Below are 43,586 nucleotides of genomic sequence, written 5' to 3' on the forward strand. Positions count from 1 at the left end.
TACGTCGCGACGGGCCTGGCCGAGGCGGGTGCGGAAATACTCATAACCGGCCGGGTCGATCCACGGATAGTGCTGCGGCCAGCTGTCGAGGCGCGACTGGTGGATCTGCGGCGCAAACAGTTCGGTCAGCGAGCTGCTGGCAGCTTCCTGCCAGCTGGCGCGGCGGGCAAAGTTGACGTAGGCATCCACCGCAAACCGTACGCCGGGCAGTACCAGCTCCTGGGAGCGCAACTGGTCGGGGTCGAGGCCGACGGCCTGGCCCAGGCGCAGCCAGGCTTCAATACCGCCGTCTTCACCGGGCGCGCCGTCGTGGTCGAGCAGACGCTGGATCCACTCACGGCGGATCTCGCGGTCCGGGCAGTTGGCCAGGATCGCGGCGTCTTTGAGCGGGATGTTCACCTGATAGTAGAAACGGTTGGCGACCCAGCCCTGAATCTGCTCGCGGGTGGCGCGGCCTTCATACATCGCCACGTGATACGGGTGATGGATATGGTAGAACGCGCCCTTGGCCCGCAGGGCTGCTTCGAATTCGGCGGTGGTCAACGGTGTGTCAGTCACTTCGTCTGCTCCTACAATTCAATGCTCATGCCGTCGTAAGCCACTTCGACATTGCGCCGCACCAGCTCGGCGCGCTCGGGGGAGTCTTCGTCGAGGATCGGGTTGGTGTTGTTGATGTGGATAAGCACCTTGCGCTGCTTGGGTAGCTGCTCCAGTACTTCGAGCATGCCGCCAGGGCCGTTCTGCGCCAGGTGGCCCATCTCGCGGCCGGTGCGGGTGCCGACGCCGCGGCGCTGCATTTCATCGTCGTCCCACATCGTGCCGTCCACCAGCAGGCAGTCGCTGCCCGCCATGATTTCCAGCAGCGGCGCGTCGACTTTGCCCAGGCCCGGCGCATAGAACAGCTTGCCGCCGGTGCGCAGGTCTTCGACGATCAGGCCGATGTTGTCGCCTGGGTGCGGGTCGAAGCGGTGCGGCGAGTAGGGCGGTGCAGCGCTGCGTAGTGGCAGCGGGGTGAAGCGCAAATTCGGGCAGGCCGGGATCGTGAAGCTGGCGTCCAGCTCGATACGGTTCCAAGCCAGGCCGCCGTTCCAGTGGGTCAACATGGTGAACAGCGGGAAACCGGTGCTGAGGTCTTCATGGACCATGTCGGTGCACCACACCTGATGCGGGCAACCTTCGCGCAAGCTCAACAGGCCGGTGGTGTGATCGATCTGGCTGTCCATCAGGATGATCGCGCTGATGCCGGTGTCGCGCAGCGCGCGGCCGGGTTGCATTGGCGCAAAGCCTTGCAGTTGCGCACGGATATCCGGCGAAGCATTGCACAGCACCCAGTTCACGCCATCGTCGGAGATCGCGATGGACGACTGGGTACGCGCCTGGGCGCGCAGGCTGCCGTCGCGAAAGCCTGCGCAGTTCACGCAGTTGCAGTTCCACTGCGGGAAGCCACCGCCGGCGGCGGAACCTAGAATCTGGACAAACATGATTGCTCCATCATGCAAAGCTCAAAACAAAAACGCCCCGGGCGAACCGAGGCGTTGTATTACTCAGCCAATCAACGGCTGGCGAAGTACATGGTGACTTCGAAACCGATACGCAGATCAGTGTAAGCGGGTTTGGACCAGGTCATATTCATACTCCTACCAAGGGATGGGACGTTCACTACCAAGTAATACATATAGTCCACCTCCTATTGGAGATGTTCAGATATTGCGTATGAATATTACGCAATTCTTTTCAAGTTAGCGCTGTCTTGACGGAAAAAGCCTGTTGCAGGGTTGGCAATGATCAGCCTGCCGGTTGCCAGGCGTCGTTGATGCGCGGGCCGTTGGCCACACAGCGCCAGCCGCCTGAGGCATCGTTGAGTTGCTGGGCGGCGCGCTGCAGATCCTCGCGTGTGCGGTTTTGTATCAACTGTTGTAGCAGGTCCAGGTAACCCGACGGATGGCCCGCCAAGTAAGCCTGCCACAGCAGTTCGGCGGCTTGGTTGAGCGGCAGTTGCTGGGCACTGAATTGCTGCGCCAGGGTCTGGTTGCCCAGGTATGGGCTGCTGTCGATTAACGACGGTAATTGCTTCAGAAAGGTCTGCAGGTGATCAATGATCCCGCTCAGTGAAACGCTGGGGGACTGCACACCAAACAGCAGCCCGGTTTGCCCGTTGACCTGTCGGATGCCGCTGAAGACCGCGTAGCCGATTTGCAGATCAGCCCGCAGGCGCTGGTAAAACGGCCCGTGCAGCAGATGCCCAAGCAGTCGCCAGGCGGCTTCGTCGGTCAAGGCTGGCGTCGGTGCTGGGCAAAACAGCAGTAAAGCGGCTTCATTGGAGTCTGTTTTTATCGTGTGCCAGAGCTTCCGGCCGTCGAGGGTTGGCGGTGTGTGTTCAATGCTTGCCGCCTGCCCAGGCAGCCGCGCTGCGGCGATTTTGATCGCGGCTTCACAAGCGGCCGGTAATCCAAAGCCGAGCCCATGCCATCGAGCCGTCGCCCATGAAGCTGGCCCGGAGTGAGTGTCGGTGCAGCAAACGGGCAGCGCCTTGAGCAACTCTCGGATGGCGATCATTGGTGTCGCGGCGGGTGCGGCGTCTTGTGGCAGGCTTAAGCTTTGTGCCAATACGTCCAGAACAGCCGGCATGGGCTGATGAAGACCGACCATTTTCACCAGGAAATCATTGCCGATCGTTTCGAAAGACAACTCAACTCCGGCCTGCCGGGCATTCTCGCGCAATGGCTGTAATGTATTTTCCAACCCCACGGGCGCGGCGTTATCAAACTGCCATTGCAGATACAGCGCGCCTTCATCGGTGTCATCCGCCAATGCCTGGCTGAATGTCAGCGCCGACACCTCACGACGGCCCCGGGAGCGGTCTTGCGCGAAGGTGCGCAAACCACGATGGGCGCTGGTCTGGCCACGGATCAGCCCGGCGCGTTGTTCTTTGGCCGGCGGAAGCAGGAATGGGTTGTTCGGCGGCAACTGCCAAGCCTGTCTGGCCGGTTTGAGGTGCAGTGAATCCAGCAGTTTTTTGAGTGCGACGACGCCCTGTTCCGACAGGTCTTCACTTTCGTTTCGCACCCATGCCAAGGCACTTTGGGTCTGTTGCTGGCGAGCGTTCAGCAAGGCGAACTCTTCGCGTAAAGGTGTCCAATCGCTGTGTGCGAAAAAGCTCAGCCAGTCGTGCAGCAACGCTTCGATTTGCGTAGCCGAATCGTCTTGAGTATCGAGGGTAAAGTCGATATCCAATACGGCTTGCCCGGCAAACGCATAAAGCACGGTCGCCTGTATGGCATTGGCCAGTTTTCGCGCTTTCAGCTCAGCCAGTAAACCACCCGGCGCCGTAGCATTGAGCCAGGTGCAGAGAAACGCCAGGGCTTGGCGAGGCGCGTCACAGGTGATGACATGGTGCAGGTGGTTATCGTCGATGTATTGAAAGCCCTGGGCGTGGCCGAGCATCAGCGCAGGCGGCGCAGCCTGTGGGTGCTGAGGGCCAGTGGCCAATTCGTCGCTGAAACGCTGGGCCAACGCTTGCAGTTCTTCCAATGGTTGCGGGCCGGCAAGGTGTAACGTCATCTGCCCGCTCTGATAGAACCTGGTATGGAATTCCTTCAATGCCTGCTGAAACGCCTCACGCTCAACCGGCAGGCTATCCCGATTACCGGCATGAAAACCGCGCAGCGGATGGTCCGCCGCCAAGCCTTCCAGCAGCGCAACCTGCTGCTGCGCCTTGGCATCCTGGGACCAGGCCACAAACTCCGCTTGCAGCACTTCGCGCTCACGCAGTTGGTCTTCAATCGTCAGGCGCGGATGGGTGAGCATATCCGCCAGCCGCTCCAGCCCATCGGCAAAGGTTGGCACCGGCAATTCAAAGAAAAAGTCCGTGGTGCGCTCGCGGGTGCTGGCGTTGACCTGCCCACCCTGGCGCTGCACGTAGGCCATCAAGCCTTCGCTTGTGGGAAAACGCGCAGTGCCGAGAAACAGCAAATGCTCAAGAAAATGCGCCAAGCCCGGCCACGCGAGTGGCACGTCATGGCTGCCGGCGGCCACGCGCAACATCGCGGCGCAACGCTTCAAGCGTGGCGCATGGCGCAAGGAAACCCGCAGGCCGTTGGCCAGGGTCAAGTCAAGGTGATGAGGGTGGGCCGGCGCAGGCATGGGCACTTCCGAAACGTAGAATGTGCCTATGCTAACAAACCGTCTGGCTCAGGGCTTGTGCAGCGCGCCGTACAGTTCCGGGCGACGGTCTTGCAGGTAATGATTGGCCGCGCGGGCATCCAGGATCGACTGGCGATCCAGCGTACCGACGATCAACGATTCATCCAGCCCCGCCTGGGCGATTCGCTGGCCATTGGGCGCAGCAATACTGCTTTGCCCGCAGTACTGAATCTCGCCTTCGTGCCCGCAGTAGTTGGCGTAGGCCACATAGCACTGGTTTTCAAAGGCCCGCGCCCGCACGGTCACGTCGGCAACAAAGTCGAACGGCACCATATTGGCCGTCGGCACCAGGATCACCTCGGCGCCGGCCAGGGCCAGGCGGCGGGTGTTTTCCGGGAACTCCAGGTCGTAGCAAATCAAAAACCCGAGCTTCCAGCCGTTAAGCTCCACCAGCGGGAAATCATCTTCCCCGGCGCTGAACATCGAGTGGTCCAGGTCGCCAAACAGATGAGTCTTGCGGTAGTTGCACAGGCGCTGGCCGTGGGCATCGATCAACTGCACGGCGTTGTAGATCTGCCCGTCCTCAGCCCGCTCCGGGTAACCGTAGAGAATGGCCAGTCCGGCGCTTTTGGCCAGCTCGGCAATCGCCTGAGCCGACGGCCCATCCTGGGCTTCGGCCAGCGCGCCCACCGCTTCGGCACCGATGTTGTAGCCGCTGAGGAACATCTCCGGCAGCACCAGCACGTCGGCACCGGTCGCCTCATGCGCCAATTGATGCAGGCGCTTGAGGTTGCCGGCCACATCCAGCGGCAGCGGTGGGCATTGGTACAGGGCGACACGCATGCTTAACTCCTTAATCGGCCAGGGCGATCGGGCCGATTTCGTCAAAGACATCACCTGGGCCCGGGTTTTCGGGGTGAGTGCTGCCGCCGAAGTGGGTCATGATGCCCCACACCGCATTCAGCGAGGTTTGCACCGCGCCCTCGACCCACGCAGGCGTCCAGGATACGTCGTCACCGGCGATAAAGATCCCACGCTGTTCGGCGGGCATGTCCTTCTGCATAAAGTGCGCATACATGCGCTGGTTGTAGCGATAGTGGCCGGGCAACGCGCCTTTGAAGGCGCCGAGGAAATGCGGGTCGGCTTCCCAGGACACGGTGATCGGGTCGCCGATGATGCGCGCCTTGATATCGACTTTCGGGTAGATCTTTTTCAGCGCGTCGAGGGCCAGTTTCACCCGCTTGTCGATGGGCTGCGGGAGCATTTTCAGCGCGTCGCTCATCCACGAATACGACAGGCAAATCACGCCTGGCTTGTCGTCACCGTTGTCGAACAGATAGGTGCCACGGGTAAGGCGATCGGTGAGGGTCATGCTCATCAGGTCGCGGCCGGTCTCCGGGTCCTTGTCTTTCCAGAACGGGCGGTCGACCATCACGAAGGTTTTCGACGACTGCATGTAGCGCGTGCGGTCCAGCGCCATCCACATTTTTTGCGAAAACAGGGTTTCGTCGCATTCGATCTGGGTGGTCAGCAGCCAGCTTTGACAGGTGGTCAACACGGCGGCGTATTCGCGGGTGTCACCGTAGTTGTCGGTGACCGCAAAGCGGCCATCGGCAGCGTGGGCAATGCGTTTTACCCCCGCCCGTGGCGCGCCGCGATGCAGCGAGCTGAGGCTGGTGCCGGCGGGCCAATGGGCGCAACGCTCCGGCACATGGCGCCATATGCCCATGGGCACTTGCGCTACGCCGCCAACCACCAGGTGTTGGTGATCGTCGCAGTTGGTCATCACCACGCGGAAGATTTCCAGCATCGAGTTGGGGAAATCCGAGTCCCAGCCGCCAGTGCCGAAACCCACCTGGCCAAACACTTCACGGTGCGCGAACGACAGTTTGGCGAACGCCTTGGACGTGGCGACGAAGTCATAGAAGGTGCGGTCGTCCCACAGCGGTACCAGCTTGTTCCACAGCGCCTTGAGGCGCGGTACGTCACGGTCGCGAATGGCTTGCTGGATATCACCGAACTGCGAGCCGGCCTCCAGCGCATCCGCCCAGGCATCGGCAACTTCCTGGAACAGCACCGGCAGGTCCGAGAGTTTTTGTGCGTAGTGGGTCTGGCCTTCGAGGTCGACCACGGTGCTGCCGGAAGCCGGTGTCAGCGGGTTAGGAAAAGGTTTGGTCTCCAGGCCCAGCTTGTCCACATAGTGGTAGAACGCGGTGGACGACACCGGAAAACGCATGCCGCCCAGCTCGGCGATGATGCCTTCGGCGCCTTCAAAGGCCTGGGAGCGCAAACGCCCGCCCATCTTCGAGGCCTCGTATACCACCGGCTTGAGGCCCAGCTTCATCAGCTCGTAAGCCGCCACCAGCCCTGCGATCCCGGCTCCCACAATCGCCACTTCCGCGCCATGGTTGGCCGCGGGAATACTGCCCAGGCCAGCCGGGTGTTCGATCCAGTCATCAAAGGCAAACGGAAAATCCGGGCCAAAGATGGTGATAGGTTTTTTACCGTCGGCGGGATGGCGATTGGTCTTGCTGATGGTGCTGGACGGAATGCTCATGGCTGACCTTACTGACGACTCGGCGGGATTCGGCCCGTTGAGTATAGGAAAAGATGGCAGCCAGTTTAGGGAGCGTAGCGTTCGTTATTAAGACGCAATGTGTCGTCGGATTGAATTGTTTTTAGTCAGAATGACGAAGTGGCTGGTCAAACTGGCTGACCACGGTCCAATTTGTTACTGAGGATGATCGACGTGGTGGTTTTTTCCACGCCCTCGACGCTGCCGATCTGGTCCAGCAACTGGTCCAGCTGTTCCGGCGAATCAGTGCGCAGCCAGGCCACGTAATCAAACTCGCCACTCACCGCACACAATTGCTGCACCTGCGCCATGGCGCTCAACCGGCGCAGCACTTCCTTGCCCGAGCGCGCTTGAACGGTGATGCCGACATACGCCTGCAAACCCCCGTCGACCACACGCTGCCCGAGGCGCACGCCATAACCGGTGATCACCTGGGTTTTCTCCAGGCGCGCCAGGCGCGAGGTCACCGTGGTGCGCGCAATGCCCAACTGCCGGGCAAGCATGGCCACGCTTTCGCGGGCGTTAATCTGCAAGGCGGCGATCAGTTGGCGATCGATTTCGTCGAGGGCGGGCAAGGGTGGGGCTCCGGTGTGTAGGGGCAGTGCGCGGATATATTACAGGCTTGTGTTGGCAAGGAGGTGAACGGTGCTGCGATGAGTGTGATTGGGAGTGGGCACAAAAACTGACAGAAGTTCGCTGGTTAAAAGGGCTAATACGTCGCCATCATCTCATCACACAGGTCTGCTTGAAGGCTGAGAAGACTTTTTCATAGGTGTGTCTTGTGTGTACAAAAAAACGCGCCGCTGCTCGGTGGTGTGTAATATACACACTGAAGGGTGGGCGATGAGAAGCAGAGAGGTGATCGAGCTTTTGGTTGAGGATGGATGGTTTGAGGTGGCGGTAAAGGGCAGCCATCACCAGTTCAAACACCCTGAGAAGCGAGGACGTGTAACCGTGCCTCATCCCAAGTCAGAGATTGCCAAGGGCACCTTGCACAGTATTTTTAAATCAGCAGGCCTCAACTGTAGAGCTTGACTGAGGAATTGGATGGGCTCGGTGGAGTTCGTTCAGAGGATGACCAATGAAATTCCCAGTGGTAGTACACAAAGACGCCGACTCGGACTACAGCGTGACCGTTCCGGACGTACCAGGCTGCTTCTCGGCAGGCGCTTCGTTTTCCGAGGCGTTGGATAATGTTCGGGAAGCGCTGGCGCTGCATCTCGAAGGGTTGGTCGCCGACGAAGAAAAGCTTCCTCAGGCCCAAGAGGTGGATGTTCATCTGGACAATCCGGATTACGCCGGTGGCGTATGGGCGATTGTCGACTTTGACCTGACTCCGTACTTGGGTAAGTCGGTGCGGTTCAACGCTTCTTTGCCGGAGCAGTTGTTGCACCGCATTGATGAGCGAGTGCAGAAGGATCATCGCTATGCATCGCGGTCAGGGTTTTTGGCGACGGCAGCGCTGCGTGAACTGGCCGTTTGAGTCGAATGCCAGACACGAAAAAGCCGCGCAATGCGCGGCTTTCTTGTTTGGTGGGCCCAGTAGGACTCGAACCTACGACCAAAGGATTATGAGTCCACATTATGGGCGTGTTTTTGCTGGGTACGGTCAATGTTCACAGTGGATAAGGCCTGATTAGAGGGGCGATGTTCACCAATATATCTACTTGGAATGGACACTTTTTGGACACTTTCAGCCGAGTGCTTCCAGAGTGGGGCGGTTTGGTCTCTCGACTGATATGGCCACCGGTGTTTGATGGCGCGGAGCTACTCTCCATTGGAGTAGCCTCCGTGCGTCGTCCTAAGACGGTTAAAAAATCGCGTCTTGTCATCGGAGGCCGTGTGATACGCGGTATTCCCCTTGTTGCTCTGGTGTCGTGCCTTCTGAGCTTTCAGCGTTCTAATTCTCCTAAACTTTCCCGACATTTCACATTCTGAAATTGGCCAACTGCGCCGACGGGCCACGGCAAATGTGCCCTGGAGCGCGCAAATCACAGCGTGAGAGTTTGCATAAAAAAATCATACGGAGTGCGTCGGCGGGAGGGGGAAAAGTGCTTTCTTCGCCTCATTTTTCTTTTGTGCTGATTTTTCATCGCTATGTTCGTTGAGCATTTCATCGGGTTGTACGGCCTGGGACCTAGGTCCTGATGTACTGTTTTTATGTACAGTATTTAGGCTCGGGTTTGGTTGCTCATGAATGATATTGAAGAAAGCGCATCGGCTAGTTCGTCCAGGGATGCTTGGCAGGCGCTACTGGCGGATCAGCAGGAACTGCTTAAGCATCCTGCTACTCATCACAAGGCTTTGATAACTGGTGCGCACGCGCTACACAGAGCTCGAATAATTGATAGTGATGATCTCAGTGATCTTCTTGAACAAGCTGATGGTGCCCTGGCTTACGCCGTTGAAGCGCTGCTGGATGAATGGCAAGGAGGTTGAAGCTGATGCATATGTTGATAACCCCGATGCGCCGCAAGGGCATTGCTTTGAGTCCGATCGAAAGGCGGAATTACAAGGCCATTCGAGGAGATGTGCGAGTAGCATCTGAGGTATCTACTGAGCTTGGGCGTAGTGCAAATGTTGCAACCGTGAGTTCAGGCTGGCCATTGGAGCCGTCACCGTTACCTCAACTACTAGACGCAACGCTGGCAGGAATGGCGCCAAACGGTTTTGTGTTGAGCGGTATTGAGTATGTGGAAGGCTGTGCTTACGCCCAGTCTTGGTGGTGTCGGGTGGAATAAATTCAGAGCTGGGGAGATGTGGCTCCCCAGGTCGATATCGTATGAGTTCTATCCAGCTGAAGAAGTTCGATGCAGCTTATGCCAGGCAATCCTGCGGATTAGCAGATTAGCGCCGTAACGAATTAACGTTTTAACGTTTTAACGTTTTAACGTTTTAACGTTTTAACGCTTTAACGCTTTAACGCTTTAACGCTTTAACGCTTTAACGCTTTAACGCTTTAACGTTTTAACTACGTAACTACGTAACTACGTAACTACGTAACTACGTAACTACGTAACTACGTAACTACGTAGTTACGGTGCCCTGGTGTCCTGTCAAAAAAGTTTAAAAAATAGTGGTGTTTTTATCAGAAGTCGGTTGTAATTCTCTGGCAAGCAGGTGCTTGCACTGGCGCCCGTCGGATGTCGACGGGCATTTAAAACGCAAATGGGATTAGCTCATGAGCAAGTTGTTTGATTTTTATAGGAGTGCGCGGTTTGGTAGACGAGGAAAAGAAACAAAGTCAAGATGTTGAGCAGAAAATTCAATCGGCGCTTCTGAAACATCCGGAAGTAATTGTCGATTTTAAGAAGGGAACACCGTTTTTTCGCGTTCAACCAACCCGGCATAAGGATCCTGTCTTCTACAACAAAAACTCTGATAGTAGATATGGGGATTTGAATAAGGAGATCGGGGTTTGTTATGTGGCTGCCAACAGTGCAGTTGCTATTGCTGAGACGCTTCAGCATGGCGGTGAGGGGCCAGGCTCGCCTGTCTTGATGTCAGAGATTCAGGGGCTGTCGGTGCACGAGCTAGCTGCGGATAGGGATCTCCGCTTGGTAGACGTTGCGAGGATGAGCGCATATGTAGGGGGCCACAAGCTCAGGCATCTTGTCGAGGCGAAGGGTCAGGGTAGTGAAGGGTATTTACTTACCCAGACTGTAAGTGCCGCATGCATGAGGTATAGCAAGGAAATCGATGGTTTCCTCTATACCTCCACGGTATTCCCTGCAGCCTCAAATGACGGTTGCAACGTCGTGTTGTTTGAGGGGAGAAAAAAACAGTTAGTACCAGTAAGCTCCAAACCTTTGACAGAGGTCGAGCTTGCGAACGGTCAGACAGCGATTGAATTCTTAGCGGATTTAGACGTGATCGTAGAGTGAAGAGTTGAGCTTCCTTACGGGAAGCTCAGCTTTACTTGCCCATTTCCAAACGGTTCTTGAAGTCTCGCACAATTATCTGGAATGCAGGGTCGATGTCCAGAAGCTTGTAGCGAGGCTGCACGTTTTCGGGCTCGCCAGGATTGGAATAATCCATAGTGTTGGCCAGAAAAACAATCAGAAGATTTACCTTTGGCTCATCTTCTGGGTCAATCTCCAGCGCCTTAAGCAGCTTGGTTATTGAAGTGGTAGCTTTATTGTTCTCGAACTGAAAGTCAGGGTAATACTTGCGTCGATTATTGGTGTAAGCAATGAGTTGTCCTGATTTAGTTTTCTTGCTCAACGCCTGCTTTGATATTCCAAGTATCTGGCATGCATCGCCCGCATCTAGAAGATCGTACGACGATTTAACCGCCTCAAATGCTTTCGACTTCATCTGAGCGAAGGCAATTTCATTACGAGCTTTGATGCTTAACGGCTTCTCACTGCTTTTGCTTGTCTTTTTAATAATGACAGCTAAAGCCTTGTCGTCATCGAGATTCGCAGCATTGATAACCTCGGATTCGGATACTTTGTTCATCCGGGCTATGAATTTTTGCACGAGCGAGGCTTTAGCTTCGTCAAGTGACTTGACGGCGCTTTGGGATCTCTCAATCGTTGCGGTGTTCATAGGTTCTCCTTTCGTTGCTCGTATTTGAGCAAGTGACCAAAGCGTACGCCTCGGTTGACGCGCGTGTCAACCTGTCAACCTGTCCACTCGTCAACAAAATGTTGCTTCCGTTCTCCCGTGTAGGCATAAGTGGGCAATGCAGCTCGTTACCGTCGTTCTCACAGATTTTTGGAGTTTTCGTATGGCCATGCCTTCAACCCCTACCTATATAGCTCGCCTTGGCGAGCTTCGGCACAAATCTCCGCGTGTCGCAAAACTAACTGCCAGGATTGCTGCGGCCATGAAGCCTGAGCGGCAGTTACTTGAGTCCGAGGACCTGGAGCGAGTGCTATTTGATCACGCAAATGCCATCGCTCATCAGATCCCGTCTTGCACCATCCGCTTGAGCGTTTGGCTCAACCGTTTGGCCAGGGATGAAGTCAAGGTTCTGGAGCACCGGGACGTTGCAATCTTTGTCAACGAAGCGGCTACCTTAGGTGGGGCATCCGGCATGCTGACGGGGTGAATCCTGCGAAACTTAGGTCGTTAGGCTGATTGTCTACATGGAAGGATGATGGCGCTTGGCATGATGCCCGTAAGCGACAGCGATAAACTCTAACCTGGCGGTAGATAACTTCTTCGAAATTCGCCTAAGGTTCACGATTTGTTAGGATTTAGCATCTAATTGTGAGTCGGCGTGACGCTTCGTGATTTGCTAAATTTCCACCTTGGTACTTTTGCCAGTTTCGCGTCCGCGAAACTGGTGAGCGTAGGGCTCAACGTTTGCTATCGTGCCAGCGCCTTACAAAACTGCTTTAAAGCAAGGCTGCTGAAAGATTCTGCATGCGAAATCTTTGCCGCCCATCAATAAGGTGTTTGGCTACCCCAATTGGGGTTCGAGAGCTGATCGAAAAAACTGTGCAAATTTAGCGGCTAAAATTCGGCAAAAAAAAACCGCCTTAGGAGGGCGGTTTTTTCGTCGCGAATTCGGTAGGTCCGATTTCGCCTTCTCGCTGGGAGTCTTCAACGGGGCTGAGTCTATAAGAGAGTAAATAACGGCGCCACTACGATATTCGTTAAATCGAATGCAAACGACGAACGAAAGCGGCTTGGGCAAACCGCATATGAATGCCACCGAACGTATTCGGCATTCCAAAACGATAAATCCATTCTGTTTACGAGTGTTGTCGTTTGCCGGAAAGTGCCGTGAAATCAGCGTATTTACGCCGAAAAAGCCGTAAATATTACCGTTTTCGGTAAACTTTGAATATTATTTGTTCGCGCTTGTCAATGGCTATTTCGCCAATGCAAAAATAAACTTCAAAAAATGCTCTTAGTCCTTTTTAGACCGTGCTTCGGCGGTTAACATCCGGGCCATCATAAGGATTTATCCTATGAGGGCCCCTCGCACACGGTGTAGGAACCGTGCCGGAAGCGCATCAAGCTAGGGCCTGAAAATACCTTGCCTCGTTGGGAGTCTTCAACAATTCCCTAAAATGCACGTGTTCCGGTAAGCGCATTGAGGCAAGTACAAACTTGGAGGCTTCATGCCCCGATTTTGGCAGCTTCTATGGGCTCTCGTATTGAACGTGTTTCGCGCTCACAGCGTGTACCGTTTTATTCGAGATTGTTTAGACGACGTTTCCTAAATAGTGCTGCAAACAACGCCTCAGCCTTTGCTGGGGCGTTTTTTTTCGTCGAATTTAACCTGTACCCCCCATCAACCCCCGCCCAACCCACTCCGCCACCTGCGTAACAACGGCATTTCCGGCACCTAAAGCCTCCGCAAGGTTGGCCGCATCCAGTCCGAGGCAAAGCCCATCATTTTCAGCCTCTCGCTGCCGCTCAACCATCTGATCCCATCCGTGCGGATGAGCGACGAGAGTGGTACAGCCCATAGCGATCTGAGACCCGGCTTTGTTTGCCAATAAAGTATTGGCAGCCCAGGCATCCGCGGGCCGTGGCCAGTGCTGCGATTGAGACGCTGGAGATATTGCGTCCACTGGCGCGGCGTCAGCCAGGAGCTGGATGGGGGGCATGCGTCGATAACCGGCGACCAGGAATACGCGACGACGTTGCTGGGGGACTCCGAAATATTGAGCATTAAGCACTCGCCAAAATCCCACATACCCGCAGTCCGCAAGGGCCCGGATGACAGTCTCAAAGTCGCGGCTATCGTTGACAGCGAGCAGGTTAACGACGTTCTCAAGGACCACCCAGCGAGGTTGTGTTTCTTTGAGGATTCGTATGACTTCCCAAAACAATCCGCTGCGCTCGCCTTGCAGGCCTCGGGTGGCGCGATTGGTTTCTCGGCATCCGGCGATGCTGATGTCCTGGCAGGGGAACCCGGCGGTGATGACATCGACGGCAGACAAGTTGTGAGCGCCGCATTCGCGCACGTCTTCAAATTGGCGTGCATGGGGAAATCGATCGGCAAGCACAGCCCGGTTGATGGGGTTGAGCTCGACTTGCCAGGCGGTGCGGTATCCAGCGTTTTCAAATCCGACATCAAAGCCTCCGATGCCTGCGAACAGGCTGCCAATGGTGGGTTGCTGCATTCATTTACTCGGTGATGGTTTTCAATTGGGTGGCCAACGCCATGGCTGACGCGGCGTGGGTGGTGAATTCAACGGCGTTATCGGGCGGGGGCGTGGGGCCGTGTTTGTGGGCGGCGATGCCGGTGTTCATCTGTTCCAGCAGCTCAATCACGTCACACAGCACATGCAGCACGTTGACGCCTTCAGACCCTAGCCACGTTTTGCCGGCGACCAAGCGTTGCCCAATCGCGGCCACGCTTTCGCGCATGCCCTGGATCTGCTCCCGCATGTCGCCACCTACGGTCGCGTTGTGTGTTTGCCCCACCACCAGGTTCAAGTCTCGGCCTGTGGCCAGATGCAGATCATCGACGGCCGCCAAGCTGGCCGATCCGCCTGACAGCAGTTTCAACGCCCCCAACGCCTCGACGGTCTTTATCCCGCCCACCGACTCCGTGCTGTGGTCGTCGACTTCTACGGTGCTGACCTGATACCGCTCGGCGTTATCCAGCGCCTGCACCTGTCGCTCGCTCGCCTGATCCACAATTCGGGCATCGGTCACCCTCAACCAATTGCCCTCGGCATCCGCCCGTTGTTGCACGGCTTCACTGTGCTGCCACAACAGATCACCCTTCGGCACCCGTGGCAGGCTCAATCCGTGGGGCAGGATCTGCACAATAAATGGCTTGTTCGGCAGCCCATACGCAAAGCTGACCACCACTACGGCGCCTTCCTCGGGGAACGCATAAAACCCCATCTCGCTACCGCCGCCGGGAACAGGCAGCGCTACGCCCAGCAAGTGAGGCAACGAGGAATCAGGCTCACCGTCAGCACCCAGCACCTCCAGATCGACGGCATAGCGTGGACGGAAGTCGTCGCACAGCCCGGCGCTCAAAGGCGGATCGGCCACCGCCAGCACACGCGCAAAGCGCGGCAGATGGTAGGCGCCGGCCAGCTCCGGAAAGCGCCGTTCGACGATTCGGGTTACGGCTTCTTCCACTTGAGCACCATTTGCGTACCGGTAAGCGTCACAGCGGTGATGCGCTGCCCTTGGTTGATCATCGCGCCAGGTCGTAAGCCAGGCAGGGCGGCTATTTGGGCACTGTGGTTGCCTTGGTAGTTGTCGAACAGCTCGACCGGCAGCTGCAGCGCGGGCCGGGCGCCCCAGTAGCTGTCTGCCCAACTGCCGGCGTACACCTCGCCGTCACCTTGTTGGTGCCAGATAAAGTCTGGAATGTTGAACACGCGGGCCAAGCTATCCATAGCCTGGATACCATTGCCCAGGGAGTAGAAGCAGGGCACCCGGACTTTGGCGTAAGGCCCGTTTGGCACGCGAAAGCGCAGGCCGGTGAGGCGGCTGATCTCAATCAGCACAGCGGTTAAATCGACATGACGCAATGCCATGGGCAACGGATAGTCGAGAACGGCAGCCACCTCTCGGCAGAACAACACCTGTTCCTGGCTGTTAGCCGTGGTGCAACGCTCGACATAGCCGACAAAGTGCCTATGCAGAGGTTTGTCGTTGTAGCCCAGATCCAGTGTCACCAGCCCGCGTTGGGGCGTAGGGGATTTAATGGTTAAGCTCGCGCGGCCAGGCGTTCGCAGCTCCAGTCGCACATCGTGCTGTACCAGGTCAAAAGGCTGGCCGTTGATGTCTACCACTATATGGGCCTTCAAACCGCTGGCCCCACGTAGTCATCCACGCGCTTCAAGATGCGCTCAAAGCCATTGAGCTCGGGTGCATCGGGTTCAGTGGACGGCGCCGACACACTCTCCCCGGTTCCACCTTGTTGTTGCACGTCACTTGCCGGGCGGCGTGTCTCTACCCGCTCTGGGTTCGACAGCTTTTCAGTCAACGTAAATTGCACCCGCCAAGCCGACAGGCTGTCGTCTTCTCGTGCGGTGAGGGTGTCGCTGAATATCACCTGACGCACGCCGAAGGCCTCGGCCGTGTTGTTGACCACGCGATAGGTCTTGAGCTGCCCGCCGGCCACCGTGGCTTCCGCCAGGCGCATGATGTCCACCAGGTGGAGCTGATCGCGATAGGGGATCAACAATGAAACCGTCAATGCCTTGGGTTTGAAGCCCTTGTGCGCGCTGTCGGTATTGCTGGTCTGGCCCGACAGATCGTCACTTTCAATACGCAGATTGGCCGTAACCTTCAGTGTTTTGCCCCGCACCCTCTGACCATCGAGCAGCAATGTCATAGGCCTACCAGTTCCTGTACAAAGCTCAAACTCTCTTTCGACCCGACCAGCAACAACCCGGCACACAGCACCCATTCATGTCCCGGCGCAGACCCCGACAGCAACAACCGGCGCAGTTCGCCACCGTCCCCGGGGCCGACCAGGCGCGTGACCATGGCCGCATCCGGGCTCGGGTTGGCCAACTTGTCCTGCACCGCTTTCAATTGCTGGTTGCGGGCGTCAGCCTGAGCAAGTTTGCGCCCGGCCAACGCTGACAAGTCCGCCAATGGCGAGCTATCGGCCATATAGCTCTCGAGCGCGGACAGTTGGCCTGACAGCGACCGCTTGGCTGCTCTAGTTACGGTGCATCGCTCCAGCGGCAACGTGCCCCAGCCGGGAAGCGGCGCAGCGCTCGGCAACTCCCACTTTTCATTCTCCAGTCGTGAAAGCTGTCGGGCACGGTTCTCCGAGCGCAGCAGCGCGGGGATCGGCATTAGCGCATTGAAGCGCGACAGCGCGTTTGCCAACTGGTCGTAGCGCGTGGACAAGAACATCACCGCCAACGCAAACCCACTGGCGCCGTCCAGCAGCTTGTCGGCCATCAGTTGCACCAGGTTAGGGGCAGACAAGTACCGCTGATACCCACGGCCCTGGCCGCTCTCAAACGGTGTCACCACAAGGCACGCGGGCGCCTGGCCCATCTGCCCAGCCATGGCCGCGCGTCCGGCTGCGACGGCGGCTTTTGCAATCGGGCCCACAGGGCCGGGGCTGGTCGTCGCCAGCCCATCCAAACCGGCCAGGCGCTTGGCTGTCGCCAACGCTTCAGAACCGGCCAGGTTTTTTGCAGGCTCCAAATCATCCAGCCACTGTGTTGCCTGCGCAGGCCATCGCATGGCCACGGGTGTCCAGGTCATACCAAGCCTCAATACTTGATGCAAAACAGCAGGGCCATGTTGATAGGCCTGGCTTCGGTACCGCCCGAGGTTGCGACGGTGATGCCGTGGGTGTGGGCGGCTTGTGCGCCAATCGATGCCGCATGGGTGTGGTTGCCGGCCGCTCCAACAGCGATGGTGTGAACATGCGAGCCCGCCGACTCGGTGTACGCCAGGGAGTTGCCCGCATTGGCGGGGCTCACATAGGGGCCCGCAGTGTTATTGCCCGCAACCGCCTTCAGAAGGCCATGCTGGTGAGCCCCGGCCGCTTCGCTTGAAGCCGTGTGCAGGTGCTCACCATTTTCGCCAATCGCGACTGGGTGGCTGTGTTCGCCCGACTTGTCGGCAGTGGCCCTGTGAGCGTGCGCGGCGTTCTGGCCTTGTTGCACGCTGCCCAATGCCCGTTGTGGATCAGTCTCGGCGTCGTCACTCCAGGCGCGAGGGAACAGGCCGCGCATGTCCGGCAGGGTAAAGGTAGTTGCACCGTCACCTGCGCCGTAATCGGTGCCGATTACCGCGAAGAGTTTGGCAAACGCTTTGCGGGACACAGCCTCGCCGTTGCATTTGAGCCAACCGGTCGGCGCCGTGCTCATGGCAAAGCTCGCCACCATACCCACCAGCGGATCGACGATTTGCTGGTTCAGCTTATTCAGCGCCTTGGTCGTCGCCAGGATGTCGCTGCTGTCGCTGGCTGGATCATCGCTTTTGGCGTTGGGCAGTTGATCCAGGCCCACGTCTTTCTTGGTCGTGGCCCGTGCGCGCAGACCTTCATAGTCACCACTGCGCGCAGCGAAGTGCTGCACCAATGCCCCTCTGATCGGTTCAACAGCCCGAAGGTCCGTGACTGTCGAGGAGTCTGGTAGGCGCGCCAGAGGAATCAGGTAGTGCGCAATACCCGCAGGGTCTTGAAAGTCGGAAAGGGTTTCTCCCCAAGCGACGGACCACTGCACGGCAACGCTATTTTCATGGCGCACCAAAGCAACGTCCAAATAGGCATTGTTCGGATACTTGGGAGGTATCACCGGCCGGGTTTCGCCCAGCTCGATGCGTAAACCTTCCACAAGCGCCAAACCGGGCATGAGCTGATAACCATCCTCGACACTCACCAACTGCAAGCCTGCTCCCAAAAAGCACGCCCGCCCAAACACGTCCCGGTTCGACAGTCGTTCGCGCTCATCGATGTCTCGCAGGCGCACGGTGAAGTCGTGCTGCCAGGTGCTGGCGTCGATGGTCACACCGGTCAGTGCCTGTGCCCCGTCAAACATCAGCAGCATGTTGCGGGTAACGTTGTTGCCGATTTGGTGCGGCGGGATGTTCCGGCGCTTTTGCTGCAACGGTACATACGCGACCGACAACAGCACCTCGTCGGCGGCCTCCAGGCCGATCCAGTTCCAATCAAAGTCGCCGATGTCACTGCCCATCATCAGGCTGTACACCACCTGATTGGGGTTCACGAAGCCTTTCTGGGTAAAGGTCTGGGTATGTACGATTTGTTCGGGTGGCGGTTTTGGAGCGTCTCGATCTACCGGTTGTTCAGGGTCCAGATCAGGCACCAGGGCCAGCACAAACCGGGTTACCAGCAACGATTCATCGGCGGCCTGTTTCTGGGCAATCAGCCGTTCGCCGGCTTTTGTAATACGTGCGGGCATGCGGGTTCCTACAGCGTGGCAACCAGCGTCTGCTGGTCGTCGTTGAAGTCGGCCATGGCCACCAGCAGCGTCACTGGGGTGATGGTCACAAAGTCATAGCGTCGGCAGGTGCGGCCGTATTGCTGCACGATAACTCGCAGTAATTCGGGGTTGTCCGAGAGCTGGGAGTCCGAGAATTTGAGCAGCACCACATCCCAGTCCCGGTCGGGCAGGCGTTCCTCGATCTCGACGTAACCCACGCCCAAGCGGTTGAGGATGCGCATCAGCCCGGCCGTCGAACCGGCATCGACCGAGTTGATAAAGGCGAACCGCACACGCAGGCGATACAGGCTTTCCGGTTCGCCCCTAAAGCGCGTGATGTCCCGTTGCCAGGCGAGCAGGTCAAGAATGGTCAGGTGGCAGTGTTTGGGGTCCATTTGCAGCAGGGGCCACTGTATCCAGCCTTCGACGGTTTCCCACCATGCTTGGGCGGTGGCCTTGAGCTTGGCCAGCTCGCCGGCATTGAGCCAAAAGGGCAAGTTGAGCTTAAGCACCCATCACCACCGTCAGGCTTTTGAGCCTTGGAATATTCAGCTCAGAAAGAATGTCCCGCGTGGTGAACTCCAGTGAATCGATAGTGGGAAATTGCTCGTGCAACTCTTCGCCCAAACGGCTGATGGAAAAGCGTGATTGCGGGTAGGTCAGGGTCGGTTGAAAGTCATGCGCCGTGCTTTCGCGGAAGGCGGCGCGGATGAATTGCTCCACCTGTTCGTGCAGTTGCGGGCGCTGTTTGGCCGTCAGGTTCGCCTTGGGCCAGAGCGTTAGATGGACCGCGTGTTCAACTACCGGCATCACCAGCACCATCAGGTCATCGCCATGGCCATGGTTACCCAGCTCGCGAATATAGGCGTTGATTTGCTGCAGGTACTCGTCCGCCGGCACTCCTGCTTCAAACAGCACATAGGCATTGGCGCTGCCTGGGCCGCGGGGTGCCCCGTGTTTGAAGTACACGCCATCTGGGTGCACGCCGGGAAAGCTCGTGATAATGGCTCGGTACACGGCGTCGGTGTGGTACTGGTTTACCGCTGAAAACTGGTTGCGCACACGCAGGCGTAATTGATCGTTGGGCTCGGAATCGGCACCCGGTTGGGTCAGCCAACCGTCGGTATTCACCACCTGCACAATGCCCGGCACCGGCACCGGCAGAATCGCGTAATAACCCGGCGCCAGGTTATGGCCGCTGCCGGCTTCCGCCGCGTCGACCGGGATAGCCAGCTGCGATTCGCCGTCGGCAAAAGTACCCGGCAAGGTGGTAATCAGCTCGTAGACGTGCCCGTTGATCGCCGCCGAATGTACCCGCGTGCCAGCGGGCACTTCCAATGTTCCGGCCGATGTGGCGCGGATGAACAACACTTCGCCCTTGGCTTTGGTCGACGGCTTACGCTCTATGTTCACCGACCAGGCGAGCATGTCCAGCCAGGCGTCCACCGCGGTTTGCACGAAAAAGTTAGGTAGCACCCTGTCGGTGATGAAGTGGAGCAGCCATAGCACCGGCTTGGTCACCAAGGCGGTGATGATTCGCCAAAAAGGCGAATAGGCGCTGGTGTTGCTGATCTTGCTGCCGTGTTCGGCCGCTTCCTTTTCCCAGGCTTTTTTCAGTTCGGCCTCGGTGGTTGGGATGCCGGCATCGCGCAGCGCTTGTTTAAAATCCGCGCTCACACCGTCACCTTTACATCACCGAACTTCAACGTGGTGGCCGTTACCAGGTAGTCGCCCGGTGATTGCGGCAGCACCCGCGCAGTGCCCGGCACCAAGCGCTCATCGGCCTCTATTCGCAATTCCAGCTGTTGCAGGCAATCGCGCTGGCGCAGTGGGTCGCGTTCGGCGACTAAGGTCACCAGCAAACCACTTTCACGGATCATGTGTGCAATGTCCTGGGCAATGCTGGCGCGGTCATCAATCAGCAGCGGCTGGTTGGACGGATCCAGCACCAGGTCATTATTGGCAATCAGCAGGTCGACGTACTCGCTCATCCGGCCATCCCCATCAGCCCTTCGAGTTCGTGGGCGGTCATCGGTTTGTTGGTGTGGATCTCGATTTTTTCCACATGGGTGCCCCGGTTCTGGGTGGCGGTGTTCTGAATATTCGTGAGCAACCCGCCCGGTGGAACTGAAGTGGCGCGGGTGGGTGATAGCGAAGGGATTGCCGCGTTGATGGTTTGCTGGGCACGTTGCGCCGCGTCGAGGCTTTCCAGGTTGGGTCCGGCCGGCAGGTCGCCAAACTGGGCTTTGATATCAACGCCAGGGATGGTGTTGAGCAGGGCGATCAGGCGGTTGATGGCGCCATGAAAGACCGCCACGATTCCGTCCCACGCGGCTTTGGCCATGCCTGACCAACCGCCCATGGCGTCGAACCATGCAGACAGTGCTGTCAGCTGTTCGCTGACCCACTCGAACGCGGCTGTCTCCATCAGCGCGCTGGTCCACTCGTCCCAGAAGTACACAGCGGCAACGATGACCGCCACCAAAGCGACGATGCCCAGCACGATCCACGTCACCGGGTTGGCCCAGAGCGCTGCGTTAGTCAGCCAGATAGCCGCCTGCCACAACAGCATCGCGCCTTTGACCAGACCAAACCACAACACCAGCGAAGCCAGGCCCGCCACGTACAACGTCACCAGCAGAATCTGCATCAGGAAGGCGCCCACGTTGCGCCACGCCACCAGGCTAAGCAGTTTCCACAGCGCGATTACCGGGATGGCAACCGTGCGCCACACGCCAAAGGTAAAGGTCAGCAGGGCGACGATGGCGGTTAGGCCGATGACGCCCAGAGCGGTCAGGCCTATGACCCGCGTCAGATTGGGAAACAGCGTGGTCCAACGCACGACAGCAGCGCCGCCTTCGGCCAGCCGCTCGATGATTGGGTTAAGGGTTGGCAGCAGCTTCTGGCCGAAGGCAATGCGCACCGCCAGAATCGCGTGTTCAAAACGCTCCCACGGGTCGGCTATGGTTTTGGCCATCTTCTCAGCCTGTTCCATGCCTTTGACCTTACCCAGTTGGTCGATGCTGTTGGCCAGGTCGCCGGTTTTTGGTAGCAGTTGCGTAATCAGCCCCATGGCCTGTTTGCCGCCGAAAGCTTTGCTGATCAAGTCAGTTTCGGCTGCATCCAGTTCGCCAAATTTGGCGTTCAGCTTGCCGAGGATGTCGAGCATGGGCAGCAGTCGCCCCTGGCTGTCGGTGAACGACAACCCCAGCTTGGCCTGCGCGCCGTAGGCCCCGGCGAGAAACGCGCGGTACTTGGTCCCGGCTTCACCGCCGCTCATGGTCGCCTGCAGCGTGCCAAGAATGGCCATCTGTTCGGCAGCTTGAACACCCGCCGAGGTCGCACTGGCGCCGAGTGCGGTAAAGGCACTGCTCATGCCTTGGCCGGTGGTCTTGAACATTTGCACCGCCGTCGCGGTTTGCCCAGTCAGTTGCTCCACCCAGGCGGTTTTGCCCATGGCGTCGGCTTGCTTCTGAAAGATGCCGTACATCGTGCCGACGTAATTGGTGATGGTCGCCGCATCAGCCTTGGTGCCCTTGGCCAGCACGTTGGAAGCGTTGGTAAACACCGCCAATTGATTGCCCGTCAGCCCGGCGATTGCGCTTTGAATGTCATAGGCCGAGCGCACGAACGCGGTGGCGCTCTCGCCGTAGCCAATACTGAACTGCAGCGATTTGGTGTTAAGCAGCTCCAGCGCATCCGCTGCTACGCCCAGGCTCTCGACCTCGCCCAGTGCCGCGTTCTGGCCCAGCGCGGGCGCCATCGCAGTTTTGAGCGCATGCGCCGCGCCGACCATGCCGGCCAGGCCCACGCCCATCTGGATGATCCCTTTTTGGCCTTGACTCGCCATGTCGCTGAAGCTGGTTTTGACCTTGCCCAGGGGCTGACTTACGCGGTCTACCAGGCGCAGGATGAAGTCGAGTTTGCTGGTGGCGGATGCGCTCATGACCACGTCCAGGCACTTGATGTATCGCCAAATTGGCGATATGGTAAGGGCATGTCTACCAAACACCGATTTCGCGACAAGTACCGCATAGAGCTGCGGGAAAAGGACCACCTGCCGCCCCACGTGCACTTGACGGGCGGCGGCGTCGATGTCTTGATAAGCCTTGAAACATGTGAGGCGATGCTGGGCCGCGCTCCAACGGTGGTGCTGAAAGAGGCTTTGGCCTGGGTGCGAGCGCACCAAGACGAATTACTGGAGGAATGGCATAAATGGCATCCATGAAACGCCCCCGCCTGCGGGCTGTGCAGGCGCGTTCCGGCCATGTGCTGGAGCTGACATTTATAGATGGCCAACAATTTTTGCTGGATATGAGCAAGGACGTGGCTACCTACCCAGGGCTCAAACCGTTGCAATCGGCCACTGTGTTCAAAGGTGCGACTGTGGGCGACGGCGGATGGACGGTCGAATGGCCTGAACTGGATATCCAGATTGGTGCGGACACGCTCTATCTGGACGCCCTGGCTCAAGCTGCGCCGGACGAAAACACGCGCATTTTCATTGGCTGGCGCGCGCGTAACGGTCTCAACCTGACGCAAGCTGCCGAGGCGCTGGGCGTCGGCACACGAAGCATCACCCGTTACAGCAACGGTCGTGAAGCGGTGCCCCGCACGTTGGCGCTGGCTTGCCTGGGCTGGGAGCATCTGAGAGAGCATCCACAATTGAAGCGTGCTTGATGCTTGAGCAACCATGCTGATCACGTAGCCCCCGAACCCCGCCCAGTGCGGGGTTTTTATTAGCCTTTCAATGCCACAGCAATCCCGTTTGCCACGGCGATTTCCATGCGTTTCCAATACTCGCTTTCCAGCCACATGGCCGTGCCCAGGTTGTCTGCCGTGGGCGCGGCGCCAGGTAGCCAGCGTTCGGTCAGGGCCATGAGCTGGCCCAGGCTGTCGTCGCCTAAGCGGTCAGCACGGCCGAGGGCTTTTTTACGACGACTTCGACATCCGGCGCGTACTCATCCAGCAGCGTGCCGGCCAGTTGCATCACGAACACCGGGTTAGCCAGCAGTGGGCGCAGAGCGTCTTTTTGGGCGGGTAACACCGTGGTTGTGAGCAGGTTGTTGGACGGCGCCACTTTGTTGTTGGCGGTGATGGCGTTGAAGTACTTGGTCACGTCCTGGGGCGCCAGGGTAAAGGTGAATTCCTGATCACCGATTTCCAGGGTGATGTCGCGGCGGTCGCTCATGGCGTGGTCCTTTGGTTGAGGTTGGAAAAGTAGGTGTCCAGGCACTGCTCGAGGCGTTTTTCGAAGCGGTGTTCGAGCTTGTCTAATGCCTTGTCGAAGGCTTCCAGGCGGCCGTTATGGGTGGCCATCTCGATGCGCAATTCCAGGTTCTCGCGGCGGGCAGCATTGACCTGGCGGAACAGGTAAATCTGGAAGCCGGCTACCCAGGTCAGTACCAACTCGGTGAGCAGCAACATGATGCTGATATGCAGCGGGGATATTTCCATCAGGGTTTGCCCCATGCACCGCGCCCGCCCAAGCGCACGGCCTGCCACATCAGCCAGGCCACCACTGGGCGCGTGCCTTCTTCCAGCAGCGCCTCGTAGAAAATCCGGTCGGCCTCGCGCTTGGTGAAACGGTGGGCCTGATCGCCGTATAGGTAGTCGTGTACGACAGCGGGGCGGCGGACTGTCGGAGCTTGGGTGTCCACCCACCGACGGGCGATGCGCGGTACGCTGGCCAGGTCTGACAAATACCCGGCGGGGACCCGGATCGGCCGGCCATCACGGGTGCAGTACAGCAACGGCTGGATCACTTCCCAGCGCGCATCCCCAGGCCGATGGCGTAACTCAAGATGACTTTTAAACGGCATATCAGCGCAGGCCCTCGATCTCGGTGGCGTCCAGGTACGGCACGCCATTGATACGGATAAAGTCCGGGCTGGTGACGTCGAACGGCACCTTGTGCATCGATTTCTGCCCGCCCTTGGGGTCGATATCCAACAGGCTGGAAATTTTCAGCCGACAGCCGAAGGCTTCGACGCGCAGTTCATCGGTGGCGGTCTTGGCAAAAAATAGCGTGTCGAAGGGTTCCAGCTTGCGGAATGAACCGGCGCGGTTCGCTGCCTGGATCAGCAGCCCCAGGTTGGCGCTATCCAGTTCGAATTCGCCACTGGCCGCAACATCACCGTCCACATACCCGTCGGGCACGCCTTTGGTCTGCGCCACGGCGCTGTTGTCGGTGATGTCGAGGGTGGCTTTCTCGATATGCACCTGCAGGTCGCCCAGGCTCACATCAAAGTTCATACCGCTGATTCGGGCCATGGGTTATTTCTCGTCGTCCAGGGAAAGGTCCAGGGCGATGTTTGCCGTCAGGTCCTTGGGGCAGTTGTAGGGGCGGATGAGCAGATAGGCTTCGATGGTGGTTCGGTTCTTCCACACCAGCGTGATGGCGCCGTCTTTGGGCGGCTGGATATCGCCGGGAAACTGTTGGCCGGCAAAGGTCACGCTTCGCGACATTTCGCGCAGCGGGCGCATCAATTTCAGCTTGGTGGTCGCCATGCTGGTGGGCGTGTTGTTGACCTTACGATCGGCCACCATCTGGATCAGCAAAATACGCACGCGGCGTGCAGCCCTATCGGCGATACGCAGGTTTTCCACCACGGTGTAATCACTGCCCGGCGCGTCCAGCAGGTTGGCGTCACCCCAATACTCACCGGGGTAGTCCGGGTAGGTTTGAGGGACAGACAGGCGCATTTTGTCCAGCTCGATGAGTGTGGATGACGGCAACGGTTGGCCAGTTTTATCCACAGGCACCGCGCCCAGGCCAACCAAAGCACCCGTGGCCACGCGCATCGGGCTGTCGGCGATGCTGACCTCGGCATTCGCCAGACGCCCGGCCAGCACGCCCAAGTTATTGCCGTGCAGTTGTGGTACCACGATAACGCGGTTGGCCAATACATCGGCCACCAGCGCGCGCTGTTCCAGGCGGTAATCCGCCCATTCCTGCGCGGGCTTGATGCCGTGGCTGGCGGCGATGAAGAATACGCGCCGGCCAAAGCCGTTGATCAGGTTCACCGCTGCGGCGTGCATGTCGCGCACGTCGCTGCTTTGGGTGATGGGCTTGGTGATCACCACGGCTTCAACGGATGCACCTGTGTCCTGGGCCATGTCCAGCGCGGCTTTCCAGTCGCCATCGGCGGCGAGCGGCACGGCGGCGCAAGCCCAGCGGTCGCCGCCGTTGTTACGGGCGGCGGTGATCTGGGTTTTCAAATCGCTGGCCGCCGTACCCAGCTCGGCGTCCAAATCGCTTTGGGTGTTGAGTGCCAAGAGCTTGCCGACGTTTTTGGTCGCCGGGCCGATAAACAGAAAGTGCCGTTCAATCGCCGTCACCGGGCCTTGGCCCAGGTTGAGATTGTTAACGCTGACTTGACCTTGAGCCATGGGACGGCCTCTTTACCTGGGCGATTGAAGGGTCTGTTGCAACACGGTGCTGACGATTTCGCGTATGTCTTGCGGGTCGGCGCCGAGGGTTTCACGGGCTGGAAGCTCGATCTTCCAACTGCGCCGTTTGTTACGGGCGGTCACTTCGGTAGGCAGCCCCAACTGGTGTTCGCGGGCAATGCGTGCATTTCGGCGTTGGCGCCAACCCAGGGTGGCGGCGTCGGGTGAAAGTCTGGTCACCTGCAGGCGCGTGCTCAGACGGCGCAGCATCTTGCGACGGCTCTTGTGTTTGCGTGGCGCGAAGGGCGAACCATCCAGATTGCGCTGTGCGCTAATCCGCCGCGTGTTGCGTGTGCGCAGGCGCTTGCTGGCGTTGTTCAGCAATCGCCGACGTTTAGCCGGCGGCAGGGCCAGCAGCTGCAGGCACTGCTCGGCCTCGATCAGGCCGCGAATGTCGAAACTAAGCAGCGGGGCGGTCATGGCTGACGGCTCCTTGTTCTGCGATCCACAGGTCATACGGCACAAATGCCCAGCGTTTGCCGAACGCCTCGATCTCGCCGTTGGCGGCTTCGGCCAGATGCAGCGGCTCGATAAAGTCCAGTTGCACTTCAACGTCGGCGACATCGGGCGTCAGCTGATCGATCTCAATCACTGGCGCGGGCAACGGGTCGTCTTCGCGGCCGGGGTCGTTTGCTTCAAGCCATGAGCCCAGCAACGCCATCAAGCGCGCAGGGTTGTCGGCAAAACGTGCAATCACGATGACCGCGCGGTAACGCATGTCGCCCATGTGCAAACCTTGCTCGGTGGGCTTCCAGTTCAGCGTTAGCGTGACCTGCTCGGCCCAGCTGTCGAACTGCTCGGGTGCGACCATAAAGCGGTCCACCAAGTAGCGGGTGAGGGCGCGCAGCTTGTCCATCAGATCAACTCCGCCGTGACGCGGCTGCGGCCTTGGATCAGTCGCACGGCCTGTTGGCTGAACGCCAGGAACCGCTCCTCGGTTTCCGGTGCTTCCTTCGCCAAATTCTCGGCCGACTCGCGGCGGATAAAGCTCGCGAATTGGCTTAACAGGTAGGCCTTGGCTCGGCAGTACACGGCGCGTTTGTAGCTGGCGGCCATGAAGGTGCGCTCAGGCAAAATCATTGGGTCGGCGCTCGCAACGTGCTGGATGCCGTTTTTTTGCCATTGAGCTTTGCGTCGGGCCAGGTCGTGGTTGACTTCGCCCATGGCCAGGGCGATGCCGTCCACCAGCAGTTCCACCAGGTATTCCGCCGGCAGCCGGTAACCGCGCTGAAACTCAGCCACGTCCAGGTCGGGCCAGAAGCCGTCATTGGTGATCGGCTGGGCGATCAAGGTGGTGGGTCTACCGGAAAAACTCATGGGTGGCGGCTCGCTCAAAATAAAACGCGGGGGTGGCTGCTTGTGGTCATTGGTACAGGACCATGGCCTCGGCAGGCCCCCGCTGGGGGGGTAAGTCGGTTTCAGACGGTCTGTCGGCGCAGGGCTTTGGTGGCGTCTTCGTGTCGGGTTTTCACGCCGATGCCGGGGTACAGCGCGACGGCGCGCTCAAAGTGGGTGATGGCCTGTGCCCATTGCTTCTGGTCCATGGCCAGGATGCCGAGCAACTTGTGGTAGCGCGCCGGGATGCGCTCGAACAGCTGCCATTCACCGTCTACGCGGGGCAGCAGTTGCGACAGGTAGGGCTCGGGGCTGCGTTTGGCTTCGTACTCGGCTTCGGCCCAATCGATCATCGCGTCGGCGATAAAGGTGGGGATATCGCGCTTGAAGCGCTCGGGCATGACTTGGCGTTGTTGCAGGGCGAAGTCGGCCAACTCTAACCCCGCCTCGAATAGCTCGGTGTCGAACAGCCACACCAGCACCTGCATCAGCACCGGGTTAGGGTGGTTCAAACCGGATTCGCGGTAGCGCTGCACGTAGTCCAGGTACTTGGGCAGCAGCTCGTCGCGCTTGAGGCGTTGGCGCTCGCCCATGTTGTTGAGGTCGGACAGGCGCGCGCAGTCTTCGGCCAGGGCGGTGGTCATCAGCGCCAAGTGCTTTTGGGCGTTGGCAGGTCCTGCCAAGGCCGTGCCGGGGGTGTAGACCTCGGCGTACACGACGGGGCCTTGCTCCAGCACGCGCTGTTTGTGTTTGAGGGCCAGGCTCATGCCTCTGGCTCCACGAACTCGACGTTGCCCGCCTCGATGCCGGCGAACTTGCCCAACTGCTCGACCACATAGCCTTCGTTGCGGCTGTTGTAGTCCTCTGCACGAGAGCGCTTGGGGTTTTCCAGTAGGTGACGGCGCCATGAGCTGTCTTGAAAGTAGATCGACAGGTTATCGAACGAAGTCACCACTACGCCCTTGGCCGGAAAATGCGGACAGGTATAGGAGGGCAGGCCGCCGTAGGTGTCGATCACCTGGGCCAGCTCGATTTTGGTTTTTTCGCTGGGGGTGTGGCCTTGCTTGGCGTACAGCTTGCCCTTGTCGTGGGCCAACAGGTCACGGCCGACGATCGCCACCAGGTCGCCGCCGTCGCGGAATTCCTCGTCAATCATTAGCGACACGTCGTGCACCAGGCTGTCGAGGTTCACATAGTCGCCGCCGATGCCCAGGCGGATTTTGCCCTTGGTCGCGCCTTCCACCAGGATCTGCTGGGCGGCTTGTTCGCGCACGATCTGCAACCAGCCGATGTTCACATCCTGCAAGAGCGGGAAGGCTTCGCGGTCGGTGTCGGGCGCGACCTTGACGCCATGCCAACCGACCATGATGCGGTCGAGGGCGATCTGGCGGCGCACGGCGGCCGTGTAGCGTTGGGCAAAGTCCTTGAACTTGGCCCAGGCGTCGATGGTGGCGAACTTGAGGGTTACGTCGCTGTGGGTGTCGTGCAGCTCGTAGCCCTTGCCATCCAGCCCCAACACATTGCGCGGCTCGCGGTCTTTTTTGTCGGTGTCGGTGCGCCCGGTCACGGTGCCGTTGACGCCCATCATGACTTTCTCGCCCTTGATCTCGTTCACGCCGATGACGTTGATGCGCTGTAAAAACGCCGAGCTGAGGGTGATCTGGTCGTTGAGGGTTTGCGCCAGGCTGGGCTCGACGTTGAACTCTTCGCGGGACGTTTTCACGCCATAGGTCTGCGCGATGCGGGTTTGCAACGCGTGGTAGCGCTGGCGGCCGATGGGGCTGAGTTGGCTCATCAGTAAACGGGCTCCAGTTCTTCGGTGACAGGGCCGGTGCTGTGGGGGATGACTTGGCCGCTGCCCTGGTTGAGCGCGGCGTTAAAGGTGGTGTGGAGCTTTTCCAGCGAGGTTTTCAGGCTGTTGAACTGCTCAGCGGTAACTTCGGGTGCTTGCGGTTCTGCTGGGGCCGGTGCGACCTGTTCTAGGCGCGTGGCCACGCTGTCGAGTTTGTCCACGGCGGCGGCGAAGGCTTCGGCGGTTTTTGGGTCCATGGCGGGCGTCTCGGGTTTGGGAGTGTGTTTGCCGCTCAACTGGTGAAACAAGCGGGTAACAAAGTTGAGGGCTGATTCATCGCCCAGGTCTGGCGGGAGCAAGTCGCCCAACGGTTCGACGGAAGCGAAGTAATTGCCTGTGTCAGCGCGCCGGGAAAAATGCAGCGGCTCGGTGCCCAGGCTGGCCGGGTCATCGGTGATGGCAAGGCCGCGCAGGTAGGGCTTGCCGGTGTCGGCGAACTCGGGCTGGATTTCGATGCTGGTGAACAACTTCTGCGCTTCTTTGTTGAGCTGCAGCAGCCTGTCGTTAGGTGAGAGCTTGGCGAACAGGGCGACTTTGCCGCCGTCCACGTCTTCGGCTTTAACCTCGACCACACTGCCAAAATTGCCCATGTAGCGGATGTGTTCGAACCAAATCACAGCGGTGTAGACCGCCGGGTCGTAAGCGTTGGCCATGTCCCGCAGGTCCTGCGGATTGATCGTGCGGCCGTCGGCGGTTTTGCCGCTGGTGGCGACACGTTTCCAATCAGAAACAAGGGTGCGGGGCATGGGCTTATCGCTCGGCGTTGGTGGTAATGGCCGTCACGATAGGCAGCCAGAACCTCCCGAACAAACGGTTCGGCTGCGCGCTATTCCTACATTGAACAGGTAGGAATGCTGAGGTTTTTCAACGCGGGTTTGCGCGGATTTGGCTGCATAGACTGCGGCTCATGCCCTACTCGATTGAAGTCAAAGACGCGGCCAGACGCCTTTACTTGCGCCGCTGCAAACCGCGTGAAATTCAGGCCGAACTCAAGTTGGCCAACGTGCGCATCGTTTACTACTGGATCGCCAAAGGCGGCTGGGACGAGCTGCTGACGGATGAGGAACCCCTGACGGCGGTGAGCCGGCGCATAACCTTGATGCTGGAAAGGCCTGGCGCCCTGTGCAAAGCCGAGCTGGATGAGCTGGACCGCCTGACCACGCTGCGCGAGCGGCTGCTTAAGCAATGCAGCAAACACGCAGCGCCGACTGAACCGAGCAGGGACAAAAGTGACCGGCCAAAGCGCAAACCCAGGACCGTCAAAAACGATATCTCCACCCTCACCGAATTGGATTTCGTGGAGAAATTCACCAGCAGGCTGTTCGGCTATCAGAAAGAACTGTTTGCCGCCAAACAGAACCCGCTGACCCGGCGCATTCGCAATGTCCTCAAATGTCGGCAATCCGGCCTGACCTACTACTTCGCCGGCGAAGCGTTCATGGACGCGGTACTGACCGGCGATAACCAGATGTTTCTGTCTGCCAGCCGCGCGCAGTCGGAGATATTCCGCAATTACATCATTGGCTTTGCCCGTGAATGGTTCGGCCTGGAGCTGACCGGTAACCCGATCATCTTGAGCAACGGCGCCGAGTTGCGCTTTTTGAGCACCAACAGCAGCACGGCACAGGGGTATCACGGCCATGTGTATGTGGATGAATACTTCTGGATTCGCGACTTCGCCAAGCTCAACACCCTGGCCGGGGCGATGGCCACCCACAAGAAGTGGCGCAAAACCTACTTTTCGACGCCCAGCGCGACCAGCCACCAGGCCTACCCGTTCTGGACCGGCGACGACTTCCGCCGCGGCAAACACAAGCTCGCCAGCAAGCCGTTCCCCGGCGAGGCCGAGCTACGCCAGGGCGCGCTGTGCCCGGATGGCCAGTGGCGCAAGATCATCAACATTCACGATGCCATCGCCGGTGGCGGCGACCTGTTCGACCTCGAGCAACTGCGGCTGGAAAACTCCGATGAGGTGTTCGAGCAGATCTACCTGTGCCAATTCATCGACAGCACGCAAAGCGCGTTCAGCCTGGCGGACCTGGAACGCTGCTACTCCGACCAATCGCTATGGACCGACTATGACGCCGACCCGAAAGCCGAACGCCCCTTCGGCAATGCCCCGGTGTGGATTGGCTATGACCCCAGCCGCACCCGCGACGATGCGACCTGCGTGGTGGTGGCGCCGCCGCTGGAGCAGGGCGGCAAATTCCGCATCCTGGAAAAGCATTCCTGGCGCGGCCACTCGTTCACCTATCAGGCCAGCCAAGTCAAAAAGCTTTGCGACCGTTTCAACGTGCAGTACATCGGGATCGACATAACGGGTGTCGGCTATGGCGTGTTCGATCTGGTGCGCGACTTCTTCCCGCGCGCCACGCCGATCCACTACAGCCTGGAAACCAAAAACACGCTGGTACTTAAAGCTCAGGACACGATCCAAGGCCGCCGTATCGAATGGGACGCCGGCTGGAACGACATCGCCGCCGCCTTCCTGACCATCAAACGCGGCGCCACCACCAGCGGCCAGATCACCTACAGCGCATCACGAACCGACGCCACCGGCCACGCCGACATCGCCTGGGCGGTGATGCACGCGCTGGCCCATGAACCCCTCAACGTCAACAAGAAGCGGCGCAGCCGCTGGTCAACCCTCGAAGGCAGCCATGAACGATCCCACGCCACCGGCCATTCCCGCGCGACACAAGGTAAAGACGTTCAGCTTCGGCGCGCCCGAGTCGGTGCTGACCGGCAACCTGGGCGAATACATGGGCGTCTTCGCCAGCGACGACGGCCAGCTTTACACGCCGCCCGTGTCCCGCACCGGCCTTGCCAAACTGCTGCGCGCCAATGCCCACCACGGCACCATTCCGCGCTTCAAGCGCAACCTGCTGCTGCGTGACTTCGTGTCCTCAGCCGGGTGCAGTACGCAGACCATGGGCCGTGCGGCGCTGGATTTTATGGTGTTCGGGGAGGCGTACTTTCAGCGTAAAACCAACGTGCTGGGGCAGGTGCTGGAACTGGAGCATCTACCTGCGTTGAACATGCGCAGAAAGGTCGGGGGCGGGTTTGTGCTGCTGTTGCCAGGTGGCAAGCAACTGCACTTTGAAGAGGACCAGGTGGAGCATGTGATGGACTACGACGTGGAACAGAACATCTACGGCGTGCCGGATTACTTGGGCGGGATGCACGCGCTGCTGCTCAACGAATCGGCCACCTTGTTTCGGCGCCGGTATTACAACAACGGCGCGCATGCCGGATTCATTTTCTACACCAATGACCCGAACCTGTCGGAAGCGGATGAGGAACGCATGCAAAACCAGATAGGGGCGAGCAAGGGCGTGGGGAATTTTCGGTCGTTGTTTGTGAATATACCGGGGGGAGGGGATAAGGCTATTCAGATCATTCCGGTGGGGGATATCGCGACTAAAGATGAGTTTGAGCGGATCAAGAACATCACGCGTAATGATGTGATTGCAGCATGGCGGATGAACCCGGCGCTGGCGGGGTGTATGCCTGAGAATGCGGCGGGGTTTGGGGATGTGGAGAAGATTGACCGGGTGTACACCAACAACGAGATAAGGCCGATCAGGCAGTTGTTTTTGCAGCTGAATGGTCGATTGCGTAGGGACAGGCATGTAGGGTGGGCAGACGGTTGATGGTGATCTACCTGAAGCCCGGTGGCAGGAACCGGGCGCAGGTTATTTACAACGGGGCGCACAGATGCTTAGGGCTACAGGCCGCACAACATTGCAGCATAAGGGTGATCAGCGGTGCAGAAGTTAATGGAGTACCACTTACAAAGTGCAAGGATGGTACTGATACCGCCAAGCACCAAGGGAGCGATGTGATCGGTGAACCACGGGGTAACAAAAATTCCTCGTACAATGGTGAAGGCTTTCACCAGCCAAGTGAATAATACATGTGGATGGTATTCAACATATGCGCCACCTGCGTTTTCCTTTCTGCTTCCCTCTTTTCCTATATGCGAGTACGACCGACGGAGAACTATTTCCGTCCGAACAACGCGGGAGAGCCGGTACAGCTCGGGAGCTGTTTTTCTGTATTCAAACTGTTTTTGTTCGTTTGTGGGGAGGCGTTTCTGTTCCTTCTCCCAATCCCGTTCTCGCCTTCGATCCCGTTTGATAGCATCGCTTGCTGTAATTTCACCTGTGGGACTATGTATTTGAATGGTTCCCTCTGACTGGTATTCGTCAGCAAAACTCTTCTGCACTTTCTTGTTGAGTTCTAAGCGCTTCCGCCATGATGCGCTCCAAATCAGCGCCGAATCGTAGAGACTATTCATCGGCTCGTCGAAGTAGAGCCCCAGAGGGGGTACTCTCTGATAGCATCGAAACCAAAAATAGAGGTTAATGATAGCTAATACCAGCCAAGCACTTTCGGTACGGTGCTGCAGCTTTATCTCATTGCCCATTAACTTAAATTGGGTCAGGTCTGCCCCGAAATACCACAAAGCAAGGACCAATGCTGAATAAGTCAGCAGGAACCCACGCGCTTTCTTGAAATCACCCTCATCATCCATCGCCGACACCACCTTCCATAGAGTGGCGGAATGCTATCATCTCTCATGGAGGGATGGCACCTGTGCAGGCCGTGCATGAGAAAAAATGAAGCGCTCATAAAAGCGCACCTCAGACGGGATGCAGTAAAAAGGGCGATTTGACTTGGCTAAACCGTATTCCTAGGTGCTCACGGTCATTCCGTTGAATCAAACGTATGGCTATCGTCCTGAGCTGGTTGAGCCGCCTAGCTGCGTCCCTATCGATGAGGAAGTAGAGAGTAACAATCGTTAGCCAGCGCTAACTTTCAGGCGTATTGCCCGTTATTTCAAAAGTGTTTAAATACGCTGAAGCCCCTTTGATTTTCGAGGCTTGGAAGCTGGATTTAGAGAACTGTTGAAACAGATCGGCGTCGGACGGGGGACAGGTGGGAAGCGCAATGATGAACAGACGCGCGATCGGTCATGCCGGGCGCCAAGCAACGCTATTTACTGCGGGGTTGGGCTGTCTGGCTGCAAGGCCAGGACCAGGTCATCAATGATCGCCTTGCCCATGTCACACAGGTAGTGCGAGGCGAACGCGAACTTCTCCGCCCTGGGGTCCATGGCGGCTTCAAGCGAGAGCATTTTTGCGTAGTAGAGAACGTGCGCTGCGTGTTCCAGGGCTTCCTGAATCGGCACGCCCGCGTTGACGCGGAACAGCTTCAAATGGGCTTTTTCTTCGCCGCAATCTGCGAAGGTTTGGGCGCCAATGGTTTTTGCTGAGGTGGGGTTGCTCATTGCTGACCTCCCACACGATGGGGGGCGGCATTGGTACGTAAGGCACTACGGTAATCAAGCATGGTGTGAAACCTCTCTGATGACCAACTGAGGCGACCACACATCGATTCCAGGCGATGGGTGGCAGCCGTGCGCAGGCTGGAAACCGAGACAGAGACAACTCGGCAGACACGAATGTCTCCCGCACACGGCCGCCAAAAAGCACAAACCGCAGGCACAAAAAAAGCGCCTGCTGATTGCTTGACGACGCTGCGTGCGTCTCGGTGACGGGTTTCCAGGCCCGGTCGCTGATGAGCAGCGACATTGAAAGGTTATCGTGATCACCTCTAGGCTGCAACTCTCGGAGTACGAAAGATATTTCAGAGTGAGATACGGAGGTTTTGAAAACAGGCATCCCTGTGGTCAAGTACCGTTTATGCGATCCAGTTTCAACTTCATTAATTTGGAGTACCTGTACTACGCGATCATTCCATGTCTTACGGCTCAAGAAGTTTTATAGCCGGGTCACGACGAATTACCCGTTCAATTACGCCTATTAGCGTATGGGCAAGGCATAGCGTATAAGCTAAGGCTTGGGTGGTGATTTAGAAGGTTCGTATGTCTGGATTGGTTGAAGAATTATTTGAGTTCTAAGTTAAATGTAGAAGCCTATGAAGTAGACGTGGGGATATCATTTTGATATCATTGGTTGTAAAATTTTTCTTGCTTGATGCTGGTCAGATTAAGTATTTTAAGTTTTCAATAAATCAGTCCTCAAAGTTATAGGGAATATAATGAGCATGTCTGAGCTTTTCGATTATTTAACATATGGTGGGGTCGCGCTATCCATAGCGGGCGCTGCGTTGAGCTTTTTTATCTCGATGAGGGATCGGGAGTTACGTGACGCGCTCTTGAATATTATGAAGGCTCATGATGTCCGCGGGGTCGCAAAAGCATATGTGAGGATGCTTGAATATATATTTGATATAGAAGGGTTTCCGAAGCTAAGAATAATAAGGACTATAACCATAATACTTAATTCGAGTTTGGCTTTGTCAATGGCCAGAATTGCAGAGCAAGCTGCGTCAGGCAAAAAAGACGCGAGAAAATCAAAGACTATTGTTGGTCTGATGCTGGGAGAAAAGCTTAAGCAGGCCACTAAAATACAGGGGATCTTGTTTCTTGTACTAGTTGTAAATGCCCTGGCGGCCTTTGTTAATGGGGCTGAAATGAATACTTTTGTAATATTTGTTGTGTTTGTTGGGCTTTCAGCAATATTCATTGATCATAAGTTAATTGAATATCGAATTAACAAGGGCTGGTATGGTAAGAACGAGTTTGAAAGTCGTGAAATAATTCGATTTGTGCTTGCTCATGCAGATAAGAATGATTTTAATGATCAGGGGGGGTTGAAAAAGGTCATTCCAGCTCCTTCGTTTGATGAGGCTTCTGATTTGATTTTCTCTGGTAGGAAGGTGAATGTATGAATAGTGATGCCTCGTCAGAGTTCGCGCGTAGAGCCATAAATATTCTTTTTGTGGCGAATCCGAAAGGAACAAGTATTGGGATTTTGCTCGGAGTAGTTTTGGACGGAGTTATAGGGTTTTTTACTCCCGTTTTGAAAACTATTGAATGGGCGAGCATATCGGCCATAAAAATATGGCACTTGATGGGGTTGGGTGCAGTTGTAATGAATTTGCCTGCATATTTGACAAGGAAGGATGTAGATCCATCAATTGTCAATGCTTTCAAACTAATAGATGAGAAAAAAGCGAACAAAAGTATTACAAAGACTCAGGCAGAGCTGGAATACTTAGCCCTTGTCAAGGCCGTTGTGGAGAACGTAACGCTGGATAGCAATACTGAAGGCCAAGTAGACAGAGTAACCGCTATCGCTAGCCAATCCAGTGGAGAAAGCAAAGCGAAAAAATGAATCGTTATTTTCCAATGTCGTGACACGAGATGAGCGTTGTTAACGCTCATGTTAAGATGCAGGTTGGTTAAGTTAAAGGTTCGGAGTTTATGAGGGTGCACTGCAAGATATGCGGCCAGAAAGGGCGAATTGTCTCCCGCGACGAGCTATCACTCGAATTCGCCCGCCTCTACTGCCAATGCAGCTCCCCCCACTGCGGTCACACCTGGGTAGCCAACCTCACCTTCTCCCATACCCTGAGCCCCTCCGCCCAGGCAGTCGACCGCTTACTGTTCGACCGCCTGCGCAGCTTGTCCAAGGTCCAGCAACGCGACCTGTTTGATCAGTTGGGCATGGCGTCATCCACGTAATCACGCAACCTTGCCTCAGCTCGTTCAAAGCGTTCCAGCTAAGCAACGCCATACTCAAACAGCGCCAATTTCGCCCGCTGCGGCAGCTGCAGGTCACCTCCCAGCAGGTAGACCAGTAGGGCGAAGCTGTGGCCGCATTCTTCGAATTCTTCGCGCAATTTCGAAGTGCAGACTTTGGAATTCAACACAACGATTTCTCCTTTTTCGGTGTAGTTGGCCAGTAGTTTAAGGGCCAGATTTTTCCGTGCGAGTGCGTTTTTTCAGGCAAATGTAAGTAGGTAATATCCCCAGCCAACCGCCGAAAAAACGCATCGTAGTTAGCGTTTTTACCTATGTTGTCAGTGATTCAAATTGTGTTTAGCTGAAAAGTTTTGTTTCGTGTGTGCGCAGGTATAAGGCTCTAGCATGGGCTTTTTGGTGGGGTCGGCAGAGATGAAAAACGTTGCGGGCGGGTTGAAAGCGTTTGGTCGTCGTCTCATCTGATTACAAAACAAGAGCGCTCGAAGCGCCCTTGTTTCAAAACGGCGAGCGCCTTAACTCGGGCTGAGGTAGTAATTCAACGCATCGAGTGTGACGACGCCATAGAAGCGTTGACCGTCTCGCCCTTCAAAGGCGGCGACCAGTTGTGTGCCAGGCAGTGGAATGCGCACCACTCGGTCGCCACTGTTGAATTCCAGTAAGCGCGTGGCGCCCAGCAGTTGCGCATCAGAACGCAGGCCCAGTTGTCGCCGGGCTTGTTTGATCTGCTCATCTGGCACAAACACCAGTTCGCCATCGATGCACAGGCAGTAACTGCCTTGGCGATTCCGCGTGGGGAAGTGCGCGATTCGCCGGTCATCCATGGTGACGTCCTCGATCCAAGTTGCCCGTGGTAGCCTTGTGCCTGCTGCTGCGGGGGTGCTGTGCTTGCATGGTGTTGCTCCTTGTGTGGTGGCAGGTGTCGGGGAGGTACGAACTCCTCGGCACCGTCTTTTTCAGCCTTGCAGCAATGGGTTGGCCGTGAATACCGGCCGCCGTTCGCAGCGCACTTCAAACAGGCCCAGGTCGCGGCCTTCTACGTTGTGCAGATGCACGACGGTGACGAACGTCGGGCGGCTTTGCGGGTGGGCGCGCCAGTGGTCGGCGGCGGCGAGTTCAGCCAGGTCTTCGGCGGTGCGGTTCTCGACGTATGAGCTGGGCAGGCTTAGGCGCCCTATCAGGGCATTGGCGCGGTAGTGGAGGTTCATGGTTTGCCCGCCTGCGTGTAGAGGAAGTAGTCCATGCGCAACACGCTGATGCAGTGTTCGAACAGCTTGATGTCGAGCCCACGCAGGTCGCTGAGGTTGAAGCGGTAGTGGTTGCGGTAAATCAGGCTCATCAAAAACATCCCCACAATACGGCTCTGATGGGTACCGCGCTCTGCGACTTGTAGCAGGTGGTCGAATGCTTCTATGCCTTTGGCTTCGATTGGCGCTCGGTGCTTGGCGTGAAGCGCTACGTTGTTCAGGGGCGCCGAACGAGGGTGAACAGGCCCCAGCGGTTGGCTGCGCCATAACTCGATCAGTTCGCGCCACAGGTTTTCGCCCTCTTCTACGCGCTCATGCACCTCTACCTCTGGCATGTAGTCCATCTCCAGCACCTGCAAGCAGTCTTCAAACTCCCGTGGGGCCAAGCGATGTAGCTGTTTCAGGTCGAATCGGTAGGTCACCCCGTCATACAACCCCAGCAGAAATCGGCCGACGGCCTTGCCGGTTGCTGTGCGACTGAGGGCAATGGGGATCAAACGGTGCAGCGCCTGGACGCCGGTTTTGATGATGATGGGGCGGCGCTGTTGGTAAGCCCAAAAGTCCGACAGTGCGTTTATCAGTGCATCGCTCATGGTGTTGCTCCTTGTTGGGGTTTAAGCCTGGCGCGCCAGGTAGAGGGTGAACTGCTCGGGCAGATCGATCTTCTGCACGGCCTTGATCTGGTCGCGGGTGCAGTCGTCTGCCAGAAAGTGGCCTGCGCCGGCCTCGGCTTGCTGCCGGATGCGTGCGAGCAGGTAGGTGGTGGTGCAGGCGTTGCCGGTGATAATCGCGATGTCGGCGCCCTGGGTTTGCAGCTCGGTCTGCAGGGCGCGCAGTCGGCGGGTTTTGCCGGAGTCGCGGGGGCCGGTGATGACGTGTACAGGCATGGTGAAGCTCCTTTTTCAGTGGGCAGGAAATTGCCCGCGCAGTGGTTTTTGCGCGAGGGTCGGGTAGGGCTGGAATGTTTGAACTGTTGGCGTGGTTACAGGGCTGGAAGCCATGTATCTGCTGGGTGCAAGTGGCCGAGAAAGTAGTCCGGTGCAAATGGAATGCGCTGAACTAGGCGGGTGTGGGTAATAGGCTGTAGGCCGCGTGGTTAGAGGCGTTCGGCGGGTTTGGGTGAGGGAGGTATGAACGGTATGTGGCTGGAATGAAAAGTAGTGCAGTGCCTTCCGGTGACATTCCAGTGATGGTTTTTTATAAGTAACTGAATTCATTTATAAATACCTAAATAGTTCAAAAATTACGGACGGGCATCGGGCTTACTCACAAGCTCATTGCCAAAACGCGGGCAACACTTCCCCCTGAGCGAAAACGCCCGGTTAATCAGCGCCGGTCAGGGCTTTTTAAAGATCCAGCAGTTGATGGTTCGCCGTTCAAGCCGGGAGTAGGCCTTGCGGGCCGCCACGAAGGTGTAGGTGGTGCTTTGGGGCAGAGCGCGTTGCAGTTGCGCGCGGGTCAATACTTCCTGGCCTGCTTTGCGGCAGGTTTCCTGGAAGTGCTCGATGTTGATGGCCACCACGCCGCGTTCGCCGCTGTGGTTGAGGGTTTCGTGGGTTTCTTCGCGGGTGCCGTTGCTGTCGGTTATGGTCACCACACGTTCGTTGAGGTAGTGGTAGATCTGCCAGAAGGTGGCGGCGTCGGGGTGTTCCGATCGGCAGCGCTGCTGGCGGGCAATGGCGCGTTGTTCCAGGTGTTTGGCCAAGCTGTCCAGGTGGTCGTCGGTCCACGCGGGGAACAGCGCCTGGGTGGCGTAGGCAGCGGCCAGGACTTGCGCGTGGCACAGCACGATACGCGCCTCGTTAATGGCGGCATGGCTCTGCAGGCGCTGTTCGCAGCGTGGGAAGGCGTCGAAGTAGCGGGCCAGCCATTGCTGCTCGACGGCCAGGCATCGGCGCAGGTAGCCGCCAAGGTCTTTGGCGCTCATGCTTTTCAAACGATCGGCGCGGGGCTTAAGGGCCAAGCTGTGGTGGTCTTTGGTGGCGTGGAATTCCACGATGCGTGACAGCGTGGCCTCGGAGCCGTCCACGCTGTTGTTTTGCGAAATGCCCAGGGCACCGCGCCAGTAGGTGGTTCGGGTCTCGTTGCCGCCCGTGTTGACGCCTGTAACACGCAGGGTGGCGTGGTAGTCGTAGAGCCGTTTGAACTCGTCGAAGTGGAACTGCACCACCACTTTGCGGCCCTGGCTGTCGCTGTGTTCTTTGTCGGACTCGATCAAAATTACGGGCAGGTTGCTGACTTCAGCGAAGCTGCGCGATAGGCCGATCATGCTGGCGCCTGCGCCGCTGGGCTGAATGCCTTCAAAGTTTTCACGGCCGGTAAGTCGCCACAGGAAGCGCAGCAGCGTGGACTTGCCGGCGCCCGGTTGGCCGGTGAATTCCATGAAGGGAAAGGACGCCTGTTTTACGCCGATCTGTTGCACGAAGTAGGCAGCGGTCCACCAAGCTAATATGCCCAAGCCGTTCAGCCCGTTTACCGCCAGGAAGTCTTCAAACCATTCGGGGTCGAAGTCTTGGGACTTGTCGATTTTGAAGTTGGCCAGGTTGGTTTTGATGCCGTTGCCGGCGATGTCGATAAAGCCGTGGCTGTTCACGGGCAGCTCTTTACCTTGGTGAAAACCGAAGGTGGGGTAGCAATAGAGCCCGGTGGTGTCGTCGTACCCCACGAACGGCAGACTGCGCACGGTACGCACCGGTCGGCGTTCGTCGTTGAGCCATTTGTCCCGCAGGATGGCCAGCACCGGCTCGCCGCCTTCGAAGTTGCCGCCGGGTGTTTGCTCGAGCAGGGAGCGAGCGAAGCCCCGTGGGTCGGCGATGGCATTTGGGGCGAGCGGCGCCTTGCAACTGCGGGACTTGTCCGGGAAGCGGAAGTCGAAAAAGTAGCGCTGCTCGCTGGTGATGATGTCTTTTTCCAGGTATTCCAGGTTGGGGATGCAGTTGGCGACTTGTTTGATTTTGACGTGCTTGTTGAACAGCTCACGATTACCCTCGACCTTTTCTTCGCCCAGGTCATCGTGCAGGTCTTTTTGCGCCACCTTGGCCGAGTACAGACGGTTGCAAAACTCCATCAGGTAGAACGCAATCGGCCGACGTAAGTAGAGCAGGTAGGCCAGTTTGCTGGTGCTTTCGGCGCTGAAAAGACGGCCTTGATATTCGGCTTCGGCCATGAAGGCGGCGTCGAGCTGGCCGTCGCGGTGCACGTCGTCCCAATCACGCTCGCCGGCGAGCGCTACCCAGGCAATTTCGTGTATCTCCCGCAGTTGCCGCAGGTATTTGGGGATCATCAAGTGCCCGGCCGGGTCGTCATCCAGGGCGATGACCCAGGTGATGGATTTGCCCTTGTTGGCCTCGATGATCAGCCAGGGGAAGTTGTTGGCTGATATCGAGGCAATCACTTTGAAGCCCGCCAGGTGCAACGCGATGGCGTGGAAAATGCCCTCGACGATGTAGACGCGATCGCTCTTGTTTATGGTGATGCCCGGCGGCATCCAGCCGTTGCCGAGGTAGGTCATGCCCTTCTTGATGCCCGCTTTGACGCCGCCATTGGCGGAGACGGCTGTGGCGTCTATCAGGCGTTCCCAATGCCCGTCGCAAAGCGGGAAGCGAACGGTGTCTGCCCACTGGCCGTCTTTGAGTTTGCGCCGGCCTTGCTGGTACCAGCCTTTTAACTGACTGATGTCGAAGCCGCGGTTGCGCTGCAGGTAGGCGTCGGCGGTGGCGTTGGGGTTGGTCTCGGTTTTGGGGAAGCGTTCGCTGAGGTTTTCGAATAAGTGGCTGTAGCGTTCGCGGGTTTTTTCCTCGTATTGGCAGTTGGTGAGGCGGTTGCATTTGAGTTGGTAGGGCTGGTTGATGGCGATGTAGACGGTGCGCTCGCCGCATTTAGGGTTGGGGCAGACGCCGTTTTGCATGTACTTGGCGTCGATGGTTTTGAAGTCGAGGTCGGCGTCGTGTTTGAGGGCGTCGACGACTTCTTTTAGGTAGATGTCGTCGTAGGCCTGTTGGGTGGTTTTTTTGCGCGTGGTCATTAGCGCGCTCCGGTTTCTTTCTTATCGCTTGAGCGGATGCGTTCGGCCTGCTCGGCCGCTTCGACGGTGATGTGGACCATGTTGATCAACACGGCGGCTTTGGAGCTTTGCTGTTTTGGGCGGATGACATAGCGGCCTTGGGTAATTTCCCTGCGAATGGATGAATTGGATTGGCCCGACCTGCGTGCGAATTCGCTGATGGTTACGTATGGCGTGTCGATGCAGATCTGCATTCTGATAGTCTCTCCAGCAATATTGGTAGTAAAAGTGCACATATGGGTACTACAATAAGTACCCATACGGAACCTTGTCAAGGGGAGTATGAAATGGAGCTGGGCGAGAAGTTGAAGGCGATGCGGCGCAAGGAGGGCATGACCCAATCGCAGCTTTGCGAGGCGACGGGGCTGAGTCTGAGCAGTTACAAGAAGTACGAATTGGGACTGCGCGTCGAGGTCAGTTACATCGCGATGCAGAAAATCGCCATGCATCCCAGCTTCAAGAAATACACGCTTTGGCTAATGACCGATGAGACCGCCCCGGCATGTGGGCAAATCAGTGCGGAGTAGCGATGACGATAAAACAGTTGGGGGATGGGCGTTACAAGGTGGATTGCCGACCTGAGGGATCGGAGGGGGGCAGGGTGCGGAAGACGTTTCGCACAAAAAATGAAGCGCTGGCTTTTGAGCGGCGAATCATGGGAGAGGGGGTTAAGGGCGAGTATCAGAAAAAGCCCAAAGCCGACAATCGGCACCTGAGCGATTTGGTTGAGCGTTGGCACACGCTGCACGGGCAAACTCTGAAAACGGGTGAGGCGCGTAAGGCGCAACTGCTGCTGATGGTGGAGCGGATGGGGAACCCGAAGGCTGTGAATTTCAGCTCATCTCACTTTGCCCAGTACCGGGCGGAACGGGCTGAGGGTAAGCACTCGCGGTATATGAAGGAGGATGAGCCTGGCCGGCCGATTAGCGCGAACATGTTGAATCACGAACTGGCTTATATGCGGGCGGTGTTTAACGAGCTGATACGGTTGGATGAGTGGAGTCTGCCGAATCCTCTGAGCAATGTGCGGGGGCTGAAATTTGACGAAGCAGAAATGGCTTATCTGTCGGATTTGCAGATGGATGTGCTGCTGAGCCATCTGGCAACGCTGGAGGATGACACTCTGCTCATTTCTGAGGTTTGCCTTGCTACTGGAGCGAGGTGGGGCGAATCGGAGGGGCTGCAAGTGCGGCAGGTTCGCGACAGGCTTATTCACTTCTCCAGGACTAAGTCCAGCAAGAATCGGTCTGTTCCGATTGCTGACGACTTGTATAAGCGATTGCGTAAGGCACTTCCGTTTCGACCTGGGTACGAGTCATTTCGCCGTGCTGTGGATGTTGTTGGGCTTGAGTTGCCGGCAGGGCAGTTAAGGAAACTCTGAAAAAGACTTTCTGATTTGGCAAAATACCGCGACCCCACCCACCGAGTTTCCCGATGAAGCAGATGACCTTCGCCGACGCCGAGTACGCTGGCAAGCGCAAGCAAACCCGCAAG

54 protein-coding genes (1 of these 54 only partly in view) are annotated in these 43,586 nt (G+C 57.7%); 15 read left to right on the plus strand and 39 right to left on the minus strand.

Translation table 11 applies throughout. The features are described 5' to 3' along the window. The 7 genes from pqqC to HBO23_RS06515 all read right to left on the minus strand — a co-directional run. Positions 1-558: the 5' portion of a pyrroloquinoline-quinone synthase PqqC gene (gene pqqC, locus HBO23_RS06485; protein WP_017138042.1), read on the minus strand. 195 nt of this gene lie to the left of the window's left edge; only the first 558 of its 753 coding nucleotides appear in the window; it begins with the start codon at positions 556-558; the stop codon falls past the left edge of the window. Positions 559-569: 11 nt separating this feature from the next. Further along, positions 570-1,481 carry a pyrroloquinoline quinone biosynthesis protein PqqB gene (gene pqqB / locus HBO23_RS06490; protein ID WP_010207003.1) on the minus strand — a complete coding sequence of 304 codons (912 nt, stop codon included), beginning with the start codon at positions 1,479-1,481 and terminating at the stop codon, positions 570-572. Positions 1,482-1,552: 71 nt separating this feature from the next. Then, positions 1,553-1,627, minus strand: a complete 75-nt coding sequence (gene pqqA / locus HBO23_RS06495) for a pyrroloquinoline quinone precursor peptide PqqA (RefSeq protein ID WP_003194766.1) — start codon at positions 1,625-1,627, stop codon at positions 1,553-1,555. Between the two features lie 158 nt (positions 1,628-1,785). Continuing rightward, entirely contained in the window at positions 1,786-4,143 is a 2,358-nt protein-coding gene (pqqF, locus tag HBO23_RS06500; protein WP_170036901.1) for a pyrroloquinoline quinone biosynthesis protein PqqF, read from the minus strand. A gap of 48 nt (positions 4,144-4,191) precedes the next feature. Then, the gene (locus HBO23_RS06505) at positions 4,192-4,986 is read right to left on the minus strand and encodes a carbon-nitrogen hydrolase family protein (RefSeq protein ID WP_017138045.1); all 795 of its coding nucleotides are present in this window, start codon (positions 4,984-4,986) and stop codon (positions 4,192-4,194) included. A gap of 10 nt (positions 4,987-4,996) precedes the next feature. Continuing rightward, positions 4,997-6,679: an NAD(P)/FAD-dependent oxidoreductase gene (locus tag HBO23_RS06510; protein WP_065929487.1), complete on the minus strand. Its 1,683-nt coding sequence runs from the start codon at positions 6,677-6,679 to the stop codon at positions 4,997-4,999. A 167-nt stretch (positions 6,680-6,846) separates the two neighbouring features. Then, on the minus strand, positions 6,847-7,293 hold the full coding sequence (locus tag HBO23_RS06515) for an Lrp/AsnC family transcriptional regulator (RefSeq protein WP_058420501.1): 447 nt from the start codon (positions 7,291-7,293) through the stop codon (positions 6,847-6,849). 268 nt (positions 7,294-7,561) lie between these two features. Here HBO23_RS06515 and HBO23_RS06520 point away from each other — a divergent pair, with 268 nt between their 5' ends. The 5 genes from HBO23_RS06520 (at position 7,562) to HBO23_RS06535 (ending at position 10,602) form a co-directional block, all read left to right on the plus strand. Then, positions 7,562-7,753, plus strand: a complete 192-nt coding sequence (locus HBO23_RS06520) for a type II toxin-antitoxin system HicA family toxin (protein ID WP_170037068.1) — start codon at positions 7,562-7,564, stop codon at positions 7,751-7,753. 46 nt (positions 7,754-7,799) lie between these two features. After that, on the plus strand, positions 7,800-8,201 hold the full coding sequence (locus HBO23_RS06525; RefSeq protein WP_099550415.1) for a type II toxin-antitoxin system HicB family antitoxin: 402 nt from the start codon (positions 7,800-7,802) through the stop codon (positions 8,199-8,201). Between the two features lie 710 nt (positions 8,202-8,911). After that, a complete protein-coding gene (locus HBO23_RS06530; protein ID WP_170036902.1) occupies positions 8,912-9,157 on the plus strand; it encodes a hypothetical protein in 246 nt (81 codons plus the stop codon). 5 nt (positions 9,158-9,162) lie between these two features. Further along, on the plus strand, positions 9,163-9,459 hold the full coding sequence (locus HBO23_RS33765; RefSeq protein WP_225933014.1) for a hypothetical protein: 297 nt from the start codon (positions 9,163-9,165) through the stop codon (positions 9,457-9,459). 477 nt (positions 9,460-9,936) lie between these two features. After that, positions 9,937-10,602: an RES family NAD+ phosphorylase gene (locus HBO23_RS06535; protein WP_170036903.1), complete on the plus strand. Its 666-nt coding sequence runs from the start codon at positions 9,937-9,939 to the stop codon at positions 10,600-10,602. A gap of 31 nt (positions 10,603-10,633) precedes the next feature. Here HBO23_RS06535 and HBO23_RS06540 read toward each other — a convergent pair whose 3' ends face one another. Continuing rightward, on the minus strand, positions 10,634-11,269 hold the full coding sequence (locus HBO23_RS06540; RefSeq protein WP_170036905.1) for a helix-turn-helix domain-containing protein: 636 nt from the start codon (positions 11,267-11,269) through the stop codon (positions 10,634-10,636). 181 nt (positions 11,270-11,450) lie between these two features. Here HBO23_RS06540 and HBO23_RS06545 point away from each other — a divergent pair, with 181 nt between their 5' ends. Continuing rightward, positions 11,451-11,774, plus strand: a complete 324-nt coding sequence (locus HBO23_RS06545; protein ID WP_170036908.1) for a hypothetical protein — start codon at positions 11,451-11,453, stop codon at positions 11,772-11,774. A gap of 1,177 nt (positions 11,775-12,951) precedes the next feature. Here HBO23_RS06545 and HBO23_RS06550 read toward each other — a convergent pair. Genes HBO23_RS06550 through HBO23_RS06595 form a run of 10 tightly spaced genes read right to left on the minus strand, consistent with a single transcriptional unit; the run spans position 12,952 to position 22,516 of the window. Next, positions 12,952-13,806 (minus strand): DNA cytosine methyltransferase, encoded by an 855-nt coding sequence (locus HBO23_RS06550; protein ID WP_170036910.1) that lies wholly within the window; start codon positions 13,804-13,806, stop codon positions 12,952-12,954. 4 nt (positions 13,807-13,810) lie between these two features. Beyond that, positions 13,811-14,782 carry a hypothetical protein gene (locus HBO23_RS06555; RefSeq protein ID WP_170036912.1) on the minus strand — a complete coding sequence of 324 codons (972 nt, stop codon included), beginning with the start codon at positions 14,780-14,782 and terminating at the stop codon, positions 13,811-13,813. After that, complete coding sequence (locus tag HBO23_RS06560; protein ID WP_170036914.1) at positions 14,767-15,459, minus strand: hypothetical protein; 693 nt, start codon at positions 15,457-15,459, stop codon at positions 14,767-14,769. The genes HBO23_RS06555 and HBO23_RS06560 overlap by 16 nt, the downstream gene beginning before the upstream one ends. Further along, a complete protein-coding gene (locus tag HBO23_RS06565; RefSeq protein ID WP_170036916.1) occupies positions 15,456-15,989 on the minus strand; it encodes a DNA-binding protein in 534 nt (177 codons plus the stop codon). Before HBO23_RS06565 ends, HBO23_RS06560 begins: the two co-directional genes overlap by 4 nt. Next, entirely contained in the window at positions 15,986-16,882 is an 897-nt protein-coding gene (locus tag HBO23_RS06570; protein WP_170036918.1) for a hypothetical protein, read from the minus strand. The genes HBO23_RS06565 and HBO23_RS06570 overlap by 4 nt, the downstream gene beginning before the upstream one ends. An 8-nt stretch (positions 16,883-16,890) precedes the next feature. Next, positions 16,891-18,549: a phage tail protein gene (locus HBO23_RS06575; protein WP_170036920.1), complete on the minus strand. Its 1,659-nt coding sequence runs from the start codon at positions 18,547-18,549 to the stop codon at positions 16,891-16,893. Between the two features lie 8 nt (positions 18,550-18,557). After that, on the minus strand, positions 18,558-19,082 hold the full coding sequence (locus tag HBO23_RS06580; RefSeq protein WP_170036922.1) for a phage tail protein: 525 nt from the start codon (positions 19,080-19,082) through the stop codon (positions 18,558-18,560). After that, on the minus strand, positions 19,075-20,247 hold the full coding sequence (locus HBO23_RS06585) for a baseplate J/gp47 family protein (protein ID WP_170036924.1): 1,173 nt from the start codon (positions 20,245-20,247) through the stop codon (positions 19,075-19,077). The genes HBO23_RS06580 and HBO23_RS06585 overlap by 8 nt, the downstream gene beginning before the upstream one ends. Beyond that, positions 20,244-20,561 (minus strand): DUF2590 family protein, encoded by a 318-nt coding sequence (locus tag HBO23_RS06590; protein WP_170036926.1) that lies wholly within the window; start codon positions 20,559-20,561, stop codon positions 20,244-20,246. Before HBO23_RS06590 ends, HBO23_RS06585 begins: the two co-directional genes overlap by 4 nt. Continuing rightward, complete coding sequence (locus HBO23_RS06595) at positions 20,558-22,516, minus strand: phage tail tape measure protein (protein WP_170036928.1); 1,959 nt, start codon at positions 22,514-22,516, stop codon at positions 20,558-20,560. Before HBO23_RS06595 ends, HBO23_RS06590 begins: the two co-directional genes overlap by 4 nt. Positions 22,517-22,567: 51 nt before the next feature. On the opposite strand from HBO23_RS06595, the gene HBO23_RS06600 reads away from it, so the two are divergent. Together HBO23_RS06600 and HBO23_RS06605 are read left to right on the plus strand one after the other, a co-directional pair. Beyond that, a complete protein-coding gene (locus HBO23_RS06600) occupies positions 22,568-22,798 on the plus strand; it encodes a DUF4160 domain-containing protein (RefSeq protein ID WP_170036930.1) in 231 nt (76 codons plus the stop codon). Then, positions 22,786-23,250: a DUF2442 domain-containing protein gene (locus tag HBO23_RS06605; RefSeq protein WP_170036932.1), complete on the plus strand. Its 465-nt coding sequence runs from the start codon at positions 22,786-22,788 to the stop codon at positions 23,248-23,250. The genes HBO23_RS06600 and HBO23_RS06605 overlap by 13 nt, the downstream gene beginning before the upstream one ends. 59 nt (positions 23,251-23,309) lie before the next feature. Here HBO23_RS06605 and HBO23_RS06610 read toward each other — a convergent pair whose 3' ends face one another. From HBO23_RS06610 to HBO23_RS06665, 12 genes are all read right to left on the minus strand, one after another. Next, positions 23,310-23,450 carry a hypothetical protein gene (locus HBO23_RS06610; protein ID WP_170036934.1) on the minus strand — a complete coding sequence of 47 codons (141 nt, stop codon included), beginning with the start codon at positions 23,448-23,450 and terminating at the stop codon, positions 23,310-23,312. Between the two features lie 23 nt (positions 23,451-23,473). Next, positions 23,474-23,761 (minus strand): putative phage tail assembly chaperone, encoded by a 288-nt coding sequence (locus tag HBO23_RS06615; protein WP_170036936.1) that lies wholly within the window; start codon positions 23,759-23,761, stop codon positions 23,474-23,476. After that, complete coding sequence (locus HBO23_RS06620; RefSeq protein ID WP_170036938.1) at positions 23,758-24,027, minus strand: hypothetical protein; 270 nt, start codon at positions 24,025-24,027, stop codon at positions 23,758-23,760. Before HBO23_RS06620 ends, HBO23_RS06615 begins: the two co-directional genes overlap by 4 nt. Then, positions 24,027-24,392, minus strand: coding sequence for a DUF1353 domain-containing protein (locus HBO23_RS06625; RefSeq protein ID WP_170036941.1), 366 nt, complete (start codon positions 24,390-24,392; stop codon positions 24,027-24,029). The genes HBO23_RS06620 and HBO23_RS06625 overlap by 1 nt, the downstream gene beginning before the upstream one ends. Before the next feature lies 1 nt (position 24,393). Then, positions 24,394-24,843: a phage protein gene (locus tag HBO23_RS06630; RefSeq protein WP_170036944.1), complete on the minus strand. Its 450-nt coding sequence runs from the start codon at positions 24,841-24,843 to the stop codon at positions 24,394-24,396. A 3-nt stretch (positions 24,844-24,846) separates the two neighbouring features. Then, positions 24,847-25,962 (minus strand): DUF2586 domain-containing protein, encoded by a 1,116-nt coding sequence (locus HBO23_RS06635; protein WP_170036947.1) that lies wholly within the window; start codon positions 25,960-25,962, stop codon positions 24,847-24,849. A 12-nt stretch (positions 25,963-25,974) separates the two neighbouring features. Continuing rightward, entirely contained in the window at positions 25,975-26,442 is a 468-nt protein-coding gene (locus HBO23_RS06640; RefSeq protein WP_170036950.1) for a phage virion morphogenesis protein, read from the minus strand. Next, the gene (locus HBO23_RS06645) at positions 26,423-26,878 is read right to left on the minus strand and encodes a phage tail protein (RefSeq protein ID WP_170036953.1); all 456 of its coding nucleotides are present in this window, start codon (positions 26,876-26,878) and stop codon (positions 26,423-26,425) included. Before HBO23_RS06645 ends, HBO23_RS06640 begins: the two co-directional genes overlap by 20 nt. After that, positions 26,878-27,339: a head completion/stabilization protein gene (locus HBO23_RS06650; protein ID WP_170036956.1), complete on the minus strand. Its 462-nt coding sequence runs from the start codon at positions 27,337-27,339 to the stop codon at positions 26,878-26,880. Before HBO23_RS06650 ends, HBO23_RS06645 begins: the two co-directional genes overlap by 1 nt. A gap of 101 nt (positions 27,340-27,440) precedes the next feature. After that, a complete protein-coding gene (gpM, locus tag HBO23_RS06655) occupies positions 27,441-28,124 on the minus strand; it encodes a phage terminase small subunit (RefSeq protein ID WP_170036959.1) in 684 nt (227 codons plus the stop codon). Next, positions 28,121-29,155, minus strand: coding sequence for a phage major capsid protein, P2 family (locus HBO23_RS06660; protein ID WP_170037071.1), 1,035 nt, complete (start codon positions 29,153-29,155; stop codon positions 28,121-28,123). The genes gpM and HBO23_RS06660 overlap by 4 nt, the downstream gene beginning before the upstream one ends. Further along, complete coding sequence (locus HBO23_RS06665; protein WP_170036962.1) at positions 29,152-29,955, minus strand: GPO family capsid scaffolding protein; 804 nt, start codon at positions 29,953-29,955, stop codon at positions 29,152-29,154. The genes HBO23_RS06660 and HBO23_RS06665 overlap by 4 nt, the downstream gene beginning before the upstream one ends. Before the next feature lie 161 nt (positions 29,956-30,116). Here HBO23_RS06665 and HBO23_RS06670 point away from each other — a divergent pair, with 161 nt between their 5' ends. Beyond that, positions 30,117-32,105 (plus strand): terminase family protein, encoded by a 1,989-nt coding sequence (locus tag HBO23_RS06670; RefSeq protein ID WP_170036965.1) that lies wholly within the window; start codon positions 30,117-30,119, stop codon positions 32,103-32,105. Next, on the plus strand, positions 32,017-32,862 hold the full coding sequence (locus HBO23_RS33770) for a phage portal protein (RefSeq protein ID WP_225933072.1): 846 nt from the start codon (positions 32,017-32,019) through the stop codon (positions 32,860-32,862). Before HBO23_RS06670 ends, HBO23_RS33770 begins: the two co-directional genes overlap by 89 nt. Positions 32,863-32,936: 74 nt before the next feature. On the opposite strand, the gene HBO23_RS06675 is transcribed toward HBO23_RS33770, so the two are convergent. Together HBO23_RS06675 and HBO23_RS06680 are read right to left on the minus strand one after the other, a co-directional pair. Further along, positions 32,937-33,746, minus strand: coding sequence for a hypothetical protein (locus tag HBO23_RS06675; protein WP_170036968.1), 810 nt, complete (start codon positions 33,744-33,746; stop codon positions 32,937-32,939). A gap of 465 nt (positions 33,747-34,211) precedes the next feature. Further along, positions 34,212-34,502, minus strand: coding sequence for a DUF3077 domain-containing protein (locus HBO23_RS06680; RefSeq protein WP_170036971.1), 291 nt, complete (start codon positions 34,500-34,502; stop codon positions 34,212-34,214). A gap of 779 nt (positions 34,503-35,281) precedes the next feature. Between HBO23_RS06680 and HBO23_RS06685 the strand changes: the two genes are divergently transcribed. The 3 genes from HBO23_RS06685 to HBO23_RS06695 all read left to right on the plus strand — a co-directional run bounded on the left by HBO23_RS06685 (position 35,282) and on the right by HBO23_RS06695 (position 36,764). Next, on the plus strand, positions 35,282-35,968 hold the full coding sequence (locus HBO23_RS06685) for a hypothetical protein (protein ID WP_170036974.1): 687 nt from the start codon (positions 35,282-35,284) through the stop codon (positions 35,966-35,968). Beyond that, on the plus strand, positions 35,965-36,414 hold the full coding sequence (locus HBO23_RS06690; RefSeq protein WP_170036977.1) for a hypothetical protein: 450 nt from the start codon (positions 35,965-35,967) through the stop codon (positions 36,412-36,414). The genes HBO23_RS06685 and HBO23_RS06690 overlap by 4 nt, the downstream gene beginning before the upstream one ends. 89 nt (positions 36,415-36,503) lie before the next feature. Then, positions 36,504-36,764 carry an ogr/Delta-like zinc finger family protein gene (locus HBO23_RS06695; protein ID WP_170036982.1) on the plus strand — a complete coding sequence of 87 codons (261 nt, stop codon included), beginning with the start codon at positions 36,504-36,506 and terminating at the stop codon, positions 36,762-36,764. Positions 36,765-36,802: 38 nt separating this feature from the next. On the opposite strand, the gene HBO23_RS06700 is transcribed toward HBO23_RS06695, so the two are convergent. The 7 genes from HBO23_RS06700 to HBO23_RS06730 form a co-directional block, all read right to left on the minus strand. Further along, positions 36,803-36,952, minus strand: a complete 150-nt coding sequence (locus HBO23_RS06700; protein ID WP_170036985.1) for a hypothetical protein — start codon at positions 36,950-36,952, stop codon at positions 36,803-36,805. Between the two features lie 345 nt (positions 36,953-37,297). Continuing rightward, positions 37,298-37,606: a hypothetical protein gene (locus tag HBO23_RS06705; protein ID WP_170036988.1), complete on the minus strand. Its 309-nt coding sequence runs from the start codon at positions 37,604-37,606 to the stop codon at positions 37,298-37,300. Positions 37,607-37,738: 132 nt separating this feature from the next. Continuing rightward, complete coding sequence (locus tag HBO23_RS06710) at positions 37,739-37,990, minus strand: hypothetical protein (protein ID WP_170036991.1); 252 nt, start codon at positions 37,988-37,990, stop codon at positions 37,739-37,741. Beyond that, on the minus strand, positions 37,987-38,622 hold the full coding sequence (locus HBO23_RS33625) for a hypothetical protein (RefSeq protein WP_178131760.1): 636 nt from the start codon (positions 38,620-38,622) through the stop codon (positions 37,987-37,989). The genes HBO23_RS06710 and HBO23_RS33625 overlap by 4 nt, the downstream gene beginning before the upstream one ends. 21 nt (positions 38,623-38,643) lie before the next feature. Beyond that, complete coding sequence (locus tag HBO23_RS06720; RefSeq protein WP_170036994.1) at positions 38,644-38,916, minus strand: hypothetical protein; 273 nt, start codon at positions 38,914-38,916, stop codon at positions 38,644-38,646. A 449-nt stretch (positions 38,917-39,365) separates the two neighbouring features. After that, entirely contained in the window at positions 39,366-42,053 is a 2,688-nt protein-coding gene (locus tag HBO23_RS06725) for a toprim domain-containing protein (protein ID WP_170036997.1), read from the minus strand. Next, the gene (locus HBO23_RS06730) at positions 42,053-42,286 is read right to left on the minus strand and encodes a hypothetical protein (protein WP_170037000.1); all 234 of its coding nucleotides are present in this window, start codon (positions 42,284-42,286) and stop codon (positions 42,053-42,055) included. The genes HBO23_RS06725 and HBO23_RS06730 overlap by 1 nt, the downstream gene beginning before the upstream one ends. A gap of 93 nt (positions 42,287-42,379) precedes the next feature. Here HBO23_RS06730 and HBO23_RS06735 point away from each other — a divergent pair, with 93 nt between their 5' ends. Together HBO23_RS06735 and HBO23_RS06740 are read left to right on the plus strand one after the other, a co-directional pair. Next, on the plus strand, positions 42,380-42,619 hold the full coding sequence (locus HBO23_RS06735) for a helix-turn-helix transcriptional regulator (RefSeq protein ID WP_170037003.1): 240 nt from the start codon (positions 42,380-42,382) through the stop codon (positions 42,617-42,619). Positions 42,620-42,621: 2 nt separating this feature from the next. Continuing rightward, entirely contained in the window at positions 42,622-43,473 is an 852-nt protein-coding gene (locus HBO23_RS06740) for an integrase (RefSeq protein WP_170037006.1), read from the plus strand. Positions 43,474-43,586 lie beyond the last annotated feature (113 nt).

This window comes from Pseudomonas sp. WS 5532, assembly GCF_012985445.1.
Taxonomy (GTDB): Bacteria; Pseudomonadota; Gammaproteobacteria; order Pseudomonadales; family Pseudomonadaceae; genus Aquipseudomonas; species Aquipseudomonas edaphica.

Coding starts and splice junctions, on each gene's coding strand:
- pqqB (WP_010207003.1), bottom strand. CDS start 1,481: ATGTTTGTCCAGATTCTAGGTTCCGCCGCCGGCGGTGGCTTCCCGCAG.
- pqqF (WP_170036901.1), bottom strand. CDS start 4,143: ATGCCTGCGCCGGCCCACCCTCATCACCTTGACTTGACCCTGGCCAAC.
- HBO23_RS06505 (WP_017138045.1), bottom strand. CDS start 4,986: ATGCGTGTCGCCCTGTACCAATGCCCACCGCTGCCGCTGGATGTGGCC.
- HBO23_RS06520 (WP_170037068.1), top strand. CDS start 7,562: ATGAGAAGCAGAGAGGTGATCGAGCTTTTGGTTGAGGATGGATGGTTT.
- HBO23_RS06525 (WP_099550415.1), top strand. CDS start 7,800: ATGAAATTCCCAGTGGTAGTACACAAAGACGCCGACTCGGACTACAGC.
- HBO23_RS06530 (WP_170036902.1), top strand. CDS start 8,912: ATGAATGATATTGAAGAAAGCGCATCGGCTAGTTCGTCCAGGGATGCT.
- HBO23_RS33765 (WP_225933014.1), top strand. CDS start 9,163: ATGCATATGTTGATAACCCCGATGCGCCGCAAGGGCATTGCTTTGAGT.
- HBO23_RS06540 (WP_170036905.1), bottom strand. CDS start 11,269: ATGAACACCGCAACGATTGAGAGATCCCAAAGCGCCGTCAAGTCACTT.
- HBO23_RS06545 (WP_170036908.1), top strand. CDS start 11,451: ATGGCCATGCCTTCAACCCCTACCTATATAGCTCGCCTTGGCGAGCTT.
- HBO23_RS06550 (WP_170036910.1), bottom strand. CDS start 13,806: ATGCAGCAACCCACCATTGGCAGCCTGTTCGCAGGCATCGGAGGCTTT.
- HBO23_RS06565 (WP_170036916.1), bottom strand. CDS start 15,989: ATGACATTGCTGCTCGATGGTCAGAGGGTGCGGGGCAAAACACTGAAG.
- HBO23_RS06570 (WP_170036918.1), bottom strand. CDS start 16,882: ATGACCTGGACACCCGTGGCCATGCGATGGCCTGCGCAGGCAACACAG.
- HBO23_RS06575 (WP_170036920.1), bottom strand. CDS start 18,549: ATGCCCGCACGTATTACAAAAGCCGGCGAACGGCTGATTGCCCAGAAA.
- HBO23_RS06590 (WP_170036926.1), bottom strand. CDS start 20,561: ATGAGCGAGTACGTCGACCTGCTGATTGCCAATAATGACCTGGTGCTG.
- HBO23_RS06595 (WP_170036928.1), bottom strand. CDS start 22,516: ATGAGCGCATCCGCCACCAGCAAACTCGACTTCATCCTGCGCCTGGTA.
- HBO23_RS06600 (WP_170036930.1), top strand. CDS start 22,568: ATGTCTACCAAACACCGATTTCGCGACAAGTACCGCATAGAGCTGCGG.
- HBO23_RS06605 (WP_170036932.1), top strand. CDS start 22,786: ATGGCATCCATGAAACGCCCCCGCCTGCGGGCTGTGCAGGCGCGTTCC.
- HBO23_RS06610 (WP_170036934.1), bottom strand. CDS start 23,450: ATGGCCCTGACCGAACGCTGGCTACCTGGCGCCGCGCCCACGGCAGAC.
- HBO23_RS06615 (WP_170036936.1), bottom strand. CDS start 23,761: ATGAGCGACCGCCGCGACATCACCCTGGAAATCGGTGATCAGGAATTC.
- HBO23_RS06620 (WP_170036938.1), bottom strand. CDS start 24,027: ATGGAAATATCCCCGCTGCATATCAGCATCATGTTGCTGCTCACCGAG.
- HBO23_RS06625 (WP_170036941.1), bottom strand. CDS start 24,392: ATGCCGTTTAAAAGTCATCTTGAGTTACGCCATCGGCCTGGGGATGCG.
- HBO23_RS06630 (WP_170036944.1), bottom strand. CDS start 24,843: ATGGCCCGAATCAGCGGTATGAACTTTGATGTGAGCCTGGGCGACCTG.
- HBO23_RS06635 (WP_170036947.1), bottom strand. CDS start 25,962: ATGGCTCAAGGTCAAGTCAGCGTTAACAATCTCAACCTGGGCCAAGGC.
- HBO23_RS06640 (WP_170036950.1), bottom strand. CDS start 26,442: ATGACCGCCCCGCTGCTTAGTTTCGACATTCGCGGCCTGATCGAGGCC.
- HBO23_RS06645 (WP_170036953.1), bottom strand. CDS start 26,878: ATGGACAAGCTGCGCGCCCTCACCCGCTACTTGGTGGACCGCTTTATG.
- HBO23_RS06650 (WP_170036956.1), bottom strand. CDS start 27,339: ATGAGTTTTTCCGGTAGACCCACCACCTTGATCGCCCAGCCGATCACC.
- gpM (WP_170036959.1), bottom strand. CDS start 28,124: ATGAGCCTGGCCCTCAAACACAAACAGCGCGTGCTGGAGCAAGGCCCC.
- HBO23_RS06665 (WP_170036962.1), bottom strand. CDS start 29,955: ATGCCCCGCACCCTTGTTTCTGATTGGAAACGTGTCGCCACCAGCGGC.
- HBO23_RS06670 (WP_170036965.1), top strand. CDS start 30,117: ATGCCCTACTCGATTGAAGTCAAAGACGCGGCCAGACGCCTTTACTTG.
- HBO23_RS06675 (WP_170036968.1), bottom strand. CDS start 33,746: ATGGATGATGAGGGTGATTTCAAGAAAGCGCGTGGGTTCCTGCTGACT.
- HBO23_RS06680 (WP_170036971.1), bottom strand. CDS start 34,502: ATGAGCAACCCCACCTCAGCAAAAACCATTGGCGCCCAAACCTTCGCA.
- HBO23_RS06685 (WP_170036974.1), top strand. CDS start 35,282: ATGTCTGAGCTTTTCGATTATTTAACATATGGTGGGGTCGCGCTATCC.
- HBO23_RS06690 (WP_170036977.1), top strand. CDS start 35,965: ATGAATAGTGATGCCTCGTCAGAGTTCGCGCGTAGAGCCATAAATATT.
- HBO23_RS06695 (WP_170036982.1), top strand. CDS start 36,504: ATGAGGGTGCACTGCAAGATATGCGGCCAGAAAGGGCGAATTGTCTCC.
- HBO23_RS06705 (WP_170036988.1), bottom strand. CDS start 37,606: ATGGATGACCGGCGAATCGCGCACTTCCCCACGCGGAATCGCCAAGGC.
- HBO23_RS06710 (WP_170036991.1), bottom strand. CDS start 37,990: ATGAACCTCCACTACCGCGCCAATGCCCTGATAGGGCGCCTAAGCCTG.
- HBO23_RS33625 (WP_178131760.1), bottom strand. CDS start 38,622: ATGAGCGATGCACTGATAAACGCACTGTCGGACTTTTGGGCTTACCAA.
- HBO23_RS06720 (WP_170036994.1), bottom strand. CDS start 38,916: ATGCCTGTACACGTCATCACCGGCCCCCGCGACTCCGGCAAAACCCGC.
- HBO23_RS06725 (WP_170036997.1), bottom strand. CDS start 42,053: ATGACCACGCGCAAAAAAACCACCCAACAGGCCTACGACGACATCTAC.
- HBO23_RS06730 (WP_170037000.1), bottom strand. CDS start 42,286: ATGCAGATCTGCATCGACACGCCATACGTAACCATCAGCGAATTCGCA.
- HBO23_RS06735 (WP_170037003.1), top strand. CDS start 42,380: ATGGAGCTGGGCGAGAAGTTGAAGGCGATGCGGCGCAAGGAGGGCATG.
- HBO23_RS06740 (WP_170037006.1), top strand. CDS start 42,622: ATGACGATAAAACAGTTGGGGGATGGGCGTTACAAGGTGGATTGCCGA.